The organism is Methylobacterium sp. J-059, assembly GCF_022829485.1.
In the GTDB taxonomy this organism is placed as follows: Bacteria; Pseudomonadota; Alphaproteobacteria; order Rhizobiales; family Beijerinckiaceae; genus Methylobacterium.
Genome location: NZ_JAKSYA010000131.1, coordinates 1 through 49502, shown reverse-complemented (window position 1 = coordinate 49502; position 49502 = coordinate 1). Strand labels below are relative to the sequence as shown.

Annotated in this window: 16 protein-coding genes; 5 read left to right on the top strand and 11 right to left on the bottom strand. The window is 66.9% G+C overall.

The genetic code is table 11. From position 1 onward, the window contains the following. Positions 1 to 22: 22 nt before the first annotated feature. On the bottom strand, positions 23 to 304 hold the full coding sequence (locus tag MKK55_RS19130; RefSeq protein WP_243937166.1) for a hypothetical protein: 282 nt from the start codon (positions 302 to 304) through the stop codon (positions 23 to 25). Here MKK55_RS19130 and MKK55_RS19125 point away from each other — a divergent pair. From MKK55_RS19125 to MKK55_RS19110, 4 genes are all read left to right on the top strand, one after another. Further along, on the top strand, positions 291 to 24521 hold the full coding sequence (locus MKK55_RS19125) for a hypothetical protein (protein WP_243937163.1): 24231 nt from the start codon (positions 291 to 293) through the stop codon (positions 24519 to 24521). The two genes, MKK55_RS19130 and MKK55_RS19125, sit on opposite strands and share 14 nt — an antisense overlap. A gap of 686 nt (positions 24522 to 25207) precedes the next feature. Next, positions 25208 to 31123, top strand: a complete 5916-nt coding sequence (locus MKK55_RS19120; RefSeq protein WP_243937162.1) for a DUF3320 domain-containing protein — start codon at positions 25208 to 25210, stop codon at positions 31121 to 31123. A gap of 182 nt (positions 31124 to 31305) precedes the next feature. Next, entirely contained in the window at positions 31306 to 32718 is a 1413-nt protein-coding gene (locus MKK55_RS19115) for an esterase/lipase family protein (protein WP_243937161.1), read from the top strand. Between the two features lie 9 nt (positions 32719 to 32727). Further along, on the top strand, positions 32728 to 34662 hold the full coding sequence (locus tag MKK55_RS19110; protein ID WP_243937160.1) for a CHAT domain-containing protein: 1935 nt from the start codon (positions 32728 to 32730) through the stop codon (positions 34660 to 34662). A 48-nt stretch (positions 34663 to 34710) separates the two neighbouring features. On the opposite strand, the gene MKK55_RS19105 is transcribed toward MKK55_RS19110, so the two are convergent. From MKK55_RS19105 to MKK55_RS19075, 7 genes are all read right to left on the bottom strand, one after another. Beyond that, the gene (locus MKK55_RS19105) at positions 34711 to 37005 is read right to left on the bottom strand and encodes a S8 family peptidase (protein WP_243937159.1); all 2295 of its coding nucleotides are present in this window, start codon (positions 37003 to 37005) and stop codon (positions 34711 to 34713) included. Between the two features lie 399 nt (positions 37006 to 37404). Continuing rightward, positions 37405 to 38391, bottom strand: a complete 987-nt coding sequence (locus tag MKK55_RS19100; RefSeq protein ID WP_243937158.1) for an AAA family ATPase — start codon at positions 38389 to 38391, stop codon at positions 37405 to 37407. After that, complete coding sequence (locus MKK55_RS19095) at positions 38384 to 38656, bottom strand: hypothetical protein (RefSeq protein ID WP_243937157.1); 273 nt, start codon at positions 38654 to 38656, stop codon at positions 38384 to 38386. Before MKK55_RS19095 ends, MKK55_RS19100 begins: the two co-directional genes overlap by 8 nt. A gap of 252 nt (positions 38657 to 38908) precedes the next feature. Then, positions 38909 to 39943: a tyrosine-type recombinase/integrase gene (locus tag MKK55_RS19090; RefSeq protein ID WP_243937155.1), complete on the bottom strand. Its 1035-nt coding sequence runs from the start codon at positions 39941 to 39943 to the stop codon at positions 38909 to 38911. 104 nt (positions 39944 to 40047) lie between these two features. Beyond that, on the bottom strand, positions 40048 to 42531 hold the full coding sequence (locus MKK55_RS19085) for a hypothetical protein (protein ID WP_243937153.1): 2484 nt from the start codon (positions 42529 to 42531) through the stop codon (positions 40048 to 40050). A gap of 184 nt (positions 42532 to 42715) precedes the next feature. Next, positions 42716 to 43153, bottom strand: coding sequence for a hypothetical protein (locus MKK55_RS19080; RefSeq protein ID WP_243937152.1), 438 nt, complete (start codon positions 43151 to 43153; stop codon positions 42716 to 42718). Between the two features lie 173 nt (positions 43154 to 43326). Further along, positions 43327 to 43734 carry a hypothetical protein gene (locus tag MKK55_RS19075; RefSeq protein ID WP_243937151.1) on the bottom strand — a complete coding sequence of 136 codons (408 nt, stop codon included), beginning with the start codon at positions 43732 to 43734 and terminating at the stop codon, positions 43327 to 43329. Between the two features lie 1043 nt (positions 43735 to 44777). Between MKK55_RS19075 and MKK55_RS19070 the strand changes: the two genes are divergently transcribed. Beyond that, entirely contained in the window at positions 44778 to 45410 is a 633-nt protein-coding gene (locus MKK55_RS19070) for a recombinase family protein (protein ID WP_243937150.1), read from the top strand. Positions 45411 to 45460: 50 nt separating this feature from the next. On the opposite strand, the gene MKK55_RS19065 is transcribed toward MKK55_RS19070, so the two are convergent. The 3 genes from MKK55_RS19065 to MKK55_RS19055 all read right to left on the bottom strand — a co-directional run bounded on the left by MKK55_RS19065 (position 45461) and on the right by MKK55_RS19055 (position 48495). Further along, on the bottom strand, positions 45461 to 46450 hold the full coding sequence (locus MKK55_RS19065; protein WP_243937149.1) for a DUF1376 domain-containing protein: 990 nt from the start codon (positions 46448 to 46450) through the stop codon (positions 45461 to 45463). After that, positions 46450 to 47859: a replicative DNA helicase gene (locus MKK55_RS19060; protein WP_243937148.1), complete on the bottom strand. Its 1410-nt coding sequence runs from the start codon at positions 47857 to 47859 to the stop codon at positions 46450 to 46452. The genes MKK55_RS19065 and MKK55_RS19060 overlap by 1 nt, the downstream gene beginning before the upstream one ends. A 294-nt stretch (positions 47860 to 48153) precedes the next feature. Further along, positions 48154 to 48495 (bottom strand): hypothetical protein, encoded by a 342-nt coding sequence (locus MKK55_RS19055; RefSeq protein WP_243937147.1) that lies wholly within the window; start codon positions 48493 to 48495, stop codon positions 48154 to 48156. Positions 48496 to 49502 lie beyond the last annotated feature (1007 nt).

Here is a 49502-nt window from a genome sequence, read left to right as displayed (position 1 = left end):
CGGGCAACCTCGCGACCTCCGGCTACGGCCCGAGCACCATCGCCGGCCTCGGCTCCCGCCTCGACTCGGCGGAAGGGCGGATCGGCGGCGTCGAGTCCCGCGTCGGCGCGCTGGAATCGCGCACGAACGCCCTGTCACAATGCCTGCAGGACACCTCCGTCTCGGCGGCGGGGGCGCTCCGTGTCCAGGCCACCTCGAACGCATCGATCACGGCGCAGGTCGCGGCGATCTCGGCGGCGATCCAGGGCGGCGGCGCGGCGGCCGTCAGCGTCGCCGGCGCGGGCGCCGGCGTGTCGAACACCATCGCGATCGCGACCCAGGCCTATATCGTCGGCGTCGGCAACGGCATCCAGGCCGCGAGCGTGGCAGTCAAGGCGCTGGATTCCTCGACGATCAAGAGCCTGACGGCGGCAGCGGGCCTCGCGGTGGCGGGCGGCGGCGCGGCCGGAGTCTCGGTCGCCGTGGCGCTCTCGTTCGCCTACAACACCATCGGCAACACCATCGCGGCCTCCATCACCAACGCCAACAACGGCGTGACGGCGACGGCCGGCGACGTCCTGGTCTCGGCCGCCAACGCCGCCACGATCCTGGCCTCCTCGGCGGCGGCCTCGCTGACGATCGGCGGCGGCGGCGGAGCGGGCGTCGCGGTGAGCGGCGGCGGCGCCATCGCCGTCAACACCATCACGACGAACACCAACGCCCTCATCGACGCGAGCCGCGTCGCCAGCACGCTCTACGACGTCGACGTCACCGCTTCGAGCACCTCGACCATCACCGCGTTCGTCGACGCGGCGGCGGGCGCCCTCGCGGGCGGCGCGGGCGGCGTCGCGGTCGCGATCGGCCTCGCCGGCGCCCAGAACGTCATCGGCACCTGGACGATCCCGACCGATTCGCACGGCCAGCAGACCGGCGACCCGGTCAAGGGGTCCGGCGCGCAGGTCCAGGCCGCCATCACCGGGACGACCGTCGATGCCGGCGGCACCGTCGATGTCGAGGCGACCTCGAACCAGACGATCTCTGCCCATACGGCGGCGGGCTCCGCGGTCGTGGCCGGCGGCCTCGTCGGCGTCGGCGTCGGCGGAGCCGGCACGTTCACCGGCAACGTCATCGCGGTCGCGACGAAGGCCCTCGTCGGCGCCGCCACCGTGACGGCGGGCGCCGTCACGGTGGCGGCGAGCGACAGCTCGACCATCGACGCCAATACCGAGACGGCCGCGCTCGCCGGCTCCGGCGGCGCCGTCGGCGTCTCGGTCGCGGTCGGCTCGGCCTACGCGCTGAACACGATCCAGAACGAGGTCGTCGCCGCGATCACCGGCGGCACGGTCGCCACCGCGACGAAATCCGAGCAGGATCTCCTGTCGGGCTACGAGCGCTACTGGGCCTACCGCAACCAGCAACCGAACCCGGCCGCCTACAATCCGACCTTCCAGGTCGCGATCTCGAGCGCCGAGCAGGCGAGGCTCAGCCCGGACCTCCGCGTCAAGGCCCAGCTCGCCCATCCGGGCGCGTCGAGCGGCGACCTCGACGGCTACGTGGCTCAGGCGCTCACCGACCTCGCGACCCAGCGCACCGCCGACTACCGCACGCTCGACGCGACCTACGGCCGGTACGGCAACAGCTACCGCGCGACCCTCTCGGGCGGGGCGATCCAGGGCGACGTGACGGTTCGGGCCGTCGAGACCGCGCAGATCCGCGCCGTGGCGGCTTCGGCGGCCGTCTCGGTGTCGGGCGGCGGCGTCGGCGTCGCCGTGTCGGGCGGCGGGGCGGGCGCGACGAACATCATCGGCGGAACGACGCAGGCGACCATCAACGGTGCGACCATCACGGCCTCGCCGACGCTCGCCACCGCCGACGTCGCCGTGTCCGCATCGAACACGTCGGTGATCAGCGCCGAGGTCACGGCGCTCGCCGGCTCGGTGGCGATCGGCGGCATCGCGGTCGGCGCGAGCCTCGGGGCCGCGGCGGCGACGAACTCGATCGGCTACACCCCGTCGGGCGCGACGCGCACCGGCGTCCAGGTGGAGGCCTCCGTGGTCAATGCCACGGTGACAGCCGGTGGCGCCCTCTCGGCAACCGCGATGTCCTCGCAGACGATCAACGCCAAGGTCGGCGCCGGCGCGGTGGCGTTGGGCGGCGGTGGCGTCGGGCTCCAGGCCTCGGGTGCCGCCGCGATCTCGATCAACAAGGTCGCGACCGACGTCCACGCCTTCGTCAGCGGCGGCAGCGCCACGGTCGGCAGCGTCGCGGTCCTGGCGCGGGACACCTCGACGCTCAGCGTCGATACCGGTGCGGCCTCGCTCGCGGCGATGGCGGGCATCAGCGCGAACGCCGTCGCGCTCGGCGTCGCGACGGCGACGAACGTCATCGGGAACGATGTCCGGGCCTCCATCTCCGGCGTCTCGCGGCTGACGGTGGCGGGGTCCGTCTCGGTCACGGCCAACGAGGTCGCGAACCTGAGTTCGAAGGCGGCGGCGGCCTCCGCCGCAGCGGCGCTCGGCGGCATCGGCGTGGCCATCGCCGGCGGCGGTGCGGGCACGAACAACGTCGTCCAGAGCACCACCGGCGCGGCCATCACGGGCAGCACGATCGTGGCGGGCGGCAACGTCTCGGTGACGGCCGCCGACACCTCGACGGCCTCGTCCGAGGTGGCGACCGTCTCGCTCGCGGCCGGCGTCATCGCCCTCGCGGCCGGCGGCGCAGTCTCGCTCGTGACCCTGACCCCCGAGGCGACGGCCTCCATCGACGGAAATTCCGACCTCACCGCCGCGTCCGTCAGCGTCCTGGCGACCGCGCAGCCGAAAGCCACCTCTACGGCCTACGGGCTCAACGCCGGAACGGTGGCGGTCGGCGCCTCGGCCGCCACCGCGAAGGTCGCGGCGAAAGTCGTCGCCACCGTCGGCAATGCGAAGATCACCGGCGGCTCGCTCAGCGTGATCGCCAACCTCGGACAGCAGAACGGGTCGGATACCGCCGCCGCCAACGCCGTCGGCGCCGTCGGCGGCCTGATCGGCCTGACCTCGACCGTCACGGTCGCCGAGAACAAGAGCACGATCGACAGCACGGTCGGGACGGGCGCGCGGATCGCCCTCACCGGTGCACTCGTCGTGGCGGCGCTTGGCGCCACGCGCCAAAGCTCCAACGCATCGAGCGCGAGCCTGGGCCTGATCGCGGCCGGCGCCACCTACGCGACCTCGACATCCGACGTCGACGCGCACGCCACCATTACGACGACGAACTCGATCACCGCCGGCAGCCTCAGCCTCACGGCCGACAACAATGAGACCAACGCCGTCATCACGACGGCCGGCAGCGGCGGACTCGTGTCGGGGGCCGCGGCGGTCAGCACGAACACCGTGCAGGGCTCGACGCTCGCCGACCTCGGTTCCTTCGTGCGGGTCGACCTCAGGGGAAGCGGCAGCGGCGCCTTCAGCGCGCTCGCGCGCCACGCCGCGACGATCCAGACGCAGGTGATCACCGCGGCCTACGGGGCGCTCGCCGGAACCGGCGCGTTCGTCGCGAACGCTGTGACTTCACCGGTCACCGTCGAGATCGGCAGGGCTGCCAACATCCAGGCTCGGAGTATCTCGGCCACCGCCTCGAACGCTCTGACAAAAGCCGACCTGTCCGACCCCGACCTGTCGGGTTCGACCGGCGGCATCGCGAGCGCCGCCGGCGCCAGCAGCGCGCTGACGATCGACTTCCGCACCGCCGTCAAGGTCGATGCGAACGCAGTGCTCAACGTCGTCGGCGCGGCGGGGACGCTGAGCCTCGCAGCCCAGAACGCCGCGGATATCTACGACGCCACCAAGCTCCAGACCGGCGGCGCGATCTCGGGGGCCGGCGCCTCGGCGAGCGTCACGGCCAACCATTTCGACGCCAGCATCCTCGTCGGCGCCGGCGCCCAGCTCAGCAGCACCGGCGCGATGACGCTCGCTGCAAACGGCCACGCCAACGTCAAGGTGCAGGTGGAAGCCGATACCTACGGCGCCGCGACGGTTGCGGTGGCGGGCTCGACCATCACCTTCAATCCGATCAACCTCGTCGATGTCGGCGCGAGCGCGAAGCTGCACGCGGGCGGTGACCTCGGCCTGTTCGCCGGCACCAACAAGTACCTCTACGACGACCGCTACGTCTTCGAGACCTACACCGACAACTTCGCCGGCAGCGCGATCCCGTTGAGCAGCCTCACGGCGGAGGCGAACGTCGCGCAGACGAACACGGTCTGGGTGCACGTCAACGCCAAGTTGGAGAGCGCCGGCGACGCCGACCTCTACACGAACCGCCTCGGCATCTCGACGACGATCGCCCAGGCCAAGGCGACCAACTGGACGACCGCGGTTGCGGGCGCGATCAATGACGCGCTCGGCGGCGGCCAGCAGCACGTCACCGGCTCGGGCAGCTCCACCTCGCACGGCGTCGTGCGGGTCGATGGCGAGGTCCATACCGGCATCAGCCGAAACGTGTCGATCAACATCGACGCCATCGACGTCGCCAACAAGAAGGGCCTCTACCGAGACACTGACGGCGCGACCGTCGTGACGGGCAGCGTCACAATCAACGGGACGACCAGCGCCTTCACCATCCGTGCCGCCTCCGGCCAAGCGTCCGGCACCACGACGCTCGACGGCGGACTCGTGCTGACGCTCGACTTCGAGCCCATCTCGAGCGGCCTGTTCGACGCGCTGGCGAACGCCTCGGCCCAGTACCTGAAATACAGCAAGTTCGTCACGCAGAACGGCCAGCAGGTCCAGGAAGACCCGGAGCTCGCCACGTTCTGGAAGGGGCAGATCGACCAGATCACGGCCGAGCTGCTCGCCTCGAACCTCGCCGAGGCGCTGCCGTCTGCCGGCGGCGGGACGAAACTCGTCGCCAAAAACGTCTCGGTGCCGACCGTGACGATCCAGGCCTTCTCGGCCGCTGCCGGCCGGATCGACGTGCGCGCCGACGAGTTCGTGGGTGCCGCGAGCGCCAAGCTCGACGCACCGGGCGAGACCGCCGTCACGATCCTCAACCAGTCGCCCGCAGCGCTCAAGATCGGCGGCATCACGATCCCGGAGAGCAACGGCGGCGTCTACCTCAACGGCGACGTGGTCTCGAACGACGCGGTGGCGGCCATCAACGCCCGGGTCAACGCGCTCAACGTCGCCAACAGCGCGAACGACAAGACCACCAGCGGCCTTCTGGCCGCCTTCGGCGCCGTGACGCAGTCGGCCGGCGGCAATGCGGGCGTGAGCACCATCTCGATCCGCAGCACTCAGGGCCCGACATCGTTCACGGCGACGGATTCCACGGGTACCGTCACCAACGTCAAGTTGCCGACGCCGAGCATCTCCATCACCGGCGAGATCGATGCGATCAACGCCAACCTCGTCGTCACCAACGACAAGGCAGGCGGCGACATCAACTACTTCGCCGACATCCACACCAAGACCAACACCACGAGCGCGGGCGGCTCGGTGACGATCAAGGACGTCTCGGTCTACAACGTCGCCGGCGAGCCCTACGCCCAGATCAAGGCGATCCTGCCCAGCAGCGGCATGAGCGGCATCGATACCTCGACGCAGGCGCAGATCGACCTGATCTCGGTCAAGCTCAGCGCCGGCTCCTCGGTCACCAACACGCTCGGTATCGATCCGAGCCAAGTCGCCGCCGCGACGGCGCAGGTGCCGTCGGGGGTCAACCTCTACGGCAGCCGGATCTCGATCGACGCGAACTACGTCAACGTGAACGGCAAGATCCAGAGCGGCCGGCCCGACTACGCCGTCACCATCGGCGCCGACACGGCCGCGGAGATCCTCCGCATCCGGCAGAGCGGCCAGAGCGGCCTCGTCTCGCTGGCGACGGCCTCGGGCGGCAACGGCTTCGACATCCAGTACGACACCGCCAACAACCGCATCGTCGTGAACGAATTGCGGGTGACGGGCGGCTACGTCTCGATCACCGGCGTGATCCTCAACACGGCGCCGTCCGCCGGCAGCATCGAGGCGCTCGGCGGCTACGCCAACGTCACGATCAACAACACCACGGATTACGACCTCGTCCTGAACCGCCTTGACACGACCCAGCGCGGCAACGGCACCGTCATCCTGACGGACAAGGGCTACGCCTCGAGCGGCATCGTCGCCAAGCAGTCGATCTACACCGAGACCGTCAACGCGCAGGGCAAAGCCGTCTACTCGGTGATCGTCAAGACCCTCGACGCCCAGGGCCACGTCGTCTCGACGCTGCCCGCGCCGGCGGCGGCGCAGACCAACAGCTACGCTCCGCAGCAGGGCTACCGCTACCAGTTCACGGTCGGACAGGGGACCAAGGAGGTCTCCAGCGTCACCAAGTCGACCTCGGACTGGCTCGGCATCGACGCCTTCGCGGCCGACCCTGCGAATATCACCGGCTACCAGGTCGAGAGCGTCGGCGACGTCCGGCTGCTCCCGGAGGGCACGTACTACACGCTCAACACGGCGCTCGAGAGCGTGCTCTACAACCACGTCTCGCCGAACGCGAACTTCGAGACCGCAACCCCGGTCTATGACAAGTCCGAAGTCAGCACGGAAACGACGTGGTACGGGAAGTCGACCTATTCTCAGACGTTCTTCAAGACGACGTTCAACGAATATCTCTCGAAGCACAGCATCAAGGCCGACGAGCCGATCCGCATCAGCTTCACGGGGCATGATTCGAGCACGATCGCAATCAACGCCACCGGCGCGGGCAAAGTCCTGATCCAGGATGCGATCGCCAACACCAGCGGTACGACCTCGATCACCGCGAACAACACCATCGAGCAGTTCGGCGGGAACGGCGCCGTCGGCGGCAACACAGTCGTGCTGGTCGGCGGCGGCGGCATCGGCAGCCGCGACACGGCGCTCGCCGTGAATGTCGGCGCGGGCGGCCTCACCGCGATCACGAAGAGCGGCAGCATCAACCTCACGAGCTCGCAGAGCATCGCCGTCGACGACGTCATCGCCGGCGACCTCCGCGCACTCACGCCGCTCCAGCTCGCCACCGCCTCCCTCTCCGACCTCGCCACGGTCGCGGGCGCCTATGACGTGACGCTCACGGCGCGGACCGGCATCACGGTCGCGGCGGGCGGCGACGGCCTGATCTCAGGCGGTGCCGTCACCCTGAAGACGACCTCGTTGGGCGATGTCGGCAACGCCGCGGGCGTCCTGAAGCTCGCCGTGAACACGACGCAGCGCGACCTCCTCACGATCAGCGCGAAGGGCGCCGTCGCCGTCGAGCAGCTCGGCTACAAGGCCTCGGCCGGCGCGACGCTGACGGCGCGCGACCTGCGGGTGAACACCATCACCGGGAGCGGCGACGTGTCGGTGACCGTCGACAAGGGCAGCCTGCTCAACGTCGTCACCGACGTGACGCGCGACCAGCGCACCGTCGACCAGCTCCTCGGCGGCGTCTGGAAGGACCTCGCCCTCACCGGGGCCGACGCCCTGGCGAAGGTCACCGCGACGCTGAACGCCTACGAGAGCGTGCACGAGCAGGAGTACCGCACCTACTGGAACTTTCGGAACCAGCAGACGAACCCGGCCGTCTACGACGCCAACTTCGTCGTGCCGCTCTCCGCAACCGAGACCGCCTACTACACGGACTTCTACGGCAAGGAATACGACGGACAGACCACGCATACCGGCACCCGCGACGCCTACATCGCCGGCGCGCTCGGGACGATCCAGGTTTCGCGTACGACGCAGTACCGGACGCTGAACCAGACTTACGGTCAGTACGGCGACGTCGGCTATCCCGACCTGAAATCCGCCTACGACACCTACTGGGCGGAGAAGAGCGCGCTGGTCGGCGGCACCGTGACGGTCTCGACGACCGAGACGGCGGCGATCCGCACCGCGGGCGCCGCGATGACGCTCTCGGGCAGCGCCCTCGACGCCTACGTCGCCGGCAAGATCGCCGGCATCGAGACGACGCGCACGGCCGACTTCGCCCGGCTCTCGACCGCCTACGCCGCCTTCACGGGGGTCTCGGCGGCCGACTTCGCCGCCGGCTACGCGGACTACTGGAACATCCGCATCCAGCAGGCGGACCCGACCGTCTACGACGCCACCTTCGTGCCGACGCTGTCCGCGACCGAGCGCGCGGCCTATGCCGACCGGTTCCGGAACGACAGCACGGGCGTCACCAAGACCGGCGCGGACCGCGACGCCTACGTCGCCGCCCAGCTCGCCCAGGTGGTCACCGACCGCACGACGACCTACCGCACGCTCAACGCCACCTACGGCGGGTTCGGGAACGCCTACAAGGACGCGGTCGTCACCGACTACACCACGTATCTCGGCTACACGGGGATCTATCCCGCCCTCACGGCGACCTATTCGGCCTTCTCCGCCGCCTATCCGGGCACCTCGGCGGCGACCTTCGCGAGCGAGTACGCGAGCTACTGGACCATCCGGGCCAAGCAGCCGGACCCGACCGTCTACGACGCCACCTTCCAGAACACGGCCGCCTATCACGCGCTCAACGCCAAGTACGGCCGTTTCGGCGACGCCTACGACGCCGCAATCGCGCCCGATTACGGCACGTATCTCGGTTACAACGCCCATGTTGGCACGACACCCTTCATGGTGAAGCTCGTCGGCGCCGAGGGGGTGGCGTTCAGCGCGCAGTTCCGGCAGCAGGGCACCGGCACCAACCTCTCCGGCGCGGTGCTCGATGCCTACGTCACCGCGACGGTCGCCGCGCTGCAGGCGTCGCGGACGCTCGAATATGGCAGTCTCGCGGCGTTCTTCCATCAGTTCACGCAGGTGGACGACAGCGCCAAACAGACGAACCCCTATTTCTTCATCGATGCGACGACGAACGCGGCGCTGACCGGCGGCATCAAGATCTGGGACGTCAACGAACTGCTGTTCGGCGTCGGCACCGGCCTCCTCAAGACCGTGACCGACACGCAGATCGATTCCCAGGCCCCGAACGTCACCGGCGCGAACGTCACGCTCGTCGCCAACGGCGGCGGCATCGGCCAAGTCAACGGCGTCACCACGGTCGACCTCTCGGCGAAGCCCGTCACCTTGTCGCTCGACGCCCGGATCGCGCTCGCCGCGGCCGAGCGCAGCGACGTGGTCTACCTCGCCCACGCCCCCGTCTCGCAAACCGTGACATTCGGCAACAGCGGCAACCAGGGCACGATCACCCTCGTCAACGGCACCTGGGACCCGGCCGTCTTCCACCCCGGCGACGCGCTCTATATCGGCGCGCAGTCGCGGCTGAACGGCTTCGACGGGACCACGGTCTACAAGATCGCCGGCGTCAGCGGATCGGTCATCACGCTGTCCGCGAACCAGACCCTGAAGGGCGAGTTCGCGGCGGGCGTCGATTTCGCGCCGATGGTGCTCAACCCCTCCGCGCCGACGTCGAGCGCGACGGTGACCTTCGCCAACGCCAACGGCCGGGGCACGCTGACCCGCGACAGCGGCGACTGGACCGACGACGGCTTCATGGTCGGCATGAAGATCGCGGTCGGCGCGGTGTTCGGCTCCACGACCGCGAACGCCACCGGCGAGACCGGCTACCTCACGATCACCGCGATCGACGCCACCGGCCACGTCCTCACCGTCTCCAGGACGGTGACGGCGGAGACGGGCAAGCTCGTCACGGTCGCGCAGTCGAAATACGACGCCACGAATCCCGGGAACCTGATCCAACAGGTGCTGATCCAGCAACGCAAGGCGTTCTACCTCGATGCGAGCGGAACCCTGAACGTGGCGGCCGGGGGACAGATCTTCATCGGCACCGCGAAGGACGTCACCTCCGACATCACACTGGGAACGGTCACCTCGACGACGAACGGCGAGATCCGGATCAAGACCAAGACGAACATCCTGAACGGTCTGTCCGCCAACGCCACCAACATCACCGGCGGCGACCTCGTGCTCGAAGCGGCGACGGGCACCGTCGGCACCGCCGATAAGGCCATCGGCATCGTCCTGTCGGGCACCAATGCGCTGACGGCGCGGGCCGCCGTGAGCGTCCACGTCACCGAACGCGCGGGCGACCTCTACCTCGCTTCGGCGTTCGCGGACGGCCGCTACGACGCGGCGACGAAACACGGCGTCTACCTCACCGCCGACCAGGGCTCGATCCTGGAGGCCGTCTCCAACGACTGGACCAAGATCGACGCGAACCACATCGAGCTGCGCGCCGACAGGGGCGGCATCGGCCTCAACACGACCTTCGGGGCGATCGACATCAAAGAGGGCGGCGGCACCATCACCGCGGCCGCCCGCGACACCGTGGTCCTGAACGAGACCGAGCTGAGCATGAACGTGCGCAGCGTGGTGTCATCCGCCGGCGACGTCGTCCTGACCTCCTCCCTCGCGATCCTCGACGGCGTCGACGTCAGCGACCCCTATCACCCCTTCGCCGCGGGCGTGACCGACGTGGCGAGCACGGGTCCCGAGGACTCGCAGCCGAAGGCCAACGTCATCGGGCGCAACATCACGCTCACCGCCGGCAGCTCCATCGGCGCGGACGGCAACAACCTCGACATCGACAGCTCGTACAACAACGTGCGGGGCGTGCTGAAGGCGCGGAGCGGGGTGACCGCCTCGGACAATCTCCACATCATGGAGACGTCGGGCGACCTGTGGCTCGACTCGGTCGGCTCGGGCAACCTCGGCACCGCCTTCCTCACGGTGCCGGGCGGCAGCATCTACAATGGCCGCACCGACCTGAATTCGAACCTGACCTCGGGCAAGGCCTACCTCTTCGCCAACGACAGCATCGGGCAGAACGCCGACACCGCCACGACCACCGGGCGCATCGTCGCCAGCATGCAGAGCGGCTCCCTCGCCAACGGCTACGGCGGGCTCGAAGGCGTGTCGCAGAACGGCTCCGTGTGGCTCTGGAACAAGGGCGGCCTCCAGATCGGCGGCGTCACGGCCGCGAGCAACCCGGGCATCACCTCGCACGGCCCGGTCAACATTCGCACCTCCAGCCCGCTCGTGATCTCCCAGGACATCATCGCCGAGACCGGCGACATCACGCAGACCGCGGGCGAGACCGGCAGCATGGGCGACGACCTCACGGTCGGCGTCTCCGGACGCACCGTCACGGTTTGGGCGAAGACCGGCTCGGTCACCCTGAACGCCGGCGACAACCTGTCGATCCTGTCGAATGCCGTCGTCACGGCCCAGAACACCATCACGCTCCGCGGCGACTACAACGCCACCGGCCCCGACCCGGACGCGGCCGGCAGCGTCATGACCATCGCCGGAACGCTGACGGCGTCCGCGATCGCGATCTCGGGCGGTGCCGACAACGACACCATCATCCTCGACGGCACCCTGACGAGCCTCACCGGGACGGGCGCCGTCACGGTCGATGCCGGAGCGGGCCTGGACTCCGTCGAGACCCGAGGCACCATCAAGGCCAAGAGCCTCGCCGTCACCGGCGGCAGCGGCGACAAGACCGTGACCCTGGGCGGCCGCATCGCGCTCTCCGGCGCGCTCGCCGTCACGACCGCGGGCGGCAACGACACCATCACCGCGCCCTCGACGGACGTCTCCGTCGGCTCCCTGGCGATCGACGCGGGCGACGGCGCCAACGCCGTGACGCTGGCCGGCACCTACACCGCCGCCACCACGATCGCGGTCAGGACCGGGTCCGGTGCCGACACGGTCGCCCTCACCGGCCGCTTCACGACCAATCCGGACGATGCCAGCCCGGACGCCGTCTCCGGTCTCGACGTCGCGACCGGCGGCGGCAACGACACCGTCACGATCCATCCGCTCGCGCTCGCCGCGAACACCACGATCGAGACCGGCGCCGGCGACGACACCGTCGTGGTCGACCGGCTCGGCGACCTGGTGAGCACGCACGCGAAGAACACCCGCACCGACAAACGCGACACGCTGAGCATCGACGGCGGCGCCGGCAGCGACACGGTCACGGTGTGGCTGAACGGGTCGTCTGACTACGTCGTGAACGTCCGCGACAGCGGCGCGCCGGGTGATGGCATCGACAACCTAACCCTTCAAGGCACCGCGGCGGCGGACACCTTCCTGCTGCGCAGGAGCTTCGTCGCGCTGGTGCACCCGGAAGCGGATGCGAGCTACACGAACACCAAGATCGAGCGCGTGAACTACGACGGCTCGATCAATGGCCGACTCGACGTCGAGGGCAACGACGGCGACGACCGTTTCTACCTCGACGACAACGCGGTCCTGACCACCATCGACGGCGGCGCTGGCAACGACTTCTTCCAGGTGGGCCAAGTCTTCGCGACGCCGCGCGACGCCGCCCACGGCCTCGGCGAGGACGCCTTCGACACGACGCTTCTATCCTTCGGCGCCTACCTGTCGAAGGGCATCTCGCTCCCGACGGTGATCTATGGCGGCATCGGCGACGACACCTTCCAGATCTATTCGAACCAAGCGGACCTGCGCCTCGAAGGCGAGGACGGCAACGACGCGTTCATCGTCCGGGCCTTCGCAGTCGCGGACGGCGCCAAGATCAAGCTCAACGCCGGCGCCGGCGACGACAAGATCGAGTACAACGTCAACGCTCCGCTCGACATCGACGGCGGCTCCGGCTTCAACAAGGTCGTGGCGCTCGGGACCGAGTTCGCCGACACCTTCGTGATCACCCGCGACGGCGTCTACGGCGCCGGCCTGTCGATCCGCTTCGCCAACATCCAGGCGGTCGAGGTCGACGGCCTCGAGGGCGACGACACCTTCTACGTGCAATCTACCGCGCCCGGCGTCGTCACGACGCTGATCGGGGGGCTCGGCAGCGACACCTTCAACGTGGCCGGCGACGTCTCGGGTGAGGTCATCGCGCGGGACGCCAAGGGCAATTCGGCGGTGATCAACCACACCGCGTCGAGTCTCGACAAGCGCTACGACGGCCTGTTCGTCCAAGGCATCAACGCCTCGGTTTCCGCGGGCGGCGGCGGCTCGGTCAGCGACGGCACGACCCTGACGCTGCGCGAGGACAGCGCGATCACGACGGTGAACGCCGTCGGAAGCAGCGTCGGCAGTTACACGGTCTCCCCGCCCCTCGACCCGAGCCTACGATCCACGGACACGGCGGTCGTGACGGTCTCGGCGGCGCAGTCCTCGGCGCAGATGCGCGCCCTCGCGGGCGATGCCGGCACGGTCGAGGTCTCGACCGATCAAGTGAACTGGTTGGCCGCCGTCACCCTCAGCTTCGCCACCACCTTCGATTCCGGCGCGAACCGCTACGTCTGGACGGCACCCAAGACGGTCTATGTCCGCGCCAAGTCCGACAACGCGAAGGAGGGCGACCAGAAGGTCGCGGTCAGCCAGTCGGTGCTCAGCAGCAACGCGGCCGTCAACGGCACCTACCTGCGCAACACCATCGTCACCGTCATCGACGACGACAAGGCCGGCATCGTCATCGTCGAGAGCCAGGGCAGCACCTCGGTGATCGAGGGCAACCAGCCGCAGGACCGCGACAGCTACACCGTCGTCCTCAACAACCGGCCGAATCCCGGCGAGGTCGTCACCGTCACGCTGGACACCAGCGCCGATCCGAACCGGACCCAGGTCAAGCTCCTAAACGCCGCTGGCCAGCCCTTGCCGGTCGATGCAAACGGCAACGCCTACCTCACCTTCACCACCGCCAACTGGAGCCAGGCGCAGACCGTCGTGGTCTCCTCGCCCGCCGACGCGACGCTCGAGAACCGCTTCGCCGCCGCGATCACCCACAAGGTCACGAGCTCGCAGGGCACCCTCGGGTTCTACGGCGCGGTCGTCGAGACACCCGTCGTCAACGCGCTCGTCGCCGACGGCAACACCGCCGGCGTGGTCGTGACCGCACCGGAGGGTGGCGTCGCCGTCACCGACAGCCAGTCCTCGTCCTACGACATGGTGCTGACGACGCAGCCGACCGCGGTCGTCAAGATCTCGCTCGCCAACGACGGCAAGACGATCACGTCGAGCACTGACCCGCGCTTCACGGCGGCGACCGGCACGAACCCGGCCTTCGTCACCTTCACGGCGGCCGACTACGACCAGCCGGTTCACATTGTCGTCTCAAAGAACTCGTCCGCGTCGCAGGTGACCTCCGACGTTAAGACGTTTTCGCGCCAACCCCACGACGTGAGCAGCATTCAGGGCCCGCTAATCCTCGAGGGCGACGTTGGGCCGGAGAACCGCGGCCTGCAGCAGGCGATCGTCTTGCCGGGCGAGAGCAACCCGACGGTCGTCCGCCAGATCGCGAGCAGCGGTCTGCCCGACCTCGACAAGCTCATCGTCCATGACGACTCGACCACGGCCGGCACGATCGGCCAACTGACCGGGGACCATATCGGCGGGCTCGGCATGTCGGCGACGGACGTCGTCGTGGCCGCAAGCGGCACCACGCCAAGCCGGACCTTCCGCGGCGGTATCACCTACGGCGACATGTCCGTCGTCGAAGTGCTACTTGGCTCAGGCAACGACCGCTTCACCGTCGCCGGGACGGGCACGAACGCGCGAAGCGGCCAGGCGACCCTGACCGTGATCCACGGCGGCGGAGGCGGCGACACCCTGACGGTGACCGCGGCCACCGGACCTGTCGCCCTGTTCGGCGACACCACGGCCGACAACAGCCGCTACGACTCGACGCCCGAGAACCCGACCGGCCGCGCCTACGCGTTCCAGAAGGAAGGGACCGTCGGCGTCGACGGTAAGCCCGTGAGCCTCGACGACACGATCGACGCGTCCGGCGCCACCGGCATCGTCCTGATCGACGGCGGGGCCGGCAACGACATCCTCACCGGTGGCCAGGGCCGCAACTACATCGCGGGCGGCTCGGGCAACGACCTCATCGTCGGCGGCCCCGCGGCGGACGTGATCCTCGGCGACTCCGCCTTCAACCTGAACGTCGTCACCCGCGTCCTCACCATCGACGACACCGGCAAGGCCGGCGCCGACACGATCGACGCGGGCGCCGGCGCCAACGTGGTCTTCGGCGACCACGGCCAGGTCTACCAGGACGGCCTCGCCACGCCGCAGATCTTCCTCGAAGGCACGCACGCGGTCACCCGCACCGTGTCCACCAACACGGGCGAAGGCGGCAACGACAGCATCACCGCCACCACGGGCGACAACGTCATCGTCGGCGGTGCCGGTGCGGACAGCATCATCGTGGGCGCGGGCGACCACGTGATCTTCGGCGACTCCGGGGACGCGACCTTCGCCAACGGCCTGCTCGTGAGCGTCACCAGCGTCAGCGGCGCCATCGGCGGCGACGATCACATCGAGGCGCAGAACGGCAACTCGACTATCATCGGCGGCGCGGGCTCGGACTACATCTCGGTGGGCAAGGGCGCGCAGGTCATCCTGGGCGACACCGGCGAGGCGACTTTCGGCGTGCTCGCCGGCCGCCGCGTGCTCTCGACGATCAAGACCAAGGACGGCGAGGCCGCGATCGGCGGCAACGACACCATCATCGCCAAGGACGGCAGCTCGACCATCATCGGCGGCGCGGGGTCCGACCAGATCACCGTCGGCACCGGCACGCAGGTAGTGCTCGGTGACAGCGGGTCGGCGACCTTCGCGAACGGCGTGATCGCCACCGTGGCCTCGATCGCCACCGGCATCGGCGGCGCGGATACGATCCAGGCCGACGACGGCGACGCCACCATCATCGGCGGCGCCAACAAGGACTCGATCAAGGTCGGCACGGGCACCCACGTCATCCTGGGCGACAGCGGCACCGCCCTGTTCGTTGCCGGCGTGCTCGTCAGCATCGCGTCGATCGACCCCTCGATCGGCGACGACGACACCATCACCGCCAAGGACGGCAATACCACCATCCTGGGCGGCGCCGGCTCCGACTCGATCACCCTCGGCACCGGCCGCCAAGTCGTGCTCGGCGACAGCGGCTCGGCGACCTTCGTGAACGGCCTCATCGCCACCGTGACCTCGGTCGCCACCGACATCGGCGGCAACGACAGCATCACGGCCCAGGACGGCGACGCCACCATCATCGGCGGCGCGGGCTCCGACACGATCACGGTCGGCACGGGCAACCACGTCATCCTGGGCGACAGCGGCTCGGCCGTGTTCCAGGCCGGCCTCCTGTCGAGCATCACCTCGATCGATCCCTCCGTCGGCGACGGCGACGTCATCACGGCCAAGGATGGCAACTCGACCATCATCGGCGGCGCCGGCGGCGACCAGATCACCGTGGGCACCGGCACGCAGGTCGTGCTCGGCGACAGCGGCTCGGCGACCTACGCCAATGGGCTGATCGCCACCGTCACCTCGATCGCCACGGACGTCGGCGGCCGCGACACGATCAAGGCCTCCGACGGCGACGTCACTATCATCGGCGGCGCGGATGCCGACACGATCAGCGCCGGCAAGGGCAACCATGTCATCCTCGGCGACAGCGGCAAGGCGACCTTCGCCCGCGGCCTCGCCCAGCACGTGGAATCCATCGACTACGACATCGGCGGCGGCGACACGATCACCGCCTCGGACGGCAACGACGTCATCATCGGCGGCGCCGGCAAGGATGTGATCACCACCGGCGCGGGCGACCACGTCATCCTTGGCGACAGTGGCCAGGCCGACTTCGTCGTGACCACAACCGGCAAGGCGATCGCCGTCCGCTCGCGGGTCGAGAGCCTCGCGCCGTCGATCGGCGACGCCGACACCATCACGTTCGGCACCGGCAGCAACGTCGTCCTCGGCGGCGCCGGCGGCGACACCATCACCGGCGCCGACAAGGGCGCCGTGATCCTCGGCGACAACGGCCTCGTCACCTTCGAGGCCAACGGCACCATCCTGCGCGCCGTGACCGAGTCGCCGGAGATCGGCGGCAACGACAAGATCTCCGCGGGCATCGGCAACAACGTCGTCATCGGCGGCGCCGGCAGCGATGAGATCACCCTCGGCGACGGCAACAACGTCGTGCTCGGCGACGGCGGCCAGGCGGACTTCGTCGGCGGCAACGTTGGGGCGATCACCACCATCGCCCCGGAGGTCGGCGACGCCGACAAGATCGGCCTCGGCAACGGCCGCAACGTCGTGATCGGCGGCGCGGGCGCCGACACGATCAAGGCCGGCGACGGCGCCGACGTGATCCTCGGCGACGACGGCCAGGCCACCCTCACGGCGGGCGGCTTGCCGATCCTGGTCGAGACCACCTACGACAACGTCGGCGGCGATGACCACATCACCGTCGGCAACGGCGGAAGCGTGATCCTGGGCGGCACCGGCGCCGACACGATTCAGGCCGGCAACGGCCGCAGCGTGGTGCTGGGCGACAACGGTCGGGTGCAGTTCGACGCTCTCGGCCGCGTCCAGACCGCGGGGACCACCGCGCCGACCTCCGGCGGCAACGACAGCGTCACCCTCGGCGATGGCGGAAGCGTCGTCATCGGCGGCGTCGGCTCGGATACCGTGACCACCGGCTCGGGCGCCGACGTCGTCATCGGCGACAACGGCTTCGTGCGCTTCCAGGGCGGCATCCTCGTCGAGGCGCGCAGCCTGGAATCCGTCTTCGGCGCAGCGGACACGATCGACGCGGGCGACGGCCTCAACGTCGTGATCGGCGGCGTCGGCGGCGACACCATCGCCACCGGCAAGGATGCCGACGTGATCCTCGGCGACGAGGGCGTGGCGCTCTTCGCCGACGGCTTCCTGGTACATGCCGAGACCGGCGACGCCAGCATTGCGGGCAACGACCTGATCACCGCCGGCGACGGCGACAACGTGGTCCTCGGCGGCTCGGGCTCCGACACGATCACCACCGGCGTCGGCGCCGACGTGGTGTTCGGCGACAACGGTTCTGTCGATTTCATCGACCGGGTCATCGCGGAGGCGACCAGCAGCCGCGACGGCGGCGCCATGGACCGCATCACGACGGGCGCGGGCGCCGACATCGTGATCGGCGGCCTGAGTGGCGACGTAATCGACGCGGGCAAGGGTGACACCGACGCCGACCTCGTCATCGGCGACGACGGCCACCTGCTCTTCGACGCTCTCGGCCGCGTGACCCGTGCCGAGAGCCTCGATCCGACCTTTGGCGGCGACGACCAGATCGACGTCGGCGGCGGCGACAACGTGGTGATCGCCGGCATCGGCAACGACACGGTGACCGCGGGCGCGGGCAACGACGTGGTGATCGGCGACAACGGCATCGCGACCTTCGTCAACGGCATCCGCTCGCAGTTCGCCAGCACCGACCCAACCCTGGGCTCCGACGACCTGATCGACGCCGGCGCGGGCGACAACCTCGTCAGCGGCGGCGCGGGCTCCGACACGATCACCACCGGCGCGGGCGCCGACATCGTGCTCGGCGACAACGGCACGGTGAGCTACGTGGCCGGCATCATCGCCGAGGTCGTCAGCGACCGGAACGGCGGCGCGGCCGACCGCATCGCCACCGGCGCCGGCGCCGACATCGTGATCGGCGGCCTGGGCGGCGACGTGATCAACGCGGGCAAGCTCGACACGGATGCGGACCTCGTCATCGGCGACGACGGCCGTCTGACCTTCGACGCCCTCGGCCGCGTGACCCGCGCCGAGAGCTTTGACCCGACCTTCGGCGGCGACGACGCCATCGACGTCGGCGGCGGCGACAACCTCGTCATCGGCGGCTTCGGCAACGACACCATCACCGCGGGCGCGGGCAACGACGTCGTCATCGGCGACAACGGGTTCGCGACCTTCACCAACGGCGTGCGGGTGCAGTTCGCCAGCACCGACCCGAGCGCGGGCGGCAACGACACGATCAAGGCGGGCGACGGCGACAACATCGTCATCGGCGGCGTGGGCGACGACAGCATCGCCACCGGCCTCGGCAGCGACGTCCTCCTCGGCGACGACGGCGCGGTGAGCTTCACCGGCGGCGTGCTCGCCCTCGTGACCAGCCTCGACCCGATGGTCGGCGGCACCGACACGATCACGGCGGGCGACGGCGACAAGGTCGTCATCGCTGGCGGCGGCAACGACACCGTCACCCTCAGCACCGGCCGCGACCTCGTCCTGGGCGACAACGGCTACGCCAAGTTCGTGCGCGGCGTGCGCTCCGAGGTGAGCAGCACCGATTCGACCTACGGCGGCCAGGACGTCATCACGGCGGGCAACGGCGATAACGTCGTCATCGCGGGCGTCGACCGGGACGCCGTCACCACCGGCTCGGGCTCCGACATCGTCCTCGGCGACGACGGCATCGTCACCTTCGAGGACGGCGTGATCGCGACCCTCGTCACCCTCGACCCGCGGGTCGGCGGCAACGACACGATCAAGGCGGGCGACGGCGACAACGTCGTGGTCGGCGGCTACGGCCGCGACCAGATCACCACCGGCCTCGGCAACGACGTGATCCTGGGCGACTCGGGCGAGCTGACCTTCGCCGGCGGTCGCATCCTGCAGGCCACCTCCACCGATCCGACCTTCGGCGACGACGACACGATCGCGGCCGGTGACGGCGCCAACGTGATCATCGGCGGCGCGGGCCGCGACACGATCACCGCCGGCGCTGGCGCCGACATCGCCCTCGGCGACAACGGTGCGGTCACCTTCCGCGCCGACGGGACGCGCGCCCTGGTGCGCACCACGGACGTCGAGACCGGCGATGCCGACAGCCTGAACCTCGGCGGCGGCGACAACCTCGCCCTCGGCGGGACCGGTGCCGACACCATCACCACCGGCTCCGGCGCGGACGTGATCCTCGGCGACTTCGGCTCCGTTACCTACGACACCGCCGGCCTGCTGAGCCTCGTCCTCTCCACCGACACGGGTCTCGGCGGCGCCGACACGATCATGGCGGGCGACGGGGTCGACACGATCCTCGGCGGCTTCGGCTCCGACACGATCGGCACCGGCGACGGGCGCGCGCTCGTCCTCGGCGACAGCGGCCGCATCGAGTACGCCGCGGGCGTCGTCACCCTGGCGCGCAGCCTTGACGCCGCCATCGGCGACGCGGACGCGGTCACCCTCGGCAACGGCAGCAAGGTCGTGATCGGCGGCGCCGGCTCCGACACGATCCGCGCCCTCGATGGCGACGGGCTCGTCATCGGCGATGCCGGCTTCGTGCGCTTCGTGGCGGGCCGTCCGTCCTTCGCGGCGACGAGCGACGAGACCGTCTCCGGCGACGACTCCGTCACCCTCGGCCGCGGCAACGCGGTGGTGCTCGGCGGGTCAGGCTCCGACACGCTCACCGTCGGCGACGGCCGCTCGGTTGTTCTCGGCGACAACGGCACCGTGGCCTTCGACGACAAGGCCCGGGCCCAGGAGATCACCTCCACGGTGTTCGACGTCGGCGCCGGCGACATGATCTCGGCCGGCGACGGCGGAAGCGTCGTCCTCGGCGGCGCCGGCGCCGACCGGATCACCACGGGCTCCGGCTCCGACGTGATCCTGGGCGATTCCGGCGCGGTGACGCTCAACGCCTACGTCCCGGTGCTGGTGCGCAGCCTCGCGGCCGCGATCGGTGGCGCCGACACGATTCAGGCCGGCGACGGCGACAATCTCGTGATCGGCGGCGCGGATGCGGACAAGATCACCTCGGGCTCCGGCCGCGACGTGGTCCTGGGCGACGTCGGCCAGGTCTCCTTCGACGCGGCCGGCCGCCCGGTGCAGGTCCTCTCGACGGACACCAACATCGGCGGCAACGACACGATCGATGCGGGCAACGGCGACAACATCGTGCTGGGCGGCTTCGGCGCGGACACGATCACCACGGGCACGGGCTCGGACGTGATCCTCGGCGACAGCGGCCGGATCGCCCTGTCGAACGGCCTGCTGGCCGCCGTGACCACGATCGACGCCGCCATCGGCGCCGGCGACCAGATCCGGGCCGGCGACGGGGACAACCTCGTCTTCGGCGGCGCGGGCAACGATGCCATCCTCACCGGCTCGGGCGCTGACGTGATCCTCGGCGATGCGGGCGCGGCCGTCCTCTCCGCCGGCCAGCTCGTCGGCGTCGCCACCATCGACCCGACGATCGGCGGCGACGACACCATCACGGCCGGCGACGGCGACAACGTCGTCCTCGGCGGCGTCGGAGCCGACACCATCGCCACCGGCAGCGGTGCCGACTTCATTTTCGGCGACAACGGCGCTGCGGACTTCGTCGCCGTTGGCGGGCTGCGGACCCTGCGCCGGCTCCAGTCCACCGACCCGCTGGCCGGCGGTGCCGACCGCATCGACGCGGGCGCGGGCAACGACTTCGTCGCCGGCGGCACCGGGGACGACGACATCGTCGGCGGCGACGGCCACGACGTCCTGTTCGGCGACCACGCGCTCTACGACGTGGCGCTCCCGGTCAACCAGCGCGGCGTGGCGATCTTCGCGGCGGCCACCGACGGCGGCGGCAACGACGAGATCTACGGCGGCGCCGGCGACGACTTCATCTTCGGCGAGCAGGGCAACGATCGCCTGTTCGGCGAGGACGGCGACGACGACATCGTCGGCGGCAGCAACGTGACCGGCGCGGCCGATGGCGACGACGTCATCTCCGGTGGCAACGGCGCCGACGTGATCCTCGGCGACAACGGCCTGATCACCCGCCACGTCCTCGTCGACGACGTGAAGGCGATCGTCTGGGAGATGAACCCGGCGCCCTTCGGCGATACGGTCCTGCGCGAGGTGATGCCGTTCGACCTGATCGACGGCGTGGCCGGCAACGACGTGATCGCGGGCGATGCCGGCGACGACCGCCTGTTCGGCCAGAGCGGCGACGACCGCATCTCCGGCGGCGACGGCGCGGACGAGATCGTGGGCGGCCTGGGCCGCGACACGATCGACGGCGGCGCCGGCGCGGACATGATCCTCGGCGATGTCGGGCGCATCGTGCGCGCCTACCGCGCCGACGGATTGGCGCTGCTCAACAGCGACGGCACCTGGCACCGCGACGTGGTGCTCGAGGAGGTCGGCACCGTGACCTCCGTTACCGCCACCGACTCGCGCGGCAGCGTCGACCAGACCATCGCGACCACCATCAACGCGCTGGGCAAGTCCGACCTGCTCCTCGTCACCGGTGCGCGGGACGCCTCGGGCGCGAAGATCCTGACCGCGGGCGGCGCGGACGCGACCTCCGTGCTCGCGGTCTCCCTCGCCGCGGCCTACGACGACGTCATCGACGGCGGCGACGGCAACGACGTGATCTTCGGCCAGCGCGGGGACGACACCCTGCGCGGCGGGGCGGGCGACGACCTCGTCTTCGGCGACCGCGCCTCGAACACGGCCGGATTCGTCTCCGACGAGCCGACCATCGTGAACGCGGTCCGCCTGATCGGCGCCCCGGCGCAGGCCGGCCTAGACCTGCCCCTCGGCGGCGCCGTGGTGGTGCCCGCCGCCAACCTCCTGCCGGAGGTGATGAACGCCAACGCCCCGCGCATCGAGGTCTACCCGAACCTGATGGGCAGCGTCGCCGACATGGCCGGAGCCGGGCCGATCAAGCGCACGGACGGTGCGGCGCTCACCGTCTACGCCTCGGTCGTTCCGACCCTCTTCGGCGGGCACGGCGTGCTGCCGGGCAACGACACCATCGACGGCGGCGATGGCAACGACACGATCTACGGCGACGACAGCCAGACCTTCGCCCTGGACGTGACCCGCTACGCCGCCCTCAACGGCCGGATCGACGCGGTGACGCTCTCGATGCAGGCGGCGCTGGTCATGCTCGACAGCCTGACCTCGGGCCTCGACATGATCGACAACGCCACCGGCCATCCCTCGGCCGACACCCTGCGCTTCGGCAACGACACGATCACCGGCGGCGCCGGCAACGACACCATCGTCGGCGACGCCGGCCGCACGATCGTGCGCGGTGGCGGCCCCCTCGACGACCTGTCGCTCGCCACGGCCACCGCCCTCGCGCAGTTCCTCGGCGACATGCGCACCGCGATCAGCGACCTCACGGCCTCCGTGAGCCGCGCCCGCGAGTACGTGGTGGCGTCGATGGAGCCGGTGTCGGGCCGGACCAACACCTTCCAGGTGACCGGCACGCCCGACATGTTCAAGGCGCGCCACCACTTGGTGCTCGGCAACGACGTGATCGATGCCGGCGACGGCGACGACCTGGTCGTGGGCGACAACCTCTTCGTCGTCCAGGCCGGCGTCGCCCGCACCGACGCCACCCTCGACGGGGGCGGCAACGCCCAGGCCGTCGAGGTCAACCGCGTGCTGGCCGGGATCAGCGCCGACCAAGACGCCAGGCTCGCGGCGCACCTCCTGGCGGATCACCCCGTCGACGCGATCGCGAAGACGGCCTCCGACATCCTGTTCGGCAACGGCCAGGGCTTCTCCCTCAGCATCGGCAACGACCGCATCCAGGGCGGTCGCGGCAACGACGTGCTGATCGGCGACGTCGCGATGATCCACCTGCCCGTCGCCGGCACCAACGACGGCACGGCCACCACCGCCGAGTCCCTCGTCGCCGACCGGGTCCAGGTCATCGCCCGCCTGTTCTCCGGAACGACGAGCCCGTTCACCTGGAACGGCTCGAACCGCGGCACCGGCGTCCTGCTCAGCGCGGCCACCAGCGGCTGGGGACCGGACGGCCGGTACTTCGCCCGCGACCCGGGTCAGGTGCTGATCAACCACGACGTGATCGACGGCGGCGAGGGCACCAACCGCATCTTCGCCTCGACGGTGATGTTAGTGCCGGCACTTGACGTGGCCGGACAGATGATTGGCCCGAACGCGCTCTATGCGCTCGCCCCCGGCGAGGTCGGCCAGCCGTTCGGCGGCATCGCCCTTGGGCAGTTCCGCTCCAGCGTCGGCATCCTCACCGGTGCCGGCTCCCCGAGCTACGTACTGAACTTCGCCAACGGCTTGGCGGTGTACGGCAAGTACACCACCGCCATGCTGGCGCAGTACAACGCCACCTACTGGAACACGCCGGCCCCGGGCACGGCCTACGGCCTCTACCCGTACGGTAGCTTCCACTTCGGGACGCAGACCGGCGCCGGCGGGCTCTTCCCCTGGGGCTACAACTACCCCTTCGCGAACAACCCGCATCCGGGGAAGAGGGCGATGCTGGCCTGGTTTAATGCCATCCAAGCGACAACCCCCTGGCAGGGCGGCGCGGCGTGGGACGGACAGATCGTGTATCCGTTCCTCAACAATCCGCATCCCGGCAAGAAGGCAGTTCTCGCTTGGTACTACGGCCTTCTGGCCACAATGCCGTGGCTGGCCCAGCAGGTCGGCGCGATGATGTCAGGCACGACCCCGTCCTACGTCTCCGGACAGGACGAGATCGCCAACGGTAGCGGCTACAAGTTCCTAACCGCGCGGAAGGGGGTCGCCTACTGGACCTTCGACGCGGGCGTCACGCTGCCCGACGCCGGTGCGCCGGAGACGAGCCTCCGCGCGACCCAAGCTGCTGGCGGGACGCCGATCCAGGCCGTGTCCCACGCTCCGCAGAAGGCCGCCGACATCATCAGGGCGATCCAGGACACCAGCATCGTGCTCAAGGTCTCGTCCGACCGGCTGACGGCGAAAACCCCATCCTACAAGACATACCTGTTCGACGAGGCCAGCCAGAGCATCGTCGAGGCCGGCAAGGAAGACTCAATATTCTTCATGTAGGCGGGGACGCTACCCACTCCCCGCACGACCAACATCGCGAGGATCGTAGTCGTATCCTCGTCCGTATTCTTTGCAGACGTTTGCGTTAATGGACGGAAGTTGGAGCGTGCAGGCAGAAGAGACAGGTGCGCTTGAAGCCGGCAATCCCGAGCAGCCGCGTTCCGGTTCTTGGCTAGGCTACCGACGGCTAGCCGAGTATTTTTTCGCGATTTAAGACTATCGACTTTGAGCAGTGAGGTCTTTGATGCAGTTATCGCGAAACCAAAGGTCGGTTTACACAATTCGAGGATTCGGGGTGCGGTTTCGACTGGCGAGTTAACGTACAGAGCGGTGGGAGGATATGATTCCACAACAACTTATGCTTGCCGCGTTTTTTACACAGCCTCCACCCCAAGCCAATGTTGCCGGACGGCCGATGAATGACCGCTCCCGGGAGCGCATGGGGATCTAGGCGGCCGCGTTAGGTCGGGCCACATCGGTCCAGTCTACAGCTGGACCAGGCGGATTTGCCCAGGGGCGCTACACAGCTGCTAAACACAGTATTTCAAGCGCTAAAACTTGACGTACCTGTCTGTGGCGGAAGCGACGAGGATTTGCCGACCTTGCGCTACTTGAGGCTGTCCCCATACAGTCGCGCTAACGATAGATTGGGGGACGTCTTGCTGGACGGTGTCGAAATCACATGCGTGGCCACCGAGCACGTCAGTCTCGCCTACCACGAGAATGCGGTCCCGGTGATCCGCGAAGTCGTGATCGGGAACGTGGCGGAGCATGACCTCACCGAGGTCCGTCTGCGGATCGAAAGCCGGCCGGCGGTCGTACAGCCGCTCACCCTCCGCATCGATAGCATTCCGGCGGGATCGAATCACCACATCGAGCTGCCGGACGTTCGGCTCGACGCAGCCTTGCTCTCTGAGTTCACAGAGGCGAGCCGCCTCGAACTGACCGTCATCGTCGAGGATGCGAGCGGCGAGCAAGCCCGGCATGTCGAAGAACTCCGCGTCCTACCGCCCTCACATTGGGGTGGGGGCCGCAGTGCGCCCGAACTTCTCGCAGCGTTCGTGCGCCCCAACGATCCGTCCGTCGATGTCGTCCTTCGGGATGCCGCAACCAAGCTCGGCGACGCGGGCCGTGAGATGGGGCTGAACGGCTACACGTCGGGTAAGAAGTCTCGTGCATGGGAGCTGGCCGAGGCGATCTGGGCGGCCATTGCCGATCGGCGGATCGCTTACGTGCTGCCGCCCGCGAGCTTCGAGCGGGCCGGGCAGAAGGTCCGTGGCCCGAGTGACGTGCTGGAGCGCAAAGTCGGCACCTGCCTCGATCTCTCGCTCCTCTACGCGGCTTGCCTTGAGCAAGCAGGCCTGAACCCCGTGCTGGTGCTAACCGTCGGTCACGCTTTTGTCGGCGTCTGGTTTCAGGACGATGACTTCGCAAGCGCGACCGTCGATGACATGCAGCTGCTCCGCAAGCGGCGTGACCTGCAGGATATCGTCTTCGTCGAGACGACGCTGCTGACCCCCGACCCTCCGGCGACGTTCAAAGTCGCCACGACAAAGGGCAATGCTCAGGTCGAAGACGAGGCCCCCGCGGCACTGGAAATCGCGATCGACGTCAGACGCTGTCGTCGCAGGGGTATCCGTCCGATGGATCTGGGGGGTCCCAAGTCGACCGACCTCACGCCCGGACCGATCGTTCCGCTGAACCAGACACTGTCTGCGCCGCCGAGCTTCGACGAGGAAGCGCGACCGCCGAGCGACGAGGCTCCCGAGACCCCAGTTGGGCGCGTCGAGCGCTGGAAGCGCAAGCTTCTCGACCTGACGCTTCGCAACAAGCTGCTGAACTTCAAACCGGGCAAAGGCTCCGTCAGCCTCGAATGCGTCTCGCCCGGGGCCTTGGAGGATGGTCTTGCGGCGGGAACTGAGTTCCGCCTGAAGCCGCTCTCCGACGTGCTGAGAGGGTCCGATGAGCGCAGCGCCGACCTCTATGCGCGTCGCCATCATGACGACGGCCGTCGCAGCTACCTCGAGGCGGCGCTTGCTCGGAAGGAGATCTACACGACTTCGACCGAGGCCGACCTCGATCGTCGGCTCCTCGATCTCTACCGGCTCGCCCGGAACGGGTTCGAGGAGGGCGGAGCCAACATCCTGTACCTGGCCATCGGTTTCCTGTCGTGGACCAGAAAGGAGGGCGAGGCTGCCTACTGCGCCCCGCTGCTCCTGATCCCCGTTACCCTGAAGCGATCCAGCGTGCGAGCCGGCTTCAAGCTCGCCCTCCACGACGACGAGGTGCGGATCAACCCGACGCTGCTGGAGATGCTGCGCGAGGACTTCAAGCTCCGCATGCCGGAACTCGAGGGTGATCTGCCACGAGACGGGTCGGGGTACGACGTCGACGGCATCTTCCGGATCGTCCGTCAGCACGTGAAGGAATTGCGTGGCTGGGAGGTGGTCCCGGACGTCGTGCTCTCGGCGTTCTCCTTCACCAAGTACCTGATGTGGAAGGATCTGGTCGACCGCGCAGAGGTTCTGAAGCGCAACCCCGTCGTGCGCCATCTCATCGACACGCCGAAGCACGCCTACGGCGACGGCACACCTTTCCCCGAGCCGACGCGTCTCGACCAAGAGTACCCGCCCGAAGCCGTGTTCGCGCCGCTTTCGGCGGACTCCTCTCAGCTGTCCGCGGTGCTCGCTGCGTCCAGTGGAAAGGATTTCGTGCTGTTCGGGCCCCCTGGCACCGGCAAGAGCCAAACGATCGGCAACATGATCGCCCAGTGCCTCGCTCAGGGCCGCACCGTGCTGTTCGTCTCGCAGAAGACTGCCGCCCTGGAGGTCGTGCAACGTCGCCTGCAGGAGATCGGCCTCGGCGACTATTGCCTGGAGGTCCACTCGACCAAGGCTCAGAAATCTGCCGTCCTAGGCCAACTCCGCCGCGCTTGGCATGAGCGCTCCACCCCGTCGCAGGGCACCTGGGATGCGGCGACGAGCGAGCTCGCGAGCTTGCGCGAGGAACTCAACGGGCTCGTGAACGCGCTGCATCGGCGGCGGGAGAACGGGCTCTCGGCCTACGACGCCTTCGGGCGCGTGATTGCGGCTGGCACTGTCGAGGCTCCGCTCGCCTTAGCGTGGCCGGATCACCGCGCGCACGACGAGACGACACTCGCCTCCCTGCGCGCGGCCTGCCGGGAGCTTCGACCGGTTCTGGCATCGATCGGATCGCTGGTGGATCATCCGCTGCAGGGCGTCGAGGCCACGCAGTGGTCGCCACTTTGGCGCGACGACATGGGCGCGGCGATCCGGACCGTCGAGCGGACACTCAATGCCCTGCGCATCACCGGCCAAGCCTTCGCCGATGCGATCGGGCTTCCGTCCCTGCTTTCGACCTATGCCGGTACGCGCGGCCTCATGGTACTCGGCAACTACCTCGTGCGACCTGAGGCGCGTTGTGGGGCCACGTTCCTGGCCGACGGGGCTGGTGATCTGCGCCGCGCTGTTGCCGCCCGCGAGCGCTTCCAGGCGACAAAAGCTCAGCTGCTCGGCCGGCTCACCGGTCGATATGGCCCGGGCATCCTCGATCAGAACCTAAATGCGCTGCTCGCCGAGTGGGTCGCCGCGCAGGCGTCGAACTTCCTTATGAAGGGCGGCAAGCTCAGGAAGGTCTCGGCGCAGGTCCAGCCCTATGCGGAGGGACCGCTGCCAGCCGATCTCGGGCCTGACCTTACGGGCCTGATCGAGGTCGCTAAGCACGTCAAGGCCGGATGCTTAGAGGAGCTGATCCTCGCCCGGCTAGGGTTGCCGTGGAGCAACCCGGAATGCGCCGCCTCCAAGTTCGCACCGGCGATCACCTGGGCTGAAAAGGTCGAGCAGCTGCTCGACATCCTGGGCCCGCTCTCGCTCGGGATTGATGGGCTTCGCGACCACCTCGTGCAGCTTGTCGAGCGCCAGGGCCGAGCGCTCGCGGAGGGCGGCCGCATCTCCCAAGCTTATGCGACCTTCGCGGGGGACCGTGCGGGGGTCAACGAAGCGGTCAGAGCGCTCAGTCTCCTCGCGGGTCGCCACGATCCTGAAGCACCGCTTGCCGCGGACGACGACTGGATCGCGCGCAGCCTCACTATCGCCCGACGCTGGAGCTCAGGTCTCGGACGGGCTCAGGGGTGGTGCGCTTGGCAGTCCGCTTCGCAGAACGCACGCAAGGCTGGCCTCGGGTCCCTTATCGAAGCTCTGGAAGCAGGACACGTCGCGCCCGATAGAGCGGAAGCCGCGTTCGAAACAGCCTATGCACGTTGGTGGATCGATCGCGTCGTCAGCCACGATACCGTGCTGCAACGCTTCCTGCCCGAGCGGCACGAGGACGCGATCCAACGTTTCCGCGCCGCGGACGCACGCGTTACGGACCTCTCAAAGCAGGTCGTCCGCTCGCGCCTTGGCGGGGGCATCCCGGGTCCAACTGCGTTCGGGGCCGACCCGGAATGGGGCACGCTCTCGCACGAGCTGACGAAGAAGACGGCACACATGCCGCTGCGTAAATTGTTCGGCCGGATGCCGAACGCGCTGACGAAGCTCACCCCCTGCGTGATGATGAGCCCACTCTCGATCGCACAGTACCTGCCACCCGACAAGGAGCCGTTCGACGTCGTGATCTTCGACGAGGCCTCCCAGATCTCGCCGTGGGACGCGATCGGTGCGCTCGCTCGGGCAAAGCAGGTCGTCATCGTCGGCGATCCCGAGCAGCTGCCGCCTACCAACGTCGGCGACCGTGGCGTCGACGACATTGAAGACGGGGCCGACGTCACGGATCAGGAGTCGATCCTCGACGAGTGCCTGGCCGCCAACATTCCGCGCCGGAACCTCGACTGGCATTACCGCAGCCGCCACGAGAGCCTGATCGCCTTCTCGAACAGCCGCTACTACGGCGGCCGGCTTGTCACCTTCCCGTCGCCGGTGACCGACGACCGGGCCGTGCGGCTTACCCTCGTACCGGATGGGGTCTACGAGCGTGGATCGGGGCGCGTGAACCGGCCCGAGGCCCGCGCCGTGGTCGCCGACATCGTACGACGCCTACGCGACCCGAGCTTCGCCGAGGAGCGCCGCTCGCTCGGTGTCGTCACGTTCAACGGCGAGCAGCAGCGTCTGATCGAGAACCTTCTCGACGAGCAGCGGCGGTCATATCCCGAACTGGAGCCGTTCTTCGACAAGGACCGCTGGCACGAGCCGGTGTTCGTGAAGAACCTCGAGAACGTGCAGGGCGACGAGCGCGATGCCATCATCTTCTCGGTCGCGGTCGGCCCGGATCAGACCGGGCGTCCGGTGAGCACGGTATCGTCGCTCAACAAGGACGGCGGCCACCGCCGCCTGAATGTCGCGATCACCCGCGCCCGACGCGAACTCGTCGTGTTCGCGTCGATGAGGCCGGAGCAGATCGATCTCGGCCGCACACGGGCGCGGGGCGTCCGCGACTTCAAACACTTCCTCGAATTTGCCGACCGCGGCGCGCGGGCGCTGGCGGAGGCCTTCGCGCCGACCGGCGGCGACGTAGAATCCCCGTTCGAAGCCGCGGTGATGGCGGGGCTCGAAGCCAGGGGCTGGACCGTCCACACGCAGATTGGCGTCTCCGGTTTCAGGATCGACCTCGGCATCGTCCATCCCGACGCTCCCGGACGCTACCTCGCAGGGGTCGAATGCGACGGCGCGACCTACCACAGCTCGGCGACGGCGCGGGACCGCGACCGCCTGCGCGAGCACGTTCTGACCGATCTCGGTTGGCGCATCCGCCGAGTGTGGAGCACCGAATGGTGGATGGACGCTGAGGGCGCTCTCGCCAAGCTCGACCAACGCCTGCATGAGGATCTCGAAGCCGATCGCGCGCGAGCGGCCGCGGCAGTTCCGGCAGATGATCCCAGGGAGATCCAGGAGGTTGGGCCAGCCCGCGACGAGTCGCCGGCCGAGACCCAGGCTGCCATGCGAGCTGAAGGCGAGCCGCACGAGGCGGCCAATGATCCGCATCCCACAACAGATGCCGCTCCGCGGCGCCTCTACGCGGATCAGGCCCTTCCTACCGTGAGTCCGGCCGTGAGCCTTGAAGCCCGTGACGCAGTACAAGGCTACAGGCTCGCCGACTTTGCAGATCTAGGGCGACAGATCGAACCCGGCCGGTTCTATGATGCCTCCTACCGACCCATCCTCCACGCCATGGTCGACCATATTCTAACGATCGAGGCGCCGATCTTCGAGGATGTGCTTATTCGGCGCATCGCGCGCGCTCACGGCCTTCAGCGAGTCGGCCCTCTTGTCCGTGAGGCCATCGCCGCTCAGATCGACGCATTTGTCGCGCGAACTGAGGATGATGGCCGCTCGGTTCTATGGCCGCTCGGCGAGGAGCCGCGCACGAGCTACCCATACCGCCCGGCGGAGTCCGGGGTCCGCAGCCACGGCGACACGCCGATGCCGGAACTCGTTGGGCTTGCGAGCACCCTGCCATCCGACGCGTCAGAGACGGATCGCGCCAGATTGATCGGCCAGTGTCTAGGGCTCTCGCGCATTGAAGCCGCCACACGCGCTCGTTTCGAGAAGGCAAGCGAACTTGCTCGGAATGTGGATCCAACATGAGGCACCGATGCGCGTCGTAGTCCTCACAGTACCAATCCTGTTTGGCAGCTTCGAGGCAGCATCCGCCCAAAGCATGCACGACGATTCCTGCTGCAGACGCCTGATGCTCCGCGATCAAACAGCTGTCGATCGACCTGATATCGCGTCTGGCGGTATAGCGGGCTCGGAGCGAAGGTGGTCACATGTACAAGGATCTCGTGATACTAATTCCGGGCATCCTCGGATCTGCGCTCTCGAAGGACGGCGCCGAGATCTGGGGGGTGAGCGCCAGCGCGATCGCGCGAGGCATGTCGTCAAGGGCCGGAAGCTTCGACGCGCTCCGCCTAGCCGGGGACGACCCGGACGTTGATGACTCGGGGGACGGAATCGTCGCCACCCGACTTTTGCCGGACGTCCAACTCGTGCCCGGCCTTTGGAAGATCGACGGCTACGGGGCCGTACGGGATACGCTTTGCGAAAAACTCGATCTCCGGCCGGGCCGGAACTTCTTCGATTTTCCCTACGATTGGCGGCGCGACGTCCGCGTTGCCGCCCGGGCGCTGGAGCGCAAATCCCAGGTATGGCTGCGCCAGTGGCGGGACTGGAGTGGAAACGAGGAGGCGAGCCTCGTTCTCATCGCGCACTCGATGGGCGGACTCGTCGCCCGTCACTTCGTCGAGGTTCTCGGAGGATGGCAGCGGACCGCAGTCCTTGCGACGTTCGGAACCCCCTTCCGCGGGTCACCGAAGGCACTGGGCGCGCTGTCCAACGGTCTGGAGGCGAGCGTCGGCGGGTTTCGGGTGTTCGATCTCACGGAGGTCGTGCGTAGCCTGACGTCCGTCCATCAATTGCTACCGATCTACAAGGTCTACGATGCGGGCAACGGCCAGCGAATCCGTTTGAGCGAGACGTCCCAGATCCCGAACCTCTCAAAAGATCGCGTGGCTTCCGCGATGCGCTTCCACCAGGATGTCGAGGAGGCGCAAGCCACGAATGCCACCACTCCGGGATACCTGGACAGATATTCCATCCTTCCCATGGTTGGGGTGGAGCAGCCGACGGATTGCTTTGCCCGAGCCGGCGTATCGGGCATTGAACTCCTTCGTCGCGTCCCGAAGGAGAACCACAAGGGCGACGGGACCGTGCCCCGGTTCTCGGCCATGCCCCCCGAGTGGACGAGGGAGCGTGGCGCGACCTTCTTCGCCGATGCGCATGCCTGCCTACAGAACGGAACCGCGGCCCTGACGCATCTCTGCGCCGTCCTACAGGGAGCTGGGACCGACCTAGCGAGACTGCGAGCGGGCGAGGAAGCGCTCACGCCGCTCGGGCTCGACGTCGCGGACGCTCATGCGTCCGAACGCCCGGTGACGATCCGTGCGACCAGCCAGCGGTACCTCCCGTACCTGGACGCAGCGGTGCGCGAAACGGACACCGGTGTTGCGTACGGGCGGAGGCTGTGGCCCGACGGCGACGGCTACGGGGGCAGGGTCGACCTGCCGTCCGGCTCGTACAGGGTCACGGTCGCCGCTCCGGGCGCGCGGCCTGTCACCGACATCTTCGTGGTCGGGGAAAGCGGAGCCCGGCCTCGGGCTGACGCCGCGCCCGAAACGCGCTAGTTCCCATTCGTGGCGGACGATCGCGATCATCGAACCCGTAGGCAGGCGTGGACGGCGTTTCGCCGCCTGCTCGCCCGTGAGTTCCCGGATCATGCCGACGGCATACGAATCATGCTCGAACTTGGTCACGCGGTCATCCGCGGCGAGATCGGGAGCGAACACGCCAAAGCCCTCATCGGCGATCACGTCCGACGGCTTCCCGGGGTCGATAGGGTGGTCAACCGTCTGGTCGTCGCTGCGCCCCTGAAGCCCGCGACGAGCTGGGATCCGCTGGATGATCCCGCTTCCGAACCACCCTTCCTCGTTACCGACGATCTGCGGCGAACACCAAGGGAGGGCACTAATATCATTCGGCATCCGGCCATCGAGCCCGGAGGACCGGCCGTGCCGGGGCTGCCACTCACGCTGAGCATGGACTTGCGCTTGCTGGCGGACGGCGAGACAGACGCCGAGCCGATCGCGATCTCGGACCTTGGCGTCGATTGGGAGCGGGTCGAGGTTGACGTCGAGGTCCATTCGGCATCGTTGAGTTTCGTCACCGGGTCGAACCGCGGTGTCGTAGTCGTCCGCCGCGACGATGCGTCCCTGCCCTTCGTGCTGCATGCCACCGTGCACGCGGACGTCGCACCCGACCTGATCGAGGTGATGGCGATCTTTACCCATTGCGGCCGATACGCTGGCATCGTGCGGCGCTCGATCGCGGTTCGGCGTCTTGCCCCCGGAACGGACGCGGCCTCGGGCGTGCGTGACGGGTCGGAGCCGCGACCGGCTGGCTCACCTTCGGGTACGATCGGAGAGGGGAGCGGCCGACAGGTGTACGGCGCGCCGACGTTGGGATGTCTCGCGCTTCGTCTGGAAGCGGAGGTGCCGACCCTGACCCTTAAGATCCTTAGGTCGGCCGAAGGGGTCGAATCTCGATACGTGTGGACCTCCACCAGCCCGGTGCGCGGAGGACCCGCGAACCGGACCGGCTACCTTTCTCTGGGAGACGATCCCGCCCGGTTCGCACAACGGATGCGTGCCGAGGTAGCGGGCCTTCGTCCTGGGCAGCACGAGGACGCTCTCCGTGGATACGGTCAGGAGATCTGGGAGCGGACCCCGGCGGACTTCCAGGAACTCTACTGGACCCTGCGGGACAACGCCGGTCCCGATTTTCCCATCCAGATCGTCACCGACGAGCCCCACATCCCGTGGGAGTTGATGCAGCCGTTCGACGATGCCTCGGGACGGGGAGGCGATCATCTCTTCTTGGACCATCCCGTGGCCCGCTGGATCGGGAGCGCCGAAGGACACCTTTGGCAGGATCTGCCCAGCGGCCGCATCGCGAGCTTCGCGCCTGTTTACGCCGAGAGCGCTTACGAACTGCCGTTCGCCGAGGATGAGGCCGCCTGGCTATGTGCGGAGCTGGGCGCGGTTCCCTGCACGCCGAAACGAGGTCCGTTCCTAGACCTGCTCCGAGAAGGCTGGAGGCACGGCCCAGTCGCCGCGGTGCATTTCGCCGGCCACGGCAGTTTCGACGATGCCGGTCGAAACGGGATCCTGATGACCGACGGCTGGGTCAGCGCAACGGAGGTGGGGCAGAGCCGAAACGTCCTCGGTAATCAATACCGCAGCATGGCCATCCTCAACGCTTGCGACGTCGGGGCCTCGGCGCATTCCCTCGGGACGATGAGCGGATGGGCTTCCGCACTGGCCAAACGCAGGTATGGCGGTCTCGTCGCGCCCTTGTGGCCGGTCTCAGACCCGCACGCCTCCGACGTGATCCGAACCATGACGCGAAGCCTGTACCGTGACCACGCGACCCTCGGCCAAGCGGTTCGGATCGGCCGGCTGAAGGGATGCCGCCACTCTGCTACACCCTTCGCCTACGTCTGTTACGGCGACGTGATGGGTCGCGTGACCGATGGGCCGGGCATGGCTCCCGCCGGGACCGGAGTGCCATAGGACGACGTCGCGTCGGCACGCCGTCCGGGCGCTCCCCGCGCTGGTTTCTCAGACGCGTACCAGGTTCTCGACGAGGAGGTGGTTGGGGATCAGGTTGACCGCCTCCGCAACGAGATCGACGGCAGAGGGCGGCGTTCGGATCGATACGACCAGGCTGAAGCGCGTCGACTTCGTGTGGTAATCCTCACTCGGGCGATCCCCCCACCAGCCACGCACGGGATAGACCGAGATCCCGTCGCGGCTCGCCAATCGGAACGCCGCCCCCTTCCAAATGTCGTGATGCAGGGAGCCTCGTCGGCGCATCGCCGGGCCGACGACCCATCCGTCGTCGGGGGCCCCCGTATTAACGTCGCCGAGGTTCTCCTCAGCCAGTTCGTTCACGCGGCGCTGGGCTGCTTCTTGGCTCTCGCCGAAGCGCCTCAGGTCAAACCTGAGGCTGTGGGAGGCGTACCGGTCCCGCCTGTCCCGGCTGTCGGCGAGCGGATGAGGATCGGTGAAGTACGACAGCGTGCAACGCATCTCGACCTCGGTTTGATTGAGGTCGCGCAACGCCCGCACCGGCCATGGCAGCCGGAAATACTTCATCTGGTTCAGCACGATGCGTCCATCGCGCTTCAGGTAGGGCGTCAGCTCGTCCTCCACGACGAGCGTGAGCGCGTTCGAGGCGCTTCTGACCAGACGCTCCTCGCTCGGCACGCCCCAGCCGTAGCAACTCAATACCCGTGCCCAGGCCTCCTCCCTGCCTCGGGTTTCTGATAGTCGCATAGATATGTCGTAGAGCTCCTGCATGGCCGGGGTCCACTCTGCCGCGTGGACCATAAGGGCTCGCAGGGTCTCCATACGGTACCCGGGGTACTGGGCCAGCAGCCTCGTGACTAGGCCGGCCGCGTATGCCGTGGCCGCGCTCGTTTCGTTCGTAAGCCCCAGCGGTGCTCGCGGCGCGTTGCGGTGCGTCGTCAGCACCATCAACGGGTGGGACGGACGCGAATGTATCCCATCGTCGTCCATCGCGTGGTTCCCGCCCTCCATCACGATGTCGGGCTTGTGCGCGTAACGGCGCGTCCAGCCGATCGCCGTCCTCGCCGTGGGCGACATGTCACCGAGGGGGGCAACCAACCGAAGCCCCTCCGCCGTCTTGTCCGTGTGCGCGCCGACCGTAAGGGCGTTCAGTGCCTGGCCCGGCGCCTGGATCCGATGATCGGCGTTACGCGCGCCGTACTGCGCGTGCCGGTAGGGCGCTTCCGGGCTCGTGGCCACGTTTCCCGCGGCGACGCAGAACAACCGGGTGGCCTCTCCGTCGCCCCAGGCCAGTTTGTCGAGGGCGGCTGACGTGCTGGTCTGCCTACCCGTCTCGGCCTCGCCGTCCGCCGTCCCGGCTAGGCAGAAAACTCGGGGATGCGGCGTCCTCTCGACGATGGAGACGGCGCGAACGATGGCGTCCCGAGCCGGAATCCGTGCGCCGCCTTCTGGGGATATCACCGTCACGGATTCGAGCGCCGTGGTCAGTTGCACTGGCGCGCCTTTGGCGCCCTCGGCCAACAAGGCCTCCAGGCCACCCCCGAACGCAACGATCCCGGCGGACTTGGTCCCATGACCGTCATGGTCTGCCGTGCCCCACCCGGGTTCGACGCTGTGACAGCGGGACCGTGGAAGCATGGGGTTCAACAGCGGATGGGCATGGTTCACCCCGGTGTCGAGGATCGTCGTGCGGGGCGCGTCCGCGGGAGGGGCGACGAGCCTAGCCCCCAATTGGCCCACCAGGGCAGCCCGCGCTTCCGGTATGAGGTCCAGGTAATCCGCTACGAACGTCGATGCGCCGCGCAACTCGACGACCGCCGCCGTCGCGCGGACGAGGGCGGCGAGCTGGTCCTTGTTCGCCCGGACGTTAACGAGCGTGGTATCCGGGAACTTCGTCGGTTGCCCGGTGATGGGAATGCCGACGCTCTCCGCTTCGGTGGTGAAGATCGCCTCGAAACCCGGACGGAGCCAGACCTCCCATTCGACCGTCTCGTTCTCGCGCGGCAACCGATCGGGATCGTCCGCCCACAAATCCTCGATTGTGGCGACCCGGAATTGCTCCGTTCCTTCGAAGAGCCAGAACCGTCGCGGGCGCTTGATGTCGTCATCGTCGTTATCGTCGCCGTCGTCATCGATGACGATCTCACCCTGCGCGCCATCGATCCAAGCCTCGTACTTGTCGAGCGACGTCAGGAGGGAGCGGACCGCGCTTACGGAAGCGAAGAACGTGGCCAAATCGCCGGTGTCGTGATTGCGCTCCGCGGCATGTACGTCCTCTCGACGGCGGACGGCGAAGAGCTTCAGCCCACGGCTGTCGGCGCGCAAGCTTCCAACGTTCAAGGGCTCGCCGGCCCTTCCATCTGTCGCCATGACCAAGCCGTGATCCTTGGGGGCAACGTTGGCTGACCTTTGCTCCGGGCGAGCGGATATGACTTCCGCCAGGATTGCCTTCAGGTCCGCACGCAGGGACTGGGCATGCGATCTGCGATCAGGAACGGCGGAAGGATACGAGGCACTTCCGCGTCCCCTTCCCCTGAACTCGCGCGACGCCTGGCCCAATCCCCTGACGTGTAAATGCCTGTACGCGGTCATACGCCACCGAATGCAACCTTGACGGATGTTTATGCGGCGAAAGCGCACTTGCGGTCAACGAGACTGGTACGTTGGCATCGACCTCAGGTTAGCATCGTGCCGGCATCACCATATGCCGCTGCGTGACTACTTCTAACCGGTCGCATCCTGCTCGGACCGATCACAGAGCGCACGGAGAAGCAAGCCGGTCTCAAGGCGTCCGTCGAAATCCAGGACCGCGTCGCGCGCGGCGTCATCCGCCGCCGCGGTCAGGTCGGCGTGGCTAAGGCCTCGGGTTGCCTCATCGAGCCGTCCCCAATCGAGCGATGCCGTGTCGAACTGCAGCAAGTGGTTGCCTAAGACCCGCCGCGCCTCGGACGACGACGGCTTCTCGTAGGCGAACGTCGCGTGGAAGCGGCGGAAGAGCGCGGGGTCCAGGAGGGATTGGTGGTTGGTGGCGGCGACGATCACGCTCGACGATCGATCCTCGTCTAGGAACTGGAGGAACGAGTTCAGGACCCTGCGGGCCTCTCCGATGTCGTTGTCGTTTCCGCGTCGGGTTGCGAGTGCATCGACTTCGTCGAAGAAGTATACCCCTCGCGTGCGATGCATCGCATCGAATATGAGGCGCAGCTTAGCGGCAGTCTCGCCCATGTACTTCGTTATGACGCCGTCCAGCATGATGGTGAACAGCGGGAGGTTCAACTCTCCCGCGATCGCGGAAGCGGTCATAGTCTTCCCCGTACCGGGCGGACCCGAGAACAGGAATTTTCGTCTCGGGGCGAGGCCATGCTCCTCCAGCTTGTCTCGCTCCCGGTGCTCCCGCACCAGTCTCCCGAGGCGGTGGCCGAGAGCTTGGCTTAGGACAAGGTCTGACAGCACGGTCTCCGAGTAAGCCGCACGCAGCAAGTTCGCGAGCTCGCCGCGCGGGGCGGCCAGCGATGTTAGATCGCTGCCTCGGCGCGTGCCGCGGCCATCCGCGCGCAAGCCCGCGACGAGGGCGGTAAGGTCGGCTGCGACCTTGCTGCGTCCCGCTCTGCCGGCTTCGCCGGCGATTTCCTCCGCGATCGACAGGAAGCGGTCGTCGTCGCCTGCCGCGTGGCTACGGATCATGCCGATCAGTTGCTGTGCGCTAGCCATCGCCGCCTCGCCCCTCCACCGTCTGCCCTGTCTTCGCGCCGCGGTCGAGAGCGGCATGGAGGCCGACCCGCAGCAGCGGAGCTAATCTGACCATTTCTCGCAATAAATGCAATGCTTCCCGTATTTGCGCCTCGTCTGTCGAGGCCCCGCTACGCTGGGCCGCCCGCCGCGCGATCGGATCGGATAGAAATTGTTCCAAAAGCCTTGCGGATTTCGCCGAGAACATTCCATTTTTCAGCGCGCGGCTGACCGTTGCTGCTGACAAGCCGGTCCCCCTGACGACGTCGGCCCCGCCCAGCCCCTCACTGGCGCATGTTGCCCTTACCCTGCTCAGCAGCTCGGGATCAGATTGTTTTTTTGGCCGTCCTCGCATCTTGCATAAATTTCATTTTTTGGAAGTAAGAGCAAGGGTCATGCGGTAGTTTGAGATTTGTTGCAGAGCGATCGCCCGCCTCCGGCCCCGGAGCCAAGCGAGTGCAAATCGTCAAATCAAATGCTGAAGGGACCCCAGTGGAGCTCACAAGCCAGCCATGCCGGCCGCGTTCTGTTTGAAGAGCTTCCCGCTCCGGATGTAACCGGCGGTCGTATCGAACTTCCGATGGCGCAGTTGGCGTTGGATCGCGTGGCCTGGCGCGTCGTTGGCGGCGGCCGAGGTCGCCAAGCCCGAGCGAAGGCTGTGACCGGCAAAGGCCTCTGCCCGCTGCTCAGCCTGCTTACGCGAAACACCATCAGCCATCGCCTGAGCGACGATAGCCCGTTTTACGATCCGAGCGACCGCCCGGCCGGTGATCGCCGTCTCACCGACCTTCCCGTGGCGGGTTATCGGTCGGAACGCCGGACCGGCCTTGAGCTTGGCCCCCTTTAGCCAAGCCCGGTAGCTTCGAACAGGACAAGTCTCTGGGTTCGAGCCGAACGGGACGCCGACCTCGGCGCCGACGCCGCCCTGATCCGTCTTGGTGCGCCCCAGGTGGATGACGAGACCCTCTGGCCGATCCGCGATCCAGGAGGCGCCATCGCGAGCCATGACCTCGAGCGAAGCGAGCTCGGAGCGACGCAGCGCGGCGGCAAATCCGACGAGGATGAGCGCTCGGTCACGCTTTCCGGTCAGCGTCGCGGGAAGCGCTTCGACGGCCCGGCGAAGGTCATCCGTCACCAGGGGAGCCTTCTTGTCAGCCGGCCGGCCCCGATCGCGCTGGATGCCCCGCCATGAGTCGTTGAAGGCCGCCGAACCTGTGTCCATCACATGCCCAGCGGCCGCATGGTGCTTGCGGATGGCGACCAGGTGCCTGCGTAGGGTCGAGACCTTGAGCCGCCCAGCACCGTCGATGAGGTAAGCCAACACAGTCGCGGTGCTAGCTGGCAAGGGGCAGGCGTTGTGAGCCTCGCACCACGATGAGAAAGTCCGGACATCACTCGCGTAGGACCGCCGGGTGCTCATCGATCGGGCCTGATCGGCATAGTCTCGGGCTTGGTCCGCAAACGCTTGAATTTCGATCGGAACCGGAAGGCACTCGGCGGTCAAATTCTCGATTAGGATCAGATCATTACTCATGGTTTTCCCATGCGTCCGATAATGTACTCTTATCGGCCCCTGAGGTGCGATTTTGGGATCGCTAAAAAGCACTCAGAGGCCGCGGTTTTACAGGCTCGGACTCCCTACGCGACTGTCGGCCCGCTGTATCCAACCGGCGTTTTCAAGCTGTTGTCGTCGAACAGCCCGGTGCCGTTCCGCGTGTTCGCCTCGGCGACCTGATGGCGGGTAACCGAACGGCCAACCACGCGGCTGTCGAGGTGGACTGACGTCGCAACGTGGATCGGAGCCGCGCCGCCACGGTGGATCACCGAGGACTGCTTGCCAGGGGCGGCAGCGGGCGGTCCGGCGACGGCTGAGGCGTTCAGCCGGGCGATGAAACCGGAGATCGCCGCGGCGACAGCATCGAGAGCTCCAGGGATGCCGCCAGCGGCAGCACTGACCTTCTCGAGCCCCGTTGCCGCCGGCGGTGCCACGTTGCTCGTGCGGCCGAGCGCTGCGTTAGCGGCCTCAATGGCGGCAGTCACATTCTCGGGTGAGAGCCCGAGTCCTTGGGTGCCAGCGGCCCGGGCCTTGTCCCGGGCGATGTCGTAGGGACCCTTGCCCTCCGACGGTACGCCGGGGAGCATATCCGATGGGTTGGACGTGACGCCGTTGTCGGTCTTGCCACCTACGGCGATGCCCGGCTTCCAGCCCATCGCGTCGTAGAGCTTGTCCCAGGGGAACAGGAACGTGCCGATCGTGAGCGCCGTGATCGAGCCGATCGTGAGCGCCGGCAGCGACAATGCACTGACCGCTGCGATCGTCACTGCGGCCCCACCAGCCGCTGCAATGCCGCCCCCCAACGCAGCAACGCCGGCGAACGTACCTTGTGCAGCGCCCGGATTTTCGTGAAGCGCCTTGCCCAGACCGCTGACGGCTTGCCCTACGTCCCTCAGCACAGAGATGGCATTCCCGACCTCAGGATCGGCCATCGCCGTGCCGAACGTCTTAAGACCCTGTGTCAGCATGTTAAGCTGCCCGCCCATCGTATTGTCGATGAGGCCCTGCGTGTCGCCCTGAGCGCTGAAGCGGGTAATGTTGGATTTGATGTTGTCGCGATTTTCCAGGAACTCGTGGAACATCTTGGCGTAGTTTTTAGCAAACGTGAGGTCGTTGATTTTAGCGTCTTGATCCTCTTTCGAGGTGATACCCTTCTTTTCCAGGGCGGGGATAAAGTACTTTTCGAACCACTCAAACGGGTTGCGCTTCAGGACATCCGACCCGATGACGCTGTTAGCCTGAAAATCTTTGCCGTTCGATTTGAGGTTCGACTTGCTCTGAAGGCCGAGGCCCAGCATTTCTGCGGTCTCGGCCTTGTTGCTCATCTGGCCTTTGAGCATGTGCTTCGAGAGCATATAACTCGCATCACCGACGCCCGAACCCGTCATCTGCTCGACCAGCATCGGAAGCGCGCCGGCGACGAACTCGGGCGACCAGCCTGTCGCTGTGCCGCCCGACTTGCTGACCGCGCCGAACAATTGACGCCCATCGAAGATGCCGCGGGTTCCGACCGCGCCGGTGGTGAATGCCTTGAAGTACTTGTCCTGCTCGGCTTCCGGCTTCGCCATCACGCCCATCTGATCGAGGGCGCGTGCCAAGTAGCGGCTTTGCCCCTTCTCCTGCATCTTGGACTTGATATCTTCGTCACCGATCAAACTGGTGGTGAAGTTCATCTTGGCAAAAGCTGGCAAAAGGTGCCGTGCCTCCGCATAATCACCCTTGCCGAGGTCGGCGAGGTCGGTGATCGTCTTCATGTTCTGAAGCGGGTCGGTGTATCGCTGAGAGCCGGCGACGGCGAACGCCGCCGCCTTGTTCTTCTGGATCTCCTCGCCAAGCTCGGCAGCGGACATCGCGCGGCCGCCGATCATGCCACCTTGCGTGCGCTGGATCTCCGCCACCTGATCGACACCGCCGGCTTGCGCCAGGATCTCCTCAAGGTAGTGGACGCTCGCGGTTGGCGCGCCGAGGGCGGGATACGTTCCAGCGACGCCCCTGGCTTGGTGCGCCCCGAAGCCGTGCCCGCTGCCATGCCCCCGGCCGGCACCCGTATAGCCCGCGCCGCCGCCCGTCCTTGGCACGGTCGGCATGTGAATATTCTGCGCTGCCGCCTGCATGCGCTTGATGGCGCTTACGGCCGAATTTATCTTGCTCGTCCAACCCGAAATTGAGGAGGTGATACCGCGCGCGGCGCTCGCGACCCCTTGAGTCTCGCTCCTCATCGTCTTCATCTCGACGATTGGCTTGCCGAGCGCGGCAGCCATTCGCGCGAAGTCCCTGTCGAGACCGCCGTTGGTGCCCTTCAAACCAGACATCGCCCGGCTGATCCGGACAAGCTCCTTCTCAACGCCGCTCGCGCTACGATGAGCCCCAGAAAGCGATTTGCCGAACCGGTCGACCGAGGATGCGGCGCGATCGACCGGGGAGCTCCATTTGCCGATCGCCTTCTCAACCCCCTTGGCGTTCTTTTCGAGGGAAGCCATGGCCTTCAGCATGCTCGCTAGTTCCGGGGCGAGGTTCCCGCCCAGCGTCATGCTGGTTTGAATTCGATAGATATCCACGAGCAGCACTCACATGTTTGCTGTGCCGGAGGAGACGCCGCATCCAAATAGACAAATACAGCGGTTGCTTTGCACCAATTATTCGGCCTTCGATCATCGAAGGATTGTCATATTGCGTGACGGGCGTGCGGCGGCGATTAAGGAAAGGGCGATGAACACCTCATCCTCGATCGCCCCGTGCTAGGACGTGCTTCTAGCGGTTCGTGATGCCGGCAAGGTGCCGATAGACCGCGCCGCCGAGGATCGTGCGCACCTCGCCCTCCTTGGCGATCGCTGCGGCCTTGAGCACCGGCCGCGGCGGGATCCCGCGCGACGTCCCGAGCTCATGCCACAGCGCCTTGTTGCTATCGGACCCGACGACGGCCTCGGTGGCGCTGACGACCTTGCGGGCGTAGCTGTCGCGCATCTCCCCGGTCTCGAGGAGGGGACTGTCGCGGGCCGCCTTCCGCGCGATCGTCTCGGGCTGCAAGGCCGGCCATCCGGCTTGGTAGGTGCCTGGCAGCCGTTTCACCTCGGCCAGCACCACCTCGGACGCCTCGCCCAGTGCGCGCTTCTGCGCCGCGGGCAGCGTGGCGATGCGCCCGGTCATGTAGGCGACGAAAGCGCCGATGGAGTTGAAGCTGCGCGCCATCGCCTACTCCTTCGACCGGAACCGCCATGAGCCCCAATCGAAGTCGCCGCCCTTGCTGATCCCTCTGATGATGCACATGGCCTGGCGCATCGTTGGGTCTAGGCTGAACGCCACATCGAAAGGGACACCACCCTCAATGAGTGCCATGCACTCCTGAAGAGCGGTGTCCTCTGTCAATTTTTTACGGCGTCCGGATCGAACGCATCAGCCTCGGCGGGTTTGAACGCCCGGTTCATCTCCTCGGTCAGGTCCTCCCAGTCCTCGCCGATCCGGAAGACGAGCGCCTCTATCTGGGCCTGCGACGACGGCATCGAGACCGGGGAGCGGTCGATGGAGGTCACCGAGCACGCGACCAGGGCATAGTTTGCGTAGAGCGCGTTCGAGACGAGGTCGGAGCCGATCGCCTTGGAGGCGAGCATGCGGTCCAGCGGGCCGAGACGGCGCACGCAGAACACGCGGCCGCTGGGCAGCGTGATCTCGGCGATCTTGCGGGCCGGGGCCGCGCGGATGATCGTCTCGGACGGGGTCGGCGTGGCTACGGACGCGGCCTTCTCGCCGGCCTCGAGGATTTTCACGGACATGATAGACCTTTTTGGTGGTGTGTCTCGGCCTGTGAGGGCCCGAGGTCGGGGAGGCCGCCACTAAGGGCGGTGCAGGTACTGGTTTGAGGGGCCCTGCATCTTCGGGCAGGGGGATCGCCATGGACGACGAGCCAGGGCGGCGGGCCGACCGGCGGCGGCCCGAACGGGGGAAGGGTTCGCAATCCGCGCGGTAGAAACGGTTCGTTTTGTCCCGGTTTTGGGATCGAAACTGCCGATTTCCGTAGAGTTTTGCCCGGTTTCAGGGGGGAAATGGCCCTAAGGGACGTGTTTCCCCTTCGGGAAGTACCCGGGCTCTGGTTCTCTGCCTTGGCAACTCGAACTAGGCGAGGGAGGTAGATTTCTTCCGATATCTCAGCGTCTTACCGAATATGGTGAGCGAACCTGCGAGGGGAGGGCTGCAACCAAATCGCGGGAAGCGGTCGAGTACTTCCCGTCTATAAAAAGGGATGCCGCTCCAACGATGCCGGAATTAATCCGGTAGGATCACCCCGCCGATCACCGATCGCAGCAAGGCGCCGAGCGGTGGTTGCCACTTTGCCCTGCTTCATGAGGTGGTCAATTTCCTCAACAACCGGCCCTGTGACAATCCCACAGCAGCAATGGCATCGTAGAAGTCCGCACCTGGGATCGCTGCCTTAGCCTCCCGGGCGGCAATCCAGCCGGCAAGAACGACACGAGCGGGTAAGCGGGCGGGAGCCGCCTCGGGAGCTGAGGCAACGAGAGTGGTGCAGGTCATGGAAGGTCCGTGGTTGCTGGTACGATGACAGCCGGCCCCGGGATCGCCCGGGATATTCACGGCTGGTGGGGAGCGGCCGCGCTTCTCATGGCGATCGGGGCGGCCTACCTGCGCATCCGGACCGGTCCGGACTGGATCGCGCTGGATTGGAAAGTTTTCCTGTCCGCAAGGGTATGCCGTAGCGGACGAAGGGCGGGATGCAAAAAGCCTGTCCGCTAGGGTTGCTTCTCGACTTTTGGACATGCGTCTATGCGGACACTACCGCAACGGACGAAAGTCAGCCCCGATGCAGACCATTCTCTACGCCCGCGTCAGCGCCGCCGATCAGACGATCGCGCATCAGCGCAAGCAGGCCGAGGCCGCCGGCTTCAAGATCGACGCGGTGGTCGCGGATGAAGGTGTGTCCGGCGTCTCCACCGTCCTGGCTGAGCGTGCCCAAGGCCGCCGGCTCTTCGACATGCTCCGGGCCAGCGACGTGTTGGTGGTCCGTTGGGTGGATAGGCTCGGCCGCAACTACGCGAACGTGACCGAGACCATCCGGGAGTTCATGCGACGCGGCGTCATCGTCCGCACCGTCATCAACGCCATGACCTTCGACGGCTCCACCACCGACCCGGTGCAGATGGCTGTGCGCGATGCCTTGATCGCCTTCATGGCCGCGACCGCCCAGGCCCAGGCCGAGGCGACGAAGGAAGCCCAGCGTGCCGGGATCGACCACGCCAAGGGCCGCGACGATGCCTACCTCGGCCGGAAGCCTAGCTACAACCGCGCTCAGTTCGACTCGGTGGTCTCGATGCTCGACATGGGCGAGGCCGTCCAGGCGGTCGCCAAGGCTACCAACCTGTCACGCGGCACCATCTACCGCATCCGTGACAGCAGGGGCGAGGCCGAAGCTGCGCTTGCCCGGTGGGGTGCATGATGGGCGTGGGCCGACCATGCGCCCCCAGGTGACGGATATCCCGGGGGCCATCATGCCGCTGCGACCAGCCTGAGGGAGGGGCGACCACTCCCGCCATGGTCGATCCCGAACTCAGCGAGGACGTGCGCCGGCACCTTCGTTCGCGGATCGTCCGGCGTCGGGGTGAGCTGCTGCCATGGCCAATAGCCACAGCGGCTCTTCCAGGTCCTCACACGGGCCCGCCACTCGTCCTCGGGCACCTTGGCGAGCCGTGTAGTCGGATCGGCCTGTACGGCCTCACTATGAGCCTCTGGCGCGTTGGTGAAGCGCTCGAAGCGCCCCTGGTTCAACCAAGTCGAAGCCATAGGGACGAGTTCGGTCCCGAGTTTGCCTTTGGCGCGCATGTCGGCGGCATGGGCTCGCACAGCGCTCAGGATGGCCGCTGGAGTGACATCACGGCCGATGACCTTGCTGTAGGCCCTGATAGCCGTCTTCCGGGAGTTGTCGCCGTCCCGTTTTGGGTAGGCCTGCCAGAACTCGGCGAAGCCCTCTGGGTCCGTCCCCTTGGGGACTATAGGGGAGTCTTCTCTTCTCTCCTCTTTTAGGCTTACACCGTCTTTAAGCGGTGCTTGGATCGGATCGTTATTTTTCAACGAGTTAGTAGCGTGGACCTTCGAGCTTTCCTGGATTTTTTTCAAGTCAGCCGGAGTTTTCTCAAGATTTTCTGAGATTTTTTCAGATTTTCTCGAAATTTTGCCCCCCTTGGACGCGTTCGCCCGGTTGGCGCGGATCGCCACGAGCTCGCTCGCCGCCCGGCCATTATCGAGCTTGCCGTCCACCACCTGGATCTTCCCCGCGGCGATCAGTTCAGCTAGGTTCCGTGAGTAGGTCTTGAGCGTCTGGTTGCACCGACCGGCGATACCGCGATCGTTCCGGGCGATGGGCCCTTCGGTGAGCATGATGAGCTGTACGATGACGTGGTAGGCTCGATAGGCACCGTCGCTCAGCGCCTCGGTACCGTCCATCCATGCCGGGATGTCATGCTTATAGAAGCCCACCATCACCGCATCTCCGCCAGCACATTGCAGGCAATATCGCAAAAGCAAGTGACCCGGATCGTTGGCCCTGACCGCTGCTTGAGAATTTCAATCTCCAGCTCATTTTGACTATCTACCAGACGGACTTCCTCTTCGTCCGTTCTGTCGATTTTTCGTTCCAAATAGTAAGACTCACGAAACAGTCCGAGAACCACGTCAGCATCTTGCTCGATTGATCCGCTCTCCCGCAAATCCGAAAGCATGGGGCGCTTATCTGGGCGTTTCTCTACTTCGCGGTTGAGCTGACAAAGTGCGACTACAGGGATGCCCAGATCTTTCGCAAGCCCCTTCAGTCCAGAGGAGATCTCAGTCATCTCCTGCACCCGATTGCCCGAGTATCGCTTGGACGGACGGATCAAACTGATGTGGTCAATGATGATCGCCGAGAGTGGCTGGCCCCGTCGCTCAGCCTGTAGGCGCATTTGACGAGCTCGGGCCGCAATCTGGGCTAACGTCAGTCCGGACTGCTGCTCCATCCACAGAGGGATGCCATTGCAGGTCCGTTGCGCCTCAATCAGACGCTCCATCGCCTCGTTCGAAAGGTTTTTCGCCTCGGCGATAGCACGATAGGAGATCGCGTCTCGTGCGTGCGGGTCGTAAGCGACCGCGGCAAGAATCCGCTCGCTGAGCTGGTCGGCGTCCATCTCCAGGGAGAAGAAGCCGACAGGGCCAGCGTGCTGGGCGGCCGAAATGGCCACATGTAGGCCGGCCGTCGTCTTGCCCATGGCGGGCCGGCCGGCCAGGATGATGAGCTGCCCGCTCCGCATGCCGAGCGTCGCGGCATCAAGCCTAGGCACGCCGTAGGGCACTCCGTTGGGTGCCGCCCCCTGACGAACCTGGTTGGCCCGAGCAAGAACGTTGGCGGTACTGGTCCCGAGCGAGACACGCCGGGCGTGGTCGGCGAGCGATGCACTGGCCACCGCGTCCAGCGCCTCGATCATGCTGCCGGCGGTCTCGGCCGGGTCATGCACGGTGCTGCCAGTCATCGCTGCGATGCCGAACTGCGATGTCTCGAAGACAGTTCGCATCCGCGCTGCCTGCGCGACCAGTCTGGCGTAGCTGGGGGCGTTGCTGATGGTAGTGGCGCCGTGCATCAGGTTGACGAGGTACTGCCCGACGGTGACACCACCGAGGTCCGCGTCGCCGAGGACGGCCTTCATCAGTCCGAGATCGATCGCCTCCCCGGCATCGCGACGAGCGACCATCTCCACAAAAATCTGTCGGTGGATCGGATCGGAGAAGTCGTCCGGCTGGACGAAGTCCCGCGCCCGGTCGATCGCATCGTTGTGGTGCAGGATGGCGCCGAGCAGCCCCTGCTCGGATTCCAAAGCGTTCGGCGGGGTGGCGTCTAACGACGCGGAGAGCGCGTTCATCGCGACGCCTCCCGCTCTGCGGCCTGCAGGGCCTCGATCAACGCAGGCAGTCGGTCGCGGGCTACGCGGATGCCAGATTTCGTGGCGCAGGGTTCGCCCCTACCATTGGTCGGCATGGCGAACACACGAACATCGATGCATGTGAATCCTGAGCCTGCCTCGATGCCGACTCGTATCTCCTCAAAATTGCTCTTTCTGACCGTTGCGACGGTAGAGACTTTGTTTCGCTTAAGGCAGGACGATGCATTCGCCGGAGTTGATGCTCCTGCGGGACGACGCGCGATGGCCATGGCTTTACTCCGCTGCGGCGATTTGCGAAGCGGGCAACTCTATGCCGAGGCGAGTATACATTAGACGAACGTTCGGGCTTTCCCGGTCGCCTGACAAATAAGCGCTCAATATTTCCTGCTCGTCCTCCAGCAAGGCTTGTAGGGCAATTCGGGATATAACCAACTTTCTCTGAATTACCCTGCCGATTTTATGTTTTTCTGCCCACGCAGCTATCGTCTGCGGCGTCACCCCAGCAAATTTTGCCGCCGATCGGCTGCTTAGAGCCTCCCCTGGAATGTACGGCCGCAGCACGGCGGGGCGGCTGAAAGGTGACGAACTCAGGTCGGGTGCTTCGGTGTTGATCATGCGTACTGACCTCTTGGTCGGCACGATGCCCATAGGACTGTTCGGCAACATGATGGAAGGATGCTCAACGCTCCCCGGTATCACCCACCGCCCCTCTATCGCCGCAAAATCTTGTCGGACGAATGCGGGTCTGCTATAGCAACACGGTCCTCACGGACATCGAGCACTTATGCTCGATTGACTGCGCACCGCGTCAAGCTTTGCCGGCATTCGCCGCGGTGTGGTTTAGAAGGCCAGGGTTTTCGCCCTGGCCTTTTTCGTTCTTATACCGTTCCTTTTGGGGCGCAAGCGCTTCTCGCACAAAATTACGGTCTCGAGAGCGATTAAATCAATCTCGGCATATACAAGCCGCTTGTATATCAGGCGGACCGGCTTCGCAGATGCAAGGCCAAGCCAGCATACAAGCCGCTTGTATGTCGCCCTTACTCCGCACCGAAGAGGGCGACCTTTGTAGACTATACCTCCTCCAAGCCTGAACTTGGGAAAGCGGTGTTGATGAAAACAGGTTGGGTCTACCCCCTCCTCCCCGCTGCATCGCCCCCCCACCCTGGACTCTGTGCCGACGCCGTCCCTCAGTGCGGCGACTTCTCTGCGCCCCACTCCCCCTCTCGCTGCTCCTGTCCCGTCCCTCCTTCACCCCTCGTCCGCAGCCTCTCTCTCTCGCCCGTGTCCGTTCCTGCGTCCGCCACTGCCACCTACCCTCACTGCTGTTCACTCAAGTCGTCACCTATTCTACCCAACACTCCCATCTTGTTTCCCAACAAAAACTCCTATCGAGAGATAAAAAAAAATCAAGGCAATACAACACATCTTTTTTTCAGTGAGACGGGCGTCCCCAGTGAAAAAGAACAACAGAAAAAAAAACCCCTTATGTTTCCCCCTTCCCCCCCCCCACAGAGGGGGCACTTTTTTAATTTACCCCCCCCCACCCCCAACATGGGGAAGGGGGGTGGTGAAAAAAAAGATGGGGTTTCCCCCCCCCCCCCCCCCCCCCCCTCGCAAGGAGA

Coding starts and splice junctions, on each gene's coding strand:
- MKK55_RS19055 (WP_243937147.1), bottom strand. CDS start 48,495: ATGATCAACACCGAAGCACCCGACCTGAGTTCGTCACCTTTCAGCCGC.
- MKK55_RS19090 (WP_243937155.1), bottom strand. CDS start 39,943: ATGAGTAATGATCTGATCCTAATCGAGAATTTGACCGCCGAGTGCCTT.
- MKK55_RS19130 (WP_243937166.1), bottom strand. CDS start 304: ATGGTGTTCGACACGCCGGCGCCCGCGCCGGCGACGCTGACGGCCGCC.
- MKK55_RS19100 (WP_243937158.1), bottom strand. CDS start 38,391: ATGGCTAGCGCACAGCAACTGATCGGCATGATCCGTAGCCACGCGGCA.
- MKK55_RS19070 (WP_243937150.1), top strand. CDS start 44,778: ATGCAGACCATTCTCTACGCCCGCGTCAGCGCCGCCGATCAGACGATC.
- MKK55_RS19075 (WP_243937151.1), bottom strand. CDS start 43,734: ATGTCCGTGAAAATCCTCGAGGCCGGCGAGAAGGCCGCGTCCGTAGCC.
- MKK55_RS19065 (WP_243937149.1), bottom strand. CDS start 46,450: ATGGTGGGCTTCTATAAGCATGACATCCCGGCATGGATGGACGGTACC.
- MKK55_RS19115 (WP_243937161.1), top strand. CDS start 31,306: ATGTACAAGGATCTCGTGATACTAATTCCGGGCATCCTCGGATCTGCG.
- MKK55_RS19060 (WP_243937148.1), bottom strand. CDS start 47,859: ATGAACGCGCTCTCCGCGTCGTTAGACGCCACCCCGCCGAACGCTTTG.
- MKK55_RS19080 (WP_243937152.1), bottom strand. CDS start 43,153: ATGGCGCGCAGCTTCAACTCCATCGGCGCTTTCGTCGCCTACATGACC.